At 37.1% G+C, this 57,671-nt stretch carries 48 protein-coding genes (1 of these 48 only partly in view); 10 read left to right on the forward strand and 38 right to left on the reverse strand.

The genetic code is table 11. From position 1 onward, the window contains the following. The first annotated feature begins 37 nt into the window (after positions 1–37). Positions 38–616, forward strand: coding sequence for an acyl carrier protein phosphodiesterase (locus tag AC00Y6_RS01010; RefSeq protein WP_474488755.1), 579 nt, complete (start codon positions 38–40; stop codon positions 614–616). Between the two features lie 48 nt (positions 617–664). Here AC00Y6_RS01010 and AC00Y6_RS01015 read toward each other — a convergent pair whose 3' ends face one another. The 3 genes from AC00Y6_RS01015 to AC00Y6_RS01025 all read right to left on the reverse strand — a co-directional run bounded on the left by AC00Y6_RS01015 (position 665) and on the right by AC00Y6_RS01025 (position 6,360). After that, complete coding sequence (locus AC00Y6_RS01015; protein ID WP_474488756.1) at positions 665–1,033, reverse strand: hypothetical protein; 369 nt, start codon at positions 1,031–1,033, stop codon at positions 665–667. Positions 1,034–1,098: 65 nt separating this feature from the next. Further along, entirely contained in the window at positions 1,099–1,569 is a 471-nt protein-coding gene (locus AC00Y6_RS01020; RefSeq protein WP_474488757.1) for an AsnC family transcriptional regulator, read from the reverse strand. Between the two features lie 129 nt (positions 1,570–1,698). Next, complete coding sequence (locus tag AC00Y6_RS01025) at positions 1,699–6,360, reverse strand: translocation/assembly module TamB domain-containing protein (protein WP_474488758.1); 4,662 nt, start codon at positions 6,358–6,360, stop codon at positions 1,699–1,701. A 5-nt stretch (positions 6,361–6,365) separates the two neighbouring features. Here AC00Y6_RS01025 and tsaD point away from each other — a divergent pair, with 5 nt between their 5' ends. The 4 genes from tsaD (at position 6,366) to AC00Y6_RS01045 (ending at position 9,745) form a co-directional block, all read left to right on the forward strand. Beyond that, a complete protein-coding gene (gene tsaD / locus AC00Y6_RS01030) occupies positions 6,366–7,382 on the forward strand; it encodes a tRNA (adenosine(37)-N6)-threonylcarbamoyltransferase complex transferase subunit TsaD (protein ID WP_474488759.1) in 1,017 nt (338 codons plus the stop codon). Positions 7,383–7,465: 83 nt separating this feature from the next. After that, a complete protein-coding gene (locus tag AC00Y6_RS01035; RefSeq protein WP_474488760.1) occupies positions 7,466–8,356 on the forward strand; it encodes a DUF808 family protein in 891 nt (296 codons plus the stop codon). Between the two features lie 66 nt (positions 8,357–8,422). Continuing rightward, positions 8,423–9,115 (forward strand): RsmE family RNA methyltransferase, encoded by a 693-nt coding sequence (locus AC00Y6_RS01040; protein WP_474488761.1) that lies wholly within the window; start codon positions 8,423–8,425, stop codon positions 9,113–9,115. A gap of 45 nt (positions 9,116–9,160) precedes the next feature. Then, positions 9,161–9,745 carry a DUF1572 family protein gene (locus AC00Y6_RS01045; protein WP_474488762.1) on the forward strand — a complete coding sequence of 195 codons (585 nt, stop codon included), beginning with the start codon at positions 9,161–9,163 and terminating at the stop codon, positions 9,743–9,745. A gap of 7 nt (positions 9,746–9,752) precedes the next feature. On the opposite strand, the gene AC00Y6_RS01050 is transcribed toward AC00Y6_RS01045, so the two are convergent. The 3 genes from AC00Y6_RS01050 to AC00Y6_RS01060 all read right to left on the reverse strand — a co-directional run bounded on the left by AC00Y6_RS01050 (position 9,753) and on the right by AC00Y6_RS01060 (position 14,366). Further along, entirely contained in the window at positions 9,753–10,409 is a 657-nt protein-coding gene (locus AC00Y6_RS01050) for a TrmH family RNA methyltransferase (RefSeq protein ID WP_474488763.1), read from the reverse strand. A 330-nt stretch (positions 10,410–10,739) separates the two neighbouring features. Continuing rightward, positions 10,740–12,524: a membrane protein insertase YidC gene (yidC, locus tag AC00Y6_RS01055; protein WP_474488764.1), complete on the reverse strand. Its 1,785-nt coding sequence runs from the start codon at positions 12,522–12,524 to the stop codon at positions 10,740–10,742. Between the two features lie 231 nt (positions 12,525–12,755). After that, positions 12,756–14,366 (reverse strand): CTP synthase, encoded by a 1,611-nt coding sequence (locus AC00Y6_RS01060; RefSeq protein WP_474488765.1) that lies wholly within the window; start codon positions 14,364–14,366, stop codon positions 12,756–12,758. Between the two features lie 160 nt (positions 14,367–14,526). Between AC00Y6_RS01060 and AC00Y6_RS01065 the strand changes: the two genes are divergently transcribed. Together AC00Y6_RS01065 and AC00Y6_RS01070 are read left to right on the forward strand one after the other, a co-directional pair. Next, positions 14,527–14,982 (forward strand): DUF1569 domain-containing protein, encoded by a 456-nt coding sequence (locus AC00Y6_RS01065; RefSeq protein ID WP_474488766.1) that lies wholly within the window; start codon positions 14,527–14,529, stop codon positions 14,980–14,982. A 34-nt stretch (positions 14,983–15,016) separates the two neighbouring features. Beyond that, positions 15,017–16,480, forward strand: coding sequence for a M28 family peptidase (locus AC00Y6_RS01070; RefSeq protein ID WP_474488767.1), 1,464 nt, complete (start codon positions 15,017–15,019; stop codon positions 16,478–16,480). Positions 16,481–16,542: 62 nt separating this feature from the next. Here the strand turns inward: AC00Y6_RS01070 and hemL are convergent, their stop codons facing one another. The 24 genes from hemL to AC00Y6_RS01190 all read right to left on the reverse strand — a co-directional run bounded on the left by hemL (position 16,543) and on the right by AC00Y6_RS01190 (position 43,100). Continuing rightward, positions 16,543–17,823 carry a glutamate-1-semialdehyde 2,1-aminomutase gene (gene hemL, locus AC00Y6_RS01075; protein ID WP_474488768.1) on the reverse strand — a complete coding sequence of 427 codons (1,281 nt, stop codon included), beginning with the start codon at positions 17,821–17,823 and terminating at the stop codon, positions 16,543–16,545. A gap of 57 nt (positions 17,824–17,880) precedes the next feature. Next, entirely contained in the window at positions 17,881–18,951 is a 1,071-nt protein-coding gene (locus AC00Y6_RS01080; RefSeq protein WP_474488769.1) for a glycoside hydrolase family 73 protein, read from the reverse strand. 194 nt (positions 18,952–19,145) lie between these two features. Further along, on the reverse strand, positions 19,146–20,072 hold the full coding sequence (locus AC00Y6_RS01085) for a 1-aminocyclopropane-1-carboxylate deaminase/D-cysteine desulfhydrase (RefSeq protein ID WP_474488770.1): 927 nt from the start codon (positions 20,070–20,072) through the stop codon (positions 19,146–19,148). Between the two features lie 102 nt (positions 20,073–20,174). Further along, positions 20,175–21,476 (reverse strand): 30S ribosomal protein S12 methylthiotransferase RimO, encoded by a 1,302-nt coding sequence (gene rimO, locus AC00Y6_RS01090; protein WP_474488771.1) that lies wholly within the window; start codon positions 21,474–21,476, stop codon positions 20,175–20,177. A 262-nt stretch (positions 21,477–21,738) separates the two neighbouring features. After that, entirely contained in the window at positions 21,739–23,130 is a 1,392-nt protein-coding gene (locus AC00Y6_RS01095; protein WP_474488772.1) for an exopolysaccharide biosynthesis polyprenyl glycosylphosphotransferase, read from the reverse strand. Between the two features lie 84 nt (positions 23,131–23,214). Then, the gene (rfbC, locus tag AC00Y6_RS01100) at positions 23,215–23,760 is read right to left on the reverse strand and encodes a dTDP-4-dehydrorhamnose 3,5-epimerase (RefSeq protein ID WP_474488773.1); all 546 of its coding nucleotides are present in this window, start codon (positions 23,758–23,760) and stop codon (positions 23,215–23,217) included. A gap of 8 nt (positions 23,761–23,768) precedes the next feature. After that, entirely contained in the window at positions 23,769–24,206 is a 438-nt protein-coding gene (locus AC00Y6_RS01105; RefSeq protein ID WP_474488774.1) for an adenylyltransferase/cytidyltransferase family protein, read from the reverse strand. Between the two features lie 49 nt (positions 24,207–24,255). Beyond that, positions 24,256–25,224 carry an NAD-dependent epimerase/dehydratase family protein gene (locus tag AC00Y6_RS01110; RefSeq protein ID WP_474488775.1) on the reverse strand — a complete coding sequence of 323 codons (969 nt, stop codon included), beginning with the start codon at positions 25,222–25,224 and terminating at the stop codon, positions 24,256–24,258. A gap of 2 nt (positions 25,225–25,226) precedes the next feature. Further along, positions 25,227–26,642, reverse strand: a complete 1,416-nt coding sequence (gene rfaE1, locus AC00Y6_RS01115) for a D-glycero-beta-D-manno-heptose-7-phosphate kinase (RefSeq protein ID WP_474488776.1) — start codon at positions 26,640–26,642, stop codon at positions 25,227–25,229. Then, positions 26,639–27,127 (reverse strand): D-glycero-alpha-D-manno-heptose-1,7-bisphosphate 7-phosphatase, encoded by a 489-nt coding sequence (locus AC00Y6_RS01120; protein ID WP_474488777.1) that lies wholly within the window; start codon positions 27,125–27,127, stop codon positions 26,639–26,641. The genes rfaE1 and AC00Y6_RS01120 overlap by 4 nt, the downstream gene beginning before the upstream one ends. A gap of 5 nt (positions 27,128–27,132) precedes the next feature. Then, on the reverse strand, positions 27,133–27,705 hold the full coding sequence (locus tag AC00Y6_RS01125) for a D-sedoheptulose 7-phosphate isomerase (protein WP_474488778.1): 573 nt from the start codon (positions 27,703–27,705) through the stop codon (positions 27,133–27,135). A 21-nt stretch (positions 27,706–27,726) separates the two neighbouring features. After that, positions 27,727–28,719: a WaaS/CpsH family glycosyltransferase gene (locus tag AC00Y6_RS01130; RefSeq protein WP_474488779.1), complete on the reverse strand. Its 993-nt coding sequence runs from the start codon at positions 28,717–28,719 to the stop codon at positions 27,727–27,729. Then, a complete protein-coding gene (locus AC00Y6_RS01135) occupies positions 28,719–29,852 on the reverse strand; it encodes an NAD-dependent epimerase/dehydratase family protein (protein ID WP_474488780.1) in 1,134 nt (377 codons plus the stop codon). Before AC00Y6_RS01135 ends, AC00Y6_RS01130 begins: the two co-directional genes overlap by 1 nt. 6 nt (positions 29,853–29,858) lie before the next feature. Beyond that, complete coding sequence (locus AC00Y6_RS01140; RefSeq protein WP_474488781.1) at positions 29,859–30,443, reverse strand: acyltransferase; 585 nt, start codon at positions 30,441–30,443, stop codon at positions 29,859–29,861. After that, the gene (locus AC00Y6_RS01145; protein ID WP_474488782.1) at positions 30,440–31,600 is read right to left on the reverse strand and encodes a glycosyltransferase family 9 protein; all 1,161 of its coding nucleotides are present in this window, start codon (positions 31,598–31,600) and stop codon (positions 30,440–30,442) included. Before AC00Y6_RS01145 ends, AC00Y6_RS01140 begins: the two co-directional genes overlap by 4 nt. Further along, positions 31,587–32,828, reverse strand: a complete 1,242-nt coding sequence (locus tag AC00Y6_RS01150; RefSeq protein ID WP_474488783.1) for a hypothetical protein — start codon at positions 32,826–32,828, stop codon at positions 31,587–31,589. The genes AC00Y6_RS01145 and AC00Y6_RS01150 overlap by 14 nt, the downstream gene beginning before the upstream one ends. 150 nt (positions 32,829–32,978) lie before the next feature. Beyond that, positions 32,979–33,872 carry a glycosyltransferase family 2 protein gene (locus AC00Y6_RS01155; RefSeq protein WP_474488784.1) on the reverse strand — a complete coding sequence of 298 codons (894 nt, stop codon included), beginning with the start codon at positions 33,870–33,872 and terminating at the stop codon, positions 32,979–32,981. A gap of 26 nt (positions 33,873–33,898) precedes the next feature. Continuing rightward, positions 33,899–34,510 (reverse strand): acyltransferase, encoded by a 612-nt coding sequence (locus AC00Y6_RS01160; RefSeq protein ID WP_474488785.1) that lies wholly within the window; start codon positions 34,508–34,510, stop codon positions 33,899–33,901. 43 nt (positions 34,511–34,553) lie between these two features. Next, on the reverse strand, positions 34,554–35,084 hold the full coding sequence (locus AC00Y6_RS01165) for a DapH/DapD/GlmU-related protein (RefSeq protein ID WP_476589232.1): 531 nt from the start codon (positions 35,082–35,084) through the stop codon (positions 34,554–34,556). A gap of 104 nt (positions 35,085–35,188) precedes the next feature. Next, entirely contained in the window at positions 35,189–36,670 is a 1,482-nt protein-coding gene (locus AC00Y6_RS01170) for an oligosaccharide flippase family protein (RefSeq protein WP_474488787.1), read from the reverse strand. 24 nt (positions 36,671–36,694) lie between these two features. Continuing rightward, the gene (locus AC00Y6_RS01175; RefSeq protein ID WP_474488788.1) at positions 36,695–39,055 is read right to left on the reverse strand and encodes a GumC family protein; all 2,361 of its coding nucleotides are present in this window, start codon (positions 39,053–39,055) and stop codon (positions 36,695–36,697) included. A 117-nt stretch (positions 39,056–39,172) separates the two neighbouring features. Continuing rightward, positions 39,173–39,976 (reverse strand): polysaccharide biosynthesis/export family protein, encoded by an 804-nt coding sequence (locus AC00Y6_RS01180; RefSeq protein ID WP_474488789.1) that lies wholly within the window; start codon positions 39,974–39,976, stop codon positions 39,173–39,175. 43 nt (positions 39,977–40,019) lie between these two features. Further along, positions 40,020–41,951, reverse strand: coding sequence for a polysaccharide biosynthesis protein (locus tag AC00Y6_RS01185; protein WP_474488790.1), 1,932 nt, complete (start codon positions 41,949–41,951; stop codon positions 40,020–40,022). 15 nt (positions 41,952–41,966) lie between these two features. Beyond that, a complete protein-coding gene (locus AC00Y6_RS01190; RefSeq protein WP_474488791.1) occupies positions 41,967–43,100 on the reverse strand; it encodes a DegT/DnrJ/EryC1/StrS family aminotransferase in 1,134 nt (377 codons plus the stop codon). Positions 43,101–43,506: 406 nt separating this feature from the next. Here AC00Y6_RS01190 and AC00Y6_RS01195 point away from each other — a divergent pair, with 406 nt between their 5' ends. After that, positions 43,507–45,297, forward strand: a complete 1,791-nt coding sequence (locus AC00Y6_RS01195) for a metallophosphoesterase (RefSeq protein WP_474488792.1) — start codon at positions 43,507–43,509, stop codon at positions 45,295–45,297. A gap of 6 nt (positions 45,298–45,303) precedes the next feature. On the opposite strand, the gene AC00Y6_RS01200 is transcribed toward AC00Y6_RS01195, so the two are convergent. Then, positions 45,304–46,365, reverse strand: a complete 1,062-nt coding sequence (locus AC00Y6_RS01200; protein ID WP_474488793.1) for a phosphatidylinositol-specific phospholipase C1-like protein — start codon at positions 46,363–46,365, stop codon at positions 45,304–45,306. A 325-nt stretch (positions 46,366–46,690) separates the two neighbouring features. Here AC00Y6_RS01200 and AC00Y6_RS01205 point away from each other — a divergent pair, with 325 nt between their 5' ends. Next, positions 46,691–49,735: a SusC/RagA family TonB-linked outer membrane protein gene (locus tag AC00Y6_RS01205; RefSeq protein WP_474488794.1), complete on the forward strand. Its 3,045-nt coding sequence runs from the start codon at positions 46,691–46,693 to the stop codon at positions 49,733–49,735. A gap of 9 nt (positions 49,736–49,744) precedes the next feature. Then, entirely contained in the window at positions 49,745–51,508 is a 1,764-nt protein-coding gene (locus AC00Y6_RS01210; RefSeq protein ID WP_474488795.1) for a RagB/SusD family nutrient uptake outer membrane protein, read from the forward strand. Positions 51,509–51,691: 183 nt separating this feature from the next. Here the strand turns inward: AC00Y6_RS01210 and AC00Y6_RS01215 are convergent, their stop codons facing one another. From AC00Y6_RS01215 to AC00Y6_RS01245, 7 genes are all read right to left on the reverse strand, one after another. Beyond that, on the reverse strand, positions 51,692–53,551 hold the full coding sequence (locus tag AC00Y6_RS01215; RefSeq protein ID WP_474488796.1) for a monovalent cation:proton antiporter-2 (CPA2) family protein: 1,860 nt from the start codon (positions 53,549–53,551) through the stop codon (positions 51,692–51,694). Further along, entirely contained in the window at positions 53,552–54,076 is a 525-nt protein-coding gene (locus tag AC00Y6_RS01220) for an NAD(P)H-dependent oxidoreductase (RefSeq protein ID WP_474488797.1), read from the reverse strand. It lies immediately after the preceding gene. 211 nt (positions 54,077–54,287) lie between these two features. Continuing rightward, a complete protein-coding gene (locus AC00Y6_RS01225; RefSeq protein WP_474488798.1) occupies positions 54,288–55,091 on the reverse strand; it encodes a TPM domain-containing protein in 804 nt (267 codons plus the stop codon). After that, positions 55,072–55,503, reverse strand: a complete 432-nt coding sequence (locus AC00Y6_RS01230; RefSeq protein WP_474488923.1) for a TPM domain-containing protein — start codon at positions 55,501–55,503, stop codon at positions 55,072–55,074. The genes AC00Y6_RS01225 and AC00Y6_RS01230 overlap by 20 nt, the downstream gene beginning before the upstream one ends. After that, positions 55,500–56,096 carry a LemA family protein gene (locus AC00Y6_RS01235; protein WP_474488799.1) on the reverse strand — a complete coding sequence of 199 codons (597 nt, stop codon included), beginning with the start codon at positions 56,094–56,096 and terminating at the stop codon, positions 55,500–55,502. Before AC00Y6_RS01235 ends, AC00Y6_RS01230 begins: the two co-directional genes overlap by 4 nt. 62 nt (positions 56,097–56,158) lie before the next feature. Further along, a complete protein-coding gene (gene mazG / locus AC00Y6_RS01240; protein ID WP_474488800.1) occupies positions 56,159–56,929 on the reverse strand; it encodes a nucleoside triphosphate pyrophosphohydrolase in 771 nt (256 codons plus the stop codon). A 167-nt stretch (positions 56,930–57,096) separates the two neighbouring features. After that, a protein-coding gene (locus AC00Y6_RS01245) for a protein-L-isoaspartate(D-aspartate) O-methyltransferase (RefSeq protein WP_474488801.1) crosses the window boundary here: on the reverse strand, positions 57,097–57,671 show its 3' portion. The gene runs 76 nt beyond the window's last position; only the last 575 of its 651 coding nucleotides appear in the window; the start codon falls outside the window, past its right edge; its stop codon occupies positions 57,097–57,099.

The following is a 57,671-nucleotide window of genomic DNA, read 5'->3' on the forward strand; positions in this document are numbered from 1 at the left end:
ATTAGCATTAAGCAAATTCACAAAACATCCTTTATAATTGAACTATCTCGCACATTCTGTTTTATCTTTCACCAACGGGCAACTTGTAGGCAACATGATTGCGGATTTTATTCGGAACAATGAGCGTGGCGACTTTCCTCAGGAAATCCAGGATGGCATCAAACTTCACCGCGCCATTGACACATTTACAGACAGCCATCCGGCTGTTTCCGAAGCCAAAAAAATATTCAGTCCTATGGTGAGATTGTATGCGGGTGCCTTTGTAGATGTGGCATTTGATTTTTATGTGGCTCACCTTTACACAAAGCAGGAACTTAAAAACCATTCCTTAAAAATCTACGAGACACTCTGGAATTACGAAAAATGGCTTCCAACCCATTACCGCCAAATGCTTGTGAAAATGCAAAAGGATGATTGGCTGACTAATTATAGACAGGATTGGGGTATCCAATTCAGCATGCAGAATGTTTTAAATAAGGCTAAATACCTAGAGAAAGACTTGCCGGTTTTTGATATTTTTCTCAAAAACAAACATAAGTTACAAGAACAATTTGATTCGTTTTTTCCCCACCTTGTAAACTATTGCGAGACTAATTTTAATTCTCCGACCTCATAAAGATTACTTTTAAACAAAGCCAAACAAAAGCTTTTGTTCTAAGATGGGTTACCGCATAATATTCCATCTTGGGATCACGGCAAAAAGCCCCAAGCCAATAAAAGCAAAAAGTGCCGTAATATCTGAATAAAGGTATGTACTTAAAAAATAATTGTGCAACGCAAAATGGATAAAAACAAATAGCGGGAAAAGGATTACACCTGCTTTTCTAAATAATATTAGTAAAATCCAGCTGACCAACACAAGCGCATCCACACCCAATGTATAATAGAAAAAATTTGACGGAATGGCTATATCTTTATGTTGCGAAAACTCGGCTAAATCTGTGTTAACACTCAATCCAAATATCAACAAAATTAATCCAAAAATCAAGTAATAATCTTTGTTATTTTTAAAACTTCTATCCACAGAATTCATTTTATAAAAATAAAAAAAAGAGCTTAATACTAAGCTCTTTTATATGAAAATTTTAAACAATCCAATTATATGCTAACAGCATTGATCAAACGGTTTTTATCACTGATATATTCTTCCATAGAAATCATACTTTCAGTCCTCATAACATCCTGTATATCATCTATTTGATAAATAATTCTTTTAGCATCCTCTGTATTCATAGCTCTCATCTTACAGAAGATATTGTATTTACCAGAAGTTACACTCGCTTCCACCACATTTGGGATCAAGGCCAGTTTCTTAAGAACTTCGTGAGTATGGTTTGATTTTGTAAGCAGAATACCGATAAACGCGGTGAAGTTGTAATCCAGCTTACCATAGTCGATATTAAGAGAAGATCCCAATATTATACCTGCATCCTCCATTTTCTTCACTCTTACGTGGATTGTCCCTGCAGAAACATCCATTTGCTTAGCAATTTCTGTAAAAGGCATTCTGGTATTTTCTACTAAGAAATCCAGAATTTTTTTGTCGATATCATCTAATTGATAGTTCATATTTAGGCTTTATTATTTATTTAATATATACTTATTTTTTTTGCAAATTTAAAAAAAATAACTTAAATAAAATAACTAATTAAAACATTAACATGTTTTAACAATATTGCCAATATCATATGATTATTATCATTTATTAGTTTCTTTTTTTAACGAATCTATTTTATTATCAGGAACGGCAACACTGTCAGATTTAGATTTATTCCTTTTTTTAAACAATCTTCTGAATGAATTAAAACTTCTGCTGTAAACAACGCCCACACCATAACTTTGATTGGCTCCGGCACCTGTGTAAGATCCTATACCAATATTGGATGGTTTTGAGTAAGCACGTAAAAGTCTGCTGCCATTATTGTTCCGGCTCCAGTCATACTCAATAATACCTTCTCCGGAGAGATAATTAGTATTGGTATTTTCGGTGCGGGAAATGGGAACCCCAAGGCCTGTTTTGATTTTAACCCTTGGCGACAATGCAAAACTGACGCTGGTGTTGGCTCTGTCCGACGTATTGGAGTTGGGATCACCACTGATATAATCCAAGTTTACCTGAAATGCGCTACTAATAGTATTCAGTACACTTCCCAGCTGCTTGAAGATCATATTATAACCTGTACTCTGCGCTGTTCTTGATAGATTAAAATCCAATCCACCGGAATTAACCACATTGAAGTTGTTTAGCACCAAAACAGATCCAAACTGAATAACGCGCTCATCTGGATTGTTCATTTTATCCGCCAGTGTTTCTCTAACTTGCGATGAAACATCCGGCGCTGAAACGCCAAATGCAATTTCGGGCTTAGTTAATGTCCCTGTGATTTTTGTCGTCAGCATCACATTAATAGGCTGCGTGAGGGACATCCCCAGATACTCACCGGCATTGGTAACAGTTCTTGTATAGTTGGCGGTGATATTAAGATCGGGCAACATGGGGCTACCCGTCCATTGTATGGTGCTGCCACGCGCAATCTGGAATGTTCTGTCCAAAATAGCCTTTGACACAAATGTCCCATTATCTACCATGTAACTACCATTCATGCTGATATTACCGCTTCGCTCCATACGGAATTTCATATGGTTAGCATCTCCTCTCACCGATATATTCCCCACTTCATCCCCCACCAAAACATTCACCAGAGAGCCTTTATCTATTGTAATATCAAAATCTATTAGCATATTGGCACCAGACCTTTTCTTTTTCTCCACAGAAACCACGCCTTCATCATCACGTTTTAAAAAACGCAGTATTTTAAACTCTTCCACATTAGCCGTAGAGGCGCTGTTAAAGGTGAAACTGCTGTTGTTTAGAACCTTAATCCCATCATTAGGAGTAGAGATTTCCAATCCCGAGACCGGTCCGCTGACATAGAGGTCACCCTGACCTGTGACGCGACCCCAGAAAAGGTCGTTATCATCCTGAGTGGAGTTAAGAACCAATAAATTATCTGCATGCATAATGAGGTTGACCGCCAACGAAGACAATGTCTCAAACTGTATGGAACCAGAAATATTACCTTTTGAATTCTCTCGGCCGTCTTTAATTCCGATGTTATTGAGTAACGCCAACCCTTTGGATAAATTAATGACCGTATCTTCAAAACTGTAATCTACGCCGGTAAATAGAAGTTTAAGCCCGAAACCTTTCATTGCAATATCACCGCTATAATCAATATCATTCAATGGGCCGGAAATCTTAAGATCACCTGTGGCTTTACCACGGAAATTACCAAATACCGTCTTGACAAACTGCTGCGCAAAAGCAATGTCAAATTCGTTCATTTTGGCATCAAGATTTAAAACCGGGGAGGATGGATTATTATCAATCGTCCCTTTTACATCCAGCGTATTTTGACCAAAGAGATCAGAAGAAAGGGCTTCTATATTAACATCGAATACATTAGGCTTCTCACTTTTTGTAATTTTGGTTTCGATATTCCCCATGGCTTTGCCATTCATCACAATATCGTTTACATCCAAATCTACTAGCGGCTCCAAGTTATTTCCCGACTTGCGAATCTGTATGCTACCATTAGCAATCCCCTTGATGCTCATCGCGTTTTCATCATCTTGATTACCCAAAGCCAACAGTTTGGCAATTTCGAGATTCTTGACCTCAGCATCGGCAAAAAAATCTTTTCCCGAGCGGAACTCAGCTTCCTTGATAAGCAGCTGGCTGTCATCGGAATAAATCCTGAGGTTTTCTATAATAAAATCCTTATTTTTCTTTCTGTAAGTAATAGAATGATTAAGCTCTGGGCTGGTATCGATACTCCAAGCAACATTATTAAATTTGACCGTTGTAGGTTCGAACCGGAAAACATAATCGCCTGATTTATTGGTCGTTTGATTAATATTTACCGCATAGTCCTTCATGTTCTTAGCCACCTCATCATCCGGTGTCCCCAGTTTAAAAACCGTTGATATATGCAAAATCTGCTCATTCTCATTGTATGCTGATAATTTGAGATCCTGCAATACATGTGTACCATATTGTGCCCTCTTGACTGTTGTTAAAAATTGCTGCGAACGGTCCGCCGTATTTACGCGCAGGCTAATGCTATCTACCATGGCACTATCTTTAACTTTCTCCAGATGAGGCTGATAAGTGGCATCTGTTTCCGCGAGAAACTTTTCGGCTTCGGTAAGTTCCTTTTTGCTGGTCAGTACATATTTGATGCGCGCCGCATCGGCATTCAATGTAAGGTCATTAGTAGCACCGGAATAGTTTCCCGATACTTTGGCACCATTCTCCAAATCCAGATCGGGAACAAAAAACGAAACCAAACCTTGTTTGACATCAAAATCAAAATCGAAGTTTTGGCCGTTATAAGTTTTCTTGGGTGGATTTCCCACCATGATTTTATTGATACTATTGGTCATCATTTTACCAATATCCTCCAAATTAAAACGCCCAGATACCTTACCTACAACGGCACCCGGCGCATCTACCGATACAACCCTGTTACCGTTATCAAAATAGGCCTTGATTTTGGAATCCGGGATTTGTAATTTTTGTGCAGGGGAATTGAGAACAAGATTCTTGATGCCTGCATCCAAATTAAGATCATTGAGGCTGGTCATGGCCAATTTACCACTTACAAATCCACTCACAGCATTTGTCTGTCCCGCAGAAATACCAAAATAATTGAGATTGAGATAGCTGATATTAGTTTCAAAATCGGCAAGCAATCTTTTGGTGCTGAAATCTACAAACCCCTTGAAACTTCCTTTAGCATTGACATCATTGGCATCAACAGTACCCGTAAATCGTTTTTTGTTCAGGATACCAGCAATCGAAACATTAGTAAGGCTTTTGCCCATTAGATCGATATGATTAACATCAGAAGTAGTTTTAACATACATCGTATTAACATCAAATCCTTCTCCCTGAACATTGAATTTCCCAGAAATCAATCCAACTTGTTTATTCTTGGTCAATGCCGTAACATTGAGATCTTTTACCTCAAAATATCCTCTGTACTTGGGGCGTTTTGTGCTGTAATCTACCAGGTTAAGATCCTTCATTTTGGCCTGGCCGATGCCGGTGATCAGGTTACCGGTCGCAAAAACCTGTTTGGGATTTACACGCACAGATCCATTATATTTGAGCCTGCCAAATTCATCTGCAAAATTTCCCATTTTGGAGGATATAAATTTGGGCAGCGAAGCCTTCAGACCTTTGTAGGTAAAATCTGCAGCCAGATTTTTGCTCTCAATAAAAAACTTCTTATCCAGCACGCTGGCAATAGTCATTTTCTTGGTATTGAGGTTGATTTCTTGAGACCGTACCAAAAAATTATCCAAGGTAAAATTATTGAGCGGTCCGGTCATTTGCCCAGAAATATTGATAGGCGTGTAATTATCCCAATCGGGCACAAAATAACTGACGTCATAACCGCTCACCTGGCTGCCAGGCACAATTTTCAGATCCCAGTTGACTTTGTTACCAAAATCCGCAAATTTTGTAACGGGATCCAAATTAAGTACAGCCTCACCCTGCAAAAGCGAATAATTGGTGTTAAATGTCAGATTACCGAATTTCAAATGCTTTTTCGTTAGTTCAAAATTGGTAGAAAACGTATCTACAATATGCTCTTTACCATAACGTTTGGTAATGAAATTAAAATTTCTGATGTCTGCAGAAACATTAGGCCCTTCTACTTTCAGCGATGTAACATTCAGGTTGACTTTTCTTGCATCCATCCATTGGCCTGCTTCACCGGGATGATTTTCGTTCACAATGCTGGCAATGCCATCCACAATATCAAGCTTCATCCCCATCTTAAAGGGTTTCTTCTTGGGATCACGCGGTTTGCCATCATCAAAATTATCCACATAACGGATAAAATTACTGATACTGTCGCCTTTATACGTAATTACCCGCACCACCGGATTAATAATTGTGGCCTGTTTAAACTTAATATCCCGTGTATTGAAGGCCAATGCAAACCAGTCCGAACCAACGCGGAGTTCTTTGGCTTTTACAAATTCGTAATTTTTATAATCCTTCAGTCTAAGCCCTTTGATGGTAACATCACCAAAAAAATTAACATCAATATCATCTATAGACATACCCATTTTGAGATCTTTGTTAAGAAAATCAATTGCCTGGCTGGCAATATAACGCTTGGTAACCGGTAGATTGATTGTAATCAAAACCAAAACAAGCAGCCCAACAATCCCAAAAAACAGATAACTCAAAAGCCTCAGGATAAGTGGACTTTTCTTCTTGACCATCGGCTGGCCAGTGGTTGATTCTTGGTTATTTGTACTTTTATTTTCTAACTTTGCCATCTATTATGAGCAGTTCAATTATTTTAGGTATAGAATCTTCTTGCGACGATACTTCCGCAGCCATCATACGGGACAACACGATCCTTTCTAACGTGGCTGCCACACAACAGATCCATAATGAATACGGTGGCGTTGTGCCGGAATTGGCCTCCAGAGCACATCAGCAAAACATTATTCCTGTTGTGGAAAAAGCATTCTCAAAGGCAAATATACAACAAAATGAGATTGGCGCCATTGGCTTTACACGAGGCCCGGGACTTTTGGGATCGCTCCTTGTAGGTACGTCTTTTGCCAAATCTATGGCCATGAGTTTGGATGTTCCGCTGATAGAAGTCAACCACCTACAGGCTCATATCTTGGCTCATTTTATTGAGGATGCCAACCCTACACCTCCCACATTTCCTTTTCTTTGTTTAACGGTTTCCGGAGGTCATACAATGATTGTTTTGGTGAAGGATTATTTTGATATGGAGATTATCGGGAAAACGATTGACGATGCTGCCGGCGAAGCATTTGACAAAATCGGAAAGATTTTTGACCTCGATTATCCTGCCGGACCAATTATTGACCGCTTGGCTAAAGAAGGCAACCCAGATGCGTTCAAATTCAGTAAACCTAGGATGGAAGCATATGATTATTCATTTAGTGGGATTAAAACTTCGGTCCTATATTTTATCCAAAAAGAAGTGAAAAAAAAACCGGATTTTATTCAAGAAAATCTTAAAGACCTGTGTGCATCGGTACAAAAATCAATCATAGAAATCCTGATGGACAAGTTGGAAAAAGCGGCAAAAGACTTAAACATTTCCGATGTGGCCATTGCCGGTGGCGTATCTGCCAACTCCGGTCTCAGAAAAGCGATGGAAAACAATCACAAAAAATTAGGCTGGAATATCTTCATCCCAAAATTTGAATACACCACAGATAATGCTGCCATGATTGCCATGGTAGCCAAACTGAAGTTTGAACGTGGTGAGTTTACCGACATCCGAACAACGGCAACGGCGAAGTATGATTTGTAGATATTAAGTTTGATATTTAATACAATTATAAGAGCCACGGAAATTCAGAAAACCTTATTTTTGTTCCTTAAAAATAAAAAGTTATGGCTTCGGGGTTCTTTGCAATCTTAGATGATATTGGTGCGCTGATGGACGATATTGCGGTCACAAGTAAAATCGCGACTAAAAAAACAGCAGGCATATTGGGTGATGATCTTGCCGTCAACGCAGAAAAAGCGACCGGATTTTTGTCTTCACGGGAAATCCCCGTTTTGTGGGCTATTACAAAAGGTTCTTTCATCAATAAACTAATCATTCTACCTATTATTTTCCTGCTCAATTTTTTCTTTCCCGCTGCCATCAAGGTTATTTTGGTAATTGGAGGTGTCTATCTGGCTTACGAGGGCGTAGAAAAAATTATAGAATACTTTTTTCACCGAAATAAGAAAGGTCAAGAAGTAGTGCAGGAAAGCGCTCTTCCCGATAACGACGAAAAGTCTGAAAAAGCAAAAATCAGTTCAGCCATCAAAACAGACTTTATCCTTTCCTTGGAAATTGTTATCATCGCCCTGGGTACCGTAATAGAAAACGAGCATCCGCTGATTGAGCAAATTATTGCTGTAAGTATTGTGGCATTTCTAGCAACTGTAGGTGTTTACGGCATTGTTGCACTGATTGTAAGGATGGACGATGCCGGTTTTTTCCTGATGAAAAAATCACGCAATAAAGGTTTTTTATCTGGCTTTGGTCAACTCTTGGTAAAAGCTTTACCTGTAGTGATCAAAATATTGGGCGTGGTGGGAACCATCGCTTTACTACTAGTCTCTGGCGGTATTTTTATACATAATATAGATTACATCCACCATATGATACCGGAGGCGATACCTTCCACCATTGCAGAATTTGGATTGGGTATTATTTTTGGCTTGGCAGCAGTTTTGGTGATGGCCATCGTAAAAAAAGTAGTAAACTTGGTTAAGCCGGTGAAAAAATAAATTCAATTCTAAAAAAATCCTTAAGCGTTCTTACCTTTGCGGAAGATCGGTTTTTATCTTTTAATTATGAAACTTTTCTTTGGACAGATTTTTCCTGAAATTATCATTGATACTGATGAGCAACAGCATATCACGAAAGTCCTTCGCATGCGTGAAGGCGAAGAAATATCCCTAACTGATGGCAAAGGAAATCTGGCGAAGGGAAACCTGATTTTTGAAGGAAAGAAAGTATCTTTAGAAGTCTTTGAAATTACTGAAAACAAACCTGATTTTTCACCTCAACTTCACATTGCCATTGCACCTACAAAAAACATAGATCGCATCGAGTTTTTTGTGGAGAAAGCTGTTGAAATGGGAATTGGCGTGATTACATTCATCCAAACAGACAACTCCGAGCGGAAAAATATTAATATTGATAAAATCAGGAAACAGGCCATCGGCGCATCCAAGCAAAGTCTGAGATTCCATTTTCCGGTAGTCAATGACCTTATTAAGTTTTCTGATTTTATACAAAATCTTGATGCGAAAAATACCTTTGTAGCACATTGCAACGAAAATCTGGAAAGAACGTCGCTTAATAACATTCAACATCATAAAAATTACACCTTCTTGGTTGGTCCCGAGGGTGACTTTTCTGATAAAGAAATCCACTTACTGGCAGAGAAAGGCATCAAAGCCGTTTCCCTTGGAAATCAACGTTTGAGAACTGAAACTGCTGGGATTTTCATAGCTGCTTGGAACTACGACAAAATGTTTTAACATCCAGAAATTATTTGATACATTTGATAGATAAATCTTCTTGAAATGAAAGACTTATTGATCAACCGATTTCTGTATTACAAAGAGTTAGGCGACAAATCATTTGCGCAGCTTACTGATGAACAGCTATTCTGGCAATACAATGAAGAAAGCAATTCTATTGCAATTATCGTAAAACACTTGGCTGGAAACATGCTTTCCCGCTGGACCAATTTCTTAACCGAAGATGGTGAAAAAGAATGGCGGAATAGAGATGTGGAATTTGTAAATACTTTCAAAACTAAATCTGAAGTTTTGGATTATTGGGAAAAAGGCTGGAATTGTCTTTTCACTGCTTTGGCCCAGATTACAGATGAAAATATCACTTCAACAATCTACATTAGAGGAGAAGCTCATACGATCTTTGATGCTGTTTTGCGTCAAATTTCCCACTATCCTTACCATATAGGACAAATTGTTTATATAGGAAAAATGATTAAAAATACAGATTGGAAAACGCTTTCCATTGCCCGGAATAAATCCGCAGATTTTAATCAGGAAATGCATTCTAAGTTTGAATCCAACCAAGAAAATGCGTCACCAGTTTGTTTTGCAAAGAGTAATGAAGTAAGGGACGATTATAAAAATTGAAATACATTTAATTTTCTCTCAGATACTTTTCCAAAATCTGATCTCCACTTGGGATCGAATTTTTTGCCCAGCGGATTTTCATTTGCAACAATTTTTCTTCTGATAATTTGTAATCTATATTAGATTTCAGAAGCTTTTGTTTCAGCTCATACATACAGATAGCAGCCGCTACAGAAACATTGAAGCTTTTTGTAAAACCATACATTGGGATAGCCAGCGTTTCATCGGCAAAATCCAGCAACTCATCCGTGGTTCCCTCCCACTCTGTCCCGAAAACCAAAGCCAATGGTTCTGTAATCACGTAATCAGGGAGCATTTTGGCGTTATTCTCTGCTGAAACGGCGACAATTTTATAACCTCTGTTTTTGATATTTTGCAGAGATTCTATATTCCTTGGCATCTTCTCTACCTCTACCCAAGTATCGGCACCTTTGGTAACTTTGAGATTGGGCTCAAAGAAATTTTCCTTTTCCATCGCTACCACTTTGTGAAACCCGCAAGCTTCTACCGAACGCACAATGGCCGCAGCATTGCGAAACTGGTAAATATCCTCCATCACCGGCAAAACAAAATCAGAACTCTCTTGTGAGTAATGTTCTATTTTGCGCAAGCGTTCTTCGGTTAAGAATTTCTGAAGGTATTCGTAAGTAGACTGTAAGTTCAAAGGGTTTTGATTTTTGAGATTGGCTGCAAATTTCGGGAATTTATTTGAAAATCTCCAAGGTTTAAAAATCTGTTAAAAATATGCAAACGCTTTACCAAAAGTTAATTGTAATGGAATAACTATCAACCATTTTAACCTACGTGGAAAGAGGCGCCAGCGCGTGAGGGCGAAGGGCTTTGTTGTAGCTCGTTTTGTTTTGGGCGGGTTGGGCGGTGGCAAAACAAAACAGCGACTGCCCGTAGACCGACCCATTTTCCTCTGGATTCAGCTTTAAGGAAAATGGGGCACGCCCAATAATAAAAAAAGCGGTAAAAAATTACCGCTCTATCTTTATTTCTTTTTTCTTGACTGTTCCTGCGCTCGCTGTTGCTCCTGCGCTTTCTCCATCATCTCCCGCATCCTTTTTTGGAAAGTTCCTTCCTTTTTAGGTTCTTTCTTTTTGTTGGCCTGAATCATGGCGTGGATCTTTTTCTCATCGAGGATAAAGTACTTGATGACCAAAATGATCACAATATTAATGGCATTGGAAACAAAATAATACCAAGACAGACCCGAAGCGGAACTGTTTAGGAAAAACAGGAATGTGATTGGGAAAATGTACATCAGCACCTTCATATTCGGCATTCCTTCCTGCTGTGGCTGCTGGATGTTGCCGGATGTCATAATGGTGTAAATCAAAATAACCACGGTACAAGCCAATGCAAAAACACTCAAGTGATTGCCCAACAATGGAATATTGGTACTCCAGTGAATGATGTCATCGTAAGCCGTTAAATCCGGGACAAACCAGAAACTCTTACCACGAAGATCCAACATATTTGGGAAGAAACGGAAGAGTGCATAGAAGAGCGGAATCTGCACAAGCGCCGGCAAACAACCGGCCATCTGGTTGACACCAGCCTTTCTGTAAACGGCCATTGTCTCCTGCTGCTTTTTCATTGGGTCCGCATCTTTGAATTTCGCATTTACCTCATCAATCTCAGGACGGATGACCTTCATCATGGCACTCAGCTTGTGCTGCTTGAACATCACCGGTGAAAGAATTAATTTGACAATAATCGTCATCAAAAAGATAACCCAACCGGCAGCAATACCCCAAGATGAAATCAAATTATACATCGGGATGAAAACATGGCGGTTCAGCGAGCCAATTACTGACCAGCCTAATGGCAGGATCTCATCAAAATTCTTATCATAAGATTTAAGAAGATCCAGATCCAATGGCATAAAATACCATGTGAAATCCTGATTAAGCTCGTTACCGGCCAATGCTACTTGCCCGTTGTAATTCATTTTTTTAAGATATTCACCTTCCGGGATAGCTTCCTGAAAACCTTTAGACTTGGTAAAACCATTTTTAGCTTCTATTACCGCAGCAAAAAACTGCTGTTTAACACCAATCCAGTTAAGCGTTTCATCGGGTTCGCTCATATCAGAGCGGGCATCGTAATCGTAATCCTTATAATTGTTGAAGGCATAAGCAAACTCGGTGTGGGTTTCTTCTTGAGATCGGCCTTTTTCTGCACCTCTCACATTATAATTCCATACAAAATTAGCTTTGCCATCATTAACAACCGTTGCCAGACCTTGTGTTTTTACCTGGAAATCCAACGTGTATTTTGGCTTCAAGGTGTAGATAAACTGGATAACCGCATTGCCTACTTTGGAACTCAATGTTACTGAATTACCAGCAACCTGAGGCGCAAAAACCAAATCTTTGGTATTGAAAATTTTACCTGATTTATCTTTGAACTCAAATCCATAATTGGTATTGTTGTTACTGAAAAGATAAAGCGGCTTACCACCAAATGCCTGAAACTTGTTAAGTTTAACAGAACTCAATTGTCCGCCAACGCTTGAAAATTCAAGGCTTAATTCGTTATTCTGAAGATTAACTTTTTGTACAGAATTGGGCGTTACTGTAGCGGTATTAAGATTGGCAGCTGCAGGTTTTGCGTGGGTTGTCTGCTCTGTTTTTTTGGCTTCGGTAGCCAGTTTTTCCTGCTCGGCTTTAGCATTTCGGTTTTGGAAATAAAACATAAAACCGATAAGAACAATAGACAAAAAAGCAAAACTAATCAGCTGGTTTTTATCTAATCCGTTATTCTGTTGCATAAATATTTAAGTTTGAATTTTGAGGTTTGAAGTTGACTGTTAGTATCAAATTTCAAACATCAAATTTTTATTTTGGTCTGCAAAAATAGGATTTATTTTTCAGACTTTGTTATTAAGACGCATGGCGTGGGGAAATACTTTTTTGCCTTACCACTTAAAATGAATGATGCAAAAAGTATAATGGAGAACCTGCCAACAGACTGTGCATTATACTTTCTACAACTTAGACATTTACTTATTATTGACCGCAGCGCTTACAAACGCTTTGAAAAGCGGATGCGGTGTGGCAACGGTACTCTTATATTCGGGGTGATATTGGACTCCAATATAGAAAGGGTGATCTTTCAGTTCAAGAGTTTCCACCAATCCTGTTTCAGGGTTAAAGCCTGTTGGCACCAATCCGTTTTCCTCGAATTCTTTCTTATAATCACTATTGAACTCGTATCTGTGGCGGTGACGCTCGGATATAGTTTTTGCGCCGTAGATTTCGGCTAGTTTAGAACCAGGTTTCAGTGTACATTTCCACGCGCCAAGACGCATGGTTCCACCTTTTTCTACCACATTCTTCTGCTCTTCCATTAGAGAAATCACAGGATCCGGCGTAGAAGTATCAAACTCTACACTATTGGCTTTTGTTAAGCCCAAAACATCGCGGGCAAACTCAATGGTCATGATCTGCATACCGAGACAAATGCCCAAAAGCGGGATTTTATTTTCTCTGGCATATTTCGCGGCCTGAATTTTACCTTCGATGCCTCGGTCTCCAAAACCCGGGGCAATAAGGATCCCATCTACATCTTTCAGTAATTTCTCAGTTCCTTTTTCTTCGATGTCACCGCTGTAAACCCAACGCAGCTTAACATCAGTTTCCTGATCGGCACCAGCATGGATAAAGGCTTCTGCAATCGATTTATAAGAATCCTGAAGCGAAACATATTTCCCAACCAACGCAATTTCTACGCTTTTCTTTGGGTTTTTATATTTTTTAAGGAAAGATTTCCAGTCCTTAAGATTAGAATCTTTCCCGATTGGCAAATTCAGTTCTTTGAGGACCACTTCGTCAAACTTCTGTCTTTGAAGGTCTAATGGCACTTCGTAGATCGTTGGCATATCGATACATTCGATCACGTTATCCAGACCTACGTTGCAAAACTGCGCTAGTTTTGATTTGAGTGCTTTGGGTATATGATGCTCGGTCCTGCAAACCAAAACATCTGCCTGAATCCCGCTTTCCATCAATTGGCGGACAGAATGCTGAGAAGGTTTAGTTTTGAGTTCTCCGCTTGATGATAAATAAGGTAACAATGTCAAATGAATAACCATAGAATTGTTTTTGCCCAGCTCCCATTGCAATTGGCGAACACTTTCTATGTAAGGAAGGGACTCGATATCGCCCACCGTTCCGCCAATTTCGGTAATGATAATATCATAATCTTTTTTGGACAGCATTTTGATGCGGCGTTTGATCTCATTGGTAATATGAGGAATCACTTGCACGGTTTTCCCAAGAAAATCACCTTTACGCTCCTTTTCTATGACCGTTTGGTAAATTTTTCCGGTGGTAACATTGTTGTTTTGTGAAGTTGGAGAATCCAAGAATCTCTCATAATGCCCAAGGTCCAGATCTGTTTCTGCGCCATCTTCGGTCACATAACATTCGCCGTGTTCGTAAGGGTTAAGCGTTCCGGGATCAATATTGATATAAGGGTCAAGTTTTTGGATGGTAACTTTGAAACCGCGCGATTTCAGAAGAAGTCCCAGAGAGGCAGAGACAATCCCTTTACCCAGTGAAGAAGTAACACCTCCTGTGACGAAGATGTATTTCGTTTCTTTTTTACTCATTAGATTAGGTTTGTGCAAAGTTAAAGTATCTGGGCTTAACCTGCAATTTTAGCTTAAATATTAAGCAAAATTTAAATTCAGTTATCCAAAAAAGTTCTAACTTCATGTTCGCTAAAACAGCGTCACACCATTATTATAATTAACTAATATTCAAATATTTATGAAAAATATATTTGATCATTCAGATACCATTTACTTTATCAAGAGAATCAACACCCTTACAGAAGACTCTTTCCCAAAATGGGGAACCATGTCCGTCGATAAGATGCTGGCTCACTGCAACGTGACCTACGAACTCATCTACGAACAGCACAAACATAAAAAACCAACTTTTATCAGCAAATGGCTGCTGAAACGTTTTGTAAAACCCAAGGTAACAAACGAAATCCCTTACCGTCAAAACCTACCCACATCTGCCATGTTTGTGATTACCAATGAAAAATTTTTTGATGAAGAAAGAAAACGCCTGATTGGCTTTATACAAAAAACACAGCAATTGGGCGAAGCTGCTTTTGACGGCAAAGAAAGCCATACCTTCGGAAAACTGTCGGCCAAAGAATGGAACAACATGATGGTGAAACACCTGGAGCATCACCTTAACCAGTTTGGGGTGTAATAAAAATCAAATATTAATACAACATTGTATACTTATGAAAAACAAACTATCCGCCTTACTCATTCTGCTTGGCCTTACAGCCGTTGCCCAAACCTATAAAAAGCCCTTGGTAACTGCCATTACAGAATCTGACCTCAAAAAAGATATGTACCAACTGGCCGCCGACAACTTTTGGGGCCGCGAAGCAGGAACACTCAATGAGCTGAAAGTATCTATGTGGTTGGCCAACAAAGCCAAAGAAGCAGGCATGCAACCTGCCGGTGATGATGGTACATTTTTTCAGTTTTTTGACATGTACAGGCATCAGGTTATCCCACAAAGTTCTGTAAGTATTGGGAACAAAAACCTGGCTTTGTGGAAAGATTACCTTGTGGCAGAGCCTGTCAATGCTAAGATTGATGCAGAGGTGATCTACGCCCGCGACCTACAGCCGGAACAGCTTCCTTCTATTCATATAAATGGGAAAGTTTTAGCTATCAATGCTTCAGATAAAAATATAGCAAAAGACATGACGCTGTTTGAAAGGCGATACCCAGGATTTATCAATAGAAAATATTACAAAGCCGCTAAGGATCTTGGTGCCAAAGCCATCATTTTTGTCACCGATGATATTGCTGAAAAAAGTTGGGAAGAAGTGCTGCCTCAGATGACCAGAGGTATTTATGGGATAGAAGGCACCCGCGATAAAGTACCTAATAATATCCCTGTTTTGTGGATCAAAAGAGAAAATAAAAATTGGCTGGACAACAATCCGAAAATTAACATCAACCTGATAACCGAAACATATAAATATCCATCCGTCAACATCATAGGAAAGATAGAGGGCACAGACCCGAAGCTAAAAAATGAATATGTACTCATTAGTGGTCATCAGGATCATGATGGGATTCGGCAGCCTGTAAAAAACGATACCATCTACAATGGTGCAGATGATAACGCCAGCACATGTGTTGCCATGTTGGCCATTGCAAGGGCTTACAAAAAACAACCGTCCAAACGCAGCATCCTCTTTGTTTTCCATGGTGCAGAAGAGCGGGGACTGTTGGGTTCCAAATGGCATGCAACACACCCCGAAGTTCCTAAAGAAAGCATTGTTGCAGTACTCAACGGTGACATGATTGGCAGAAATGACAACAACGAAGCTGCTTTACTAGGTCAGAATTCACCACACAAAAACTCCGATGACCTTGTAAAAATGGCGGAAGAAGCCAATAATGAAAGCACCAAGTTCACCTATCTTAAAGATTGGGATTCGCCAAACCATGCAGAATATTTCTATTTCCGAAGTGATCACCTGCCTTATGTTAAAGAAGGTATTCCGGCGGTATTCTTCACCAGTGTTTTACATTCTCAGTACCATACGCCACAAGATGAGAGCGAAAATATCAACTTTAAAAAACTCTATAAGATGACCGAATGGATCTACAGAACATCCTGGAAAGTCGCCAACGAAAAAGAAAGACCAACAGTATTAAAAGATTTTAAACTGGAACGGTAAATAAAAACAAACCCGCAATGACTAATCAATTTGCGGGTTTTTTATGGTTAAAACAATATCAGTTAATACTCAAATTTCCTGACAGCTTCCAGTGTTTTATCGATTTCCTGATCGCCAATGGCGGCAGAGATAAACCAGGTTTCATAACCGCTTGGTGGCAGATAGATCCCCTGATCCAGCAATTGGTGGAAAAAATTATTGAAAAGGCTGATGTTAGAATTTTTAACCTCGGTAAAATTGCTCACCGAAGTGACATTAAAAAACACAGACATCATACTACCCTTACGGTTGATCCTGTGTTGGATGCCTTTTTCGCTCAGTATTTTGCTCATTTCAAAATCCAGCGTCTCAGCTGCTTTATTGATTTTATTATAAAAATCAGGATCCTGCCTGATAAGTTGGAGTGTTTTAAGTCCTGCGCGCATCGCCAGTGGATTACCACTTAAGGTCCCGGCTTGGTAAACATCACCACGTGGTGAGAGGTAATTCATAATTTCATTGCGACCGGCAAAAGCACCTACCGGCAATCCACCACCAATTACTTTACCAAAAGTCACCAAATCGGCCTTGATGCCTAATGCTTCCTGAGCACCGCCAAATGCCAGCCGGAAACCAGTCATCACCTCGTCTAGAATCAGCAAGGCACCATGCTCATCACAGATTTTTCTTAAATTCTGAAGGAATTGGTTTTCTGGCAGGATGCATCCCATGTTGCCCGCGATAGGCTCTACAATAATGGCAGCGATCTGCTCTGGATTGGCTTTGAAAAGATCCTCTACTTGTTCAACATTATTGTACTCGGCCAGTAGAGTATCTTTGGCAGTCCCTTGGGTCACGCCCGGTGAATTAGGGTTTCCAAATGTGGCCGCCCCACTGCCTGCCTGAATCAGAAATGAATCAGAATGACCGTGATAACAACCTTCAAACTTGATAATCTTATCACGCCCTGTGTAGCCTCTCGCCAAACGGATGGCGCTCATACAGGCTTCGGTGCCGGAAGACACCATGCGGATCTGGTCGATATTCGGGACATTCTCTACAATCAGTTTGGCAATTTCGGTTTCCAATTCGGTTGGTGTACCGAAGGAAAATCCTTTTTCGGCCTGTAGTTTCAGGGCTTCCAAAACTTCAGGATGTGTATGCCCCAATATGGCAGGTCCCCATGAGTTGATATAATCGATATACGTTCTGTCATCTTCATCGGTAAGGTAAGCCCCTTTGGCCGATTTCATAAAAACAGGCACGCCACCGACAGATTTAAAAGCACGCACCGGGGAATTAACACCACCTGGGATATATTGATACGCTTCTTCAAAAAGCGCTGAACTTCTTTGATATAACATTGTTAATTGGTATTTCGTGTGTTTGGCATTCCTAAAAACCTAACACTATAAATTGCTTTAGCTTCTTGGTTTCCTACTTTGCAAGTAAATTAGCTGTCCTGCTTGTGGCTGGTCGTTATGATCCATATCCATACGGTTTTTGGAATACAGCTTTTTCAGTTTTATCCCAAATTTCTGAGCGATATCATGCATGGTGTCGCCAATTCCGGCCTTATAGGTCGGCGTATTGCCGGAGGAGTTTTTGCTCTCTAGAAACACAATATCGTTTTTATGTAACTGATCATTGGTCAGTTCATTATATTTGATGAGACGTTTCTCACTAATTCCAAACTTTTTAGAAATTTCACTCACCGAAGCATCAACCGGCATCACAAAGAATTTGAGCCCGTCATTAGGATGATTTTTGACCAAGATATTTCTTAACAATGCCGTTTTGGCTTTTGCATCGATAATCTCCTCTACCTTTTGTTGATTCTTGGCATAAGAACCCTGTGAGTAAGGTACACTAACCGTTGGTGGCAGCACTTTGTCATTTTGTTTCTCCTGTCCTAGTTTAGCCATGAAGACGGCATCTTTGTTAAGATCCGGGTACATTTTCAAAATGGCATAATAAACCTGTTCTGTATTGGTATTATCAAATTCATACAACCTGTACTTCTCAATCTTATCAATAAGAATATAAGCGTAGCGAGGATTTGTCGCGTAACCCGCTTTCTTCAAGCCATGAGCCCAGGCTCTGTAATCTTTTGGATCCAGTTTAAAAAGACCCGTGTAATATTTTCTAGTTGCCAAAAAGATCGAATGATCTTCGTAAGATTGGCGTGGATCTTCATAAACACGGAAGCATTCGTTAGGCGCATCATCAGTATGCTTCATGGTTTTCCCGGTCCATTCTTCCTTACATTTGATCCCGAAATGGTTTTTCCCTTCCAGTGCCAGACGGCTTTGCCCTCCTGCCGTTTCTAGTAAACCTTGTGCCAGCGTAATACTCGCCGGGATTTTATACTTTTCCATTTCCTCTACGGCATACGGTGCAAATTTTTGGATATACTGGTCTTCCGTCTTCCAGGTTTGCGCTTTTGCAAATCCCAGAATGCAGATAAAACCAATCCCCAACAGTTTCTTCATTCTTATATTTTAAAAATTGACTACTTTATTATACATTCTACTTAACAACAAGGACTTCAATCTTTGTTAAGCTGTTTTTTAGGAGCTGACTCCCGCTATCCACTCTATCTTTTTTGCCTCGATCGGCTCCGCCGCCTCGCCAAAAAAGGATGCCGTTACTATCGGGGCTAGGGCTTTGAGTTTTATATTCACTTTTAATCAAATATCAGGTTTTCAAAATCAATCCAATTCCTGTTTTTAGATTTTAAAAACTGATTAGCCCCTGCAATCCCCTGCAACCCTCCTGTATGGAAAACCAGCACCTTGGAGCCTTTTGCAAAAAAACCGTTTTCTGCCAGCTCAAAAACCTTCTGCATCATCTTGCCCGTATAGATGGGATCCAGCGGAATATGATAGTCCTTGTAAAACCTGTTGATAAAACGGATATTATCATCCGATATTTTACCATAGCGGCTTTCATGGGCATCCATCAGCTCAAAATTATCTTTGGCACCGTAACTCAATATAGAATTTGGCAAAGAATCATCCTTCACCAACCGGATTCCCAAGACCTTTTGCCCATCGCGGGCATATCTGGAAATTCCGGCAATGGTTCCACCAGTTCCAACAGCGGTGCAAAGATAGTCAAAATCTTCTGTTGAGTGCCCTGCCATATGTTGGATACCGTCTGCCGCTAAACTATTGCTTCCCCCTTCCGGGATGATGAGTGCGCCAGGATATTTTAAATACAATTCCTCCGTCAGCTGTTCTTTATCTGCATAGTTTTTTCGGGTAACGAAAAGAAATGACATCCCGTTCCTGTGGGCTTCGGCCAATGTTGGGTTTTGCGGCCAGCTATCAGATAATTCCTCACCGCGAATAACACCCATCGTAGGAATATCAAACTGTTTTCCAAAGGCCGCAACTGAGGCTATATGATTAGAAAACGCACCACCAAATGTTATAATTAAAGGATTCTTATAATTGGCAGCCAGGTAATGGTTGACATTGTAAAACAGCTTCCAAAACTTGTTTCCTGAAATCTTGGGATGAATCAAATCCTCCCTTTTGACAAAAATCCGGCAATCATAAGCCGTCTGGATTTCTGTAATAGGTACCTGAAATTTGGGAACTTGAAGCATCCTTCAAAAATAGAAAATAAGATGTGAGATTGTAGCGCAGACCCTGCTTTTTATAAAAACTTTAACGGATCATCCAGCTTACAATTTTCCATATTTACAAAATCAAACTAGCTCCCCTATGAGATCATAATCTTCGGCAGATGTAATCTTCACGTTGGCGAATTCGCCGATCGATAGGTAAACATTTTCTGCAGGCACGAGTACGGTATTATCCACATCTGGAGAATCATACTCCGTTCTGCCCACAAAATAATCACCTTCTTTCCTGTCAAAAATACAACGGAATATCTTACCAACTTTTTCCTGATTTTTCTCCCAAGATATCTGTTGTTGGATAGCCATAATTTCCTCAACACGCTGTTGTTTCACGTCATCAGGGATATTATCATCTAGCACAAAAGCAGTCGTGTTCTCCTCATGGGAATAAGTGAAGCAACCCAAGCGGTCAAAACGCTGATCCCTAACCCATTGTTTAAGTTCTTCAAACTTTTCTTCGGTCTCACCAGGAAATCCCACAATCAATGTTGTACGGATAGCCATATCTGGCACTTTTTCACGGAATTTATCCAGCAAGGCATTGGTTTTTTCAAAGGTTGTCCCGCGCTTCATCGCCTTCAAAAGCTCTGTATTGATATGCTGAAGCGGAATATCTATATAATTACAAATTTTAGGTTCCGATTTTACAATATCCAACACATCTTCCGGGAAGCCCGTTGGAAAAGCATAATGTAACCTGATCCACTCAATCCCTTCTACTTTAATCAGTTCTTTCAGTAGGTCGCCAAGTGCTCTTTTTTTATAAATATCAAGACCATAAAAGGTGAGATCCTGCGCAATCAATATGAGTTCTTTCACGCCTTTTTTAGCGAGCTTTTGCGTTTCTATAATCAGTTTTTCAATGGGCGTAGAGATGTGGTTGCCTCGCATCAGCGGGATGGCACAGAACGAGCAAGGCCTGTCGCAACCTTCCGAGATCTTCAGATAGGCATAATGCTTGGGCGTGGTAGTTAGGCGCTCGCCAACCAGCTCATGTTTGTAATCGGCTCCCAAATGCTTGAGCAAAATAGGAAGATCCCGAGTCCCAAAATACTGGTCTACATCAGGGATTTCTCTAATCAAATCTGGCTTGTAACGCTCCGAAAGACATCCCGTAACGAAGACTTTTTCCACTTTACCCTGATTTTTGAGATCAACATATTCCAAGATCGTATTGATGCTTTCTTCTTTGGCATTATCGATAAATCCGCAGGTGTTAATCACCACCACATCACCTTTCTCCTCGTGTACCACTTGTTTTCCATTAGCTTCCAGTTGTCCCATGAGAACTTCGGAATCATAGACATTTTTGGAGCACCCCAGCGTGACGATATTAATTTTCTTTTGACCTACAGATTTAGTACGCATCTTATTATAATTGCTAAACGATGATTAACGATGGATTAATGAACATCAATATAAATATTCATTTTTAAGACTGCAAATTTAGGAATAAAAAAAAGAACCGTATTGGTTCTTTGAAATGTATGTCAAATTCAGTTACTAAAATTAAATATCACAGATAAGAAAAATAAAGAAGTAGGATTAGATTAAAAAATGTACACTAATAACTTAACCGTCCTCAATCTACCATCTCTTAGTCTATTATCTATACGCCTCCCTTCTTCCACTAATAGGCTTGCTCATCACCTTTTACGATGTTGTAAAATGTGAGGAAAATAATCTTGAGATCCAGAAAAAATGACCAGTTTTGAATATACCAAATATCCTTTTCTACCCTTAGTTCCATATCCCGATTGGTAAATATTTCGCCTCGTGAACCCATAACCTGCGCCCAGCCTGTAATACCGGGTTTTATCATGTGACGAAGCATATATTTTTTGGTAATTTTAGAATACAATCTTGTTTGAGAGAGCATGTGTGGTCTTGGCCCAACAACTGACATATTACCAATAAACACATTGATAAACTGCGGCAGCTCATCTATGCTGGTCTTTCGCATAAACTCTCCAAATTCGGTAATTCTGCGGTCACCCTTCTCTGCTATTTTAACATCGGCAACTGCATTAACTGTCATACTCCTGAACTTGATACAGTTAAATGCTTTGTTCTTGAGTCCGGATCTTTTCTGAAGAAAAAATACAGGGCCTCTACTTTCCAGCTTGATAATCAATGCCACAATAGGAATTAACCACGATAGCAAAAATATAATCACAAATAACGAAAATAGAATATCAAAACTTCTTTTAAGTATTTGTTTTTTGCGCTCCGAAAGCGGCTCCTTCATTAATACTAAAAAAGGAATATTGGCCAAAATCTCATAACTTATCAAGCCTGGATTATTGTGCTTAAAATCCGGAACCATATAAACACGAACCATTTTATGTTCTGCTAGGTCTATAATTTTTTTATAATCCTTAAGGTTAATTCTGTCATCACAGAAAATAAGTTTATTAATTGTGAGATGATCAAATTCTCTAAATAGATCATCTATATTACCCAGATATTTAGACCCTGGAGCTTCGTGATCAAAGGCATAAACTCCCTGTATACCAATGGATCTTCTGATTTCGCTGTTAGAAAGTAAGGTTTGCGCAAAAGTATTTTCGCCAATTAGAATGGTGTCAAACTGGTAAAGCGCCCTGCCAATCTTAACACGATGTTTTTTACGATAAAGAAAGAGAATAAGTCTTGCTAATGACGTAAAAACACCTATCAGGATAAAATAAAAACAACAATTGGTGTAATTAATATTCCTAGGAAAAATCAGGCTTAGATAAATAAAACTGAAAATCACAAAAAGCAACAGTGACTTGGTAAGTGCATTAAATTGTATAGAAGATTCTTTGAAAGTTGAGCTGCTGTACAATTTTGTGAGATTGGCAATGATAAGCCAAGAGAAGTTAAGGATAATAAATTGGGCCCGGTAATCTAACACAAAATTATCATCATCACTAAAATTGAAAAAATACAACTTCCCTGAAAAGAAAAGAAGATTAATAATCAAATAATCAATGAAAATAAAAATCTTGGGAAAATATCTAAAAAAATACCCTGGCATAAGTCGGTAAAAATTCTATTCTGCGCGGTTTGAATCAAAAATCAAACCGCGCAGTTGGTTATTAGTTTTTATGCGCCGAAATTACTAAAAATTCTTTAAAGAAAATGCAGGTGCAATTTTATCTTTATCAGAGAGGATGATATCTTCTAAAGGAAGCTTCCAGTCAATATTTAAGTCTTTGTCATCCCATAGGACACTGCCTTCTGAAGCCTTATTATAAAAATTATCACATTTATAAGAAAAAACGGCAGTCTCACTCAATACAGAAAAACCATGTCCAAAGCCTCTTGGCACATACAATTGCAATTTATTCTCCGGTGTTAATTCTACACCAAACCATTGTCCAAAAGTGGGTGAATCTGCTCTAAGATCAACAGCCACATCAAAGACCTTACCCTCCAGACAGGAAACAAGTTTAGCCTGAGCGTGTTCTCCCTTTTGCAAATGTAAACCTCTTAAGACGCCATAGGATGATTTTGAAATATTGTCCTGTACAAAGTGTCCGTTAAGACCTGTTAATTCTTCAAATTGCTGCTCATTGAATTTTTCATAAAAATAGCCGCGATCATCTTCAAAGACATTAGCCTCTATAATATAACAGTCTTTAAGTGGTGTTTCTTTAACTTTCATCAGTCCTTTTATTTTTTTATTTTATTGAGTTCTTGTTCAAAAACGGCCTTTTTTAAGGCAGAGCTGGAAAAACGATGATCTCTTTTGTTATAATATATTTCAATTCCTTTTTCTTCGCAATATTTTTTACCTGTAAAGTTTTTATCCCGATAATCATCTCCAATGATTCTAACATCTACTACGAACGACTGCAGAATATCCATCAGGTCTTCTTCGGTATTGTAGGGAATAATCTCATCCACATCTTTGCAGGCTTTGAGCTGAATGTAACGTTCTACAATAGTCTGTGTTGGACGATTTTTAGTAGGGCGGTCGAATGTTGGGTCTAGTTGCAAACCAACAATTAAATAATCACAAATAGACTTAGCTTCTTCGAGCATTTTGATGTGGCCTGCATGAAGTAAATCAAAGGATGAAAATGTGATGCCTATTTTTTGGGTTTTCATAACTTAATAGTTTATATTTTTTACAAAACTAAAAAAAAATAAAGAGCTATTATCTCAAATACTCTGAGTTATTATCCTTGTACCAATCTTCTAATGCTTCTTGAAAGCTGTATTGAAAAGTGTATCCACTGTTCTTCATTTTTTTCCCACTAATGTTGGTAGAAATCATAAGCTTTTTCACCCTGTCGGGATGTATACCAAATGATTTGCCTCCCATTACACCAATAATTGCGGCTGCTGATTTTAACAATCCTGCTGGTATTACAAAAATATGACGTTTCATGTTTGTTGCCTCCATCATTGTATTGGAAATTGCTTCTATTGTAAAAGCAGGTTCGTAGGCACAATTGTAAATCTCAACATTATTATTAGTCCTTGCCATACTAAAAAGCATAAAATTGACAAGTTCTTTTACGTATATACAAGCTTTGATTGTATCCTTTCTACCAGGATAGAAAAACCTATGTTTACTTATTCCCCAGTACAATCTGGTAAAATTTCCATTTTCCCCTTTTCCGAATACAACACCCGGTCTTACTATAGTTAGTTGCCTCTCATTATTTTGCTTAGACTGCCAAATCATATGAATCTTTTCTGCAACAAACTTCGATATGCCGTAAGGTGTATTTGGAGTAGGCAAAGTTTCTTCAGTCTTCATTTCTTCTGAGGCACCATAAGGAGCTATTGAGGATGTAAAAAGCATCTTTTTTATCCCAAATTTTTCAGCAAATGAGGTTACATTTTCAGCCCCTTTTATATTGGTTTCAAAATACTCATGATCAGGATGCCCTGGAGTGGTATGAACTGCTGCAAAATTAAAGATTATATCATTTTGATCTACCGCAATATTTAAGTTGATAGGTTGCCTCACATCACAATTGATATACTTTGACTTACCATTATGGTTATTTTCTCTGATATCTAAATTATAAATATTACTGTCTGGATACTTTTCTTCTAAAAGATTTACTAGATGAGTGCCTATAAAACCTGACCCTCCAAATATAAAGTAGTTCATTATTAAATCTTTTTTATTTTTTCTATTGTAGAACTTGTGGAATAACCATTCACAAATGGTAAAACTACTGTTTCCACAGCAAATTCTCTACCCACAATATTTTCCGGTAGATAGTCCCCACCTTTAACAAGGATATCCGGGCATACTTCTTTAATTAATAAATATGGGGTATCTTCTTCAAATAAAATTACATAATCAACCATTTCAAGTGCGCTCATGATCAGAGCACGCTCATCCTGTCCTTTGATAGGTCTTTCTTCACCCTTCAACCTTTTAATAGATGCATCACTGTTAAGTCCTAATATTAATACATCTCCCAGTTTTTTGGCTTCTTGCAGATAACGGATATGCCCCTGATGGATAATGTCAAAACAACCATTAGTAAAAACAATTTTTTTGTTATGATCTTTAAGATTACTTGTCAGGTTGGAAATATCCTTATTTGCGATAATCTTCCTTTCTTCCCTGTATGGATATATTGATTCTTCAAGTTCGTTATAAAAAACCGGCTCTGTACCTATTTTGCTAACTACAACTCCGGCAGCTTTGTTGGCAAGCTTTACACTTTCAATCCATGTATAGCCTGCAGATATAGCCTGAGCCAATGTTGCAACAACAGTATCTCCTGCTCCCGAAACATCAAAGACTTCTGTGGCTTCCGTCCGAATATGTTCCACTTTATTTTCGCTAAAAAAACTCATCCCTTTCTCAGATCTTGTTAGCAATAGATATTTCAGATCATATTTTTTTCTTATTTTTTCGCCCTCAATTTCGATAATATGGTCTTCGTTATCTATTCTAAAACCTGCAACGTCACTTAATTCTTTAACATTGGGTGTTACAATGGTTGCTGCACGGTATTTTTCCCAGTCCTTTCCCTTAGGATCAATAATTATTGGTAAACCTGCTTTGTTTACCAATTTAATTGCACTTTTACAAAAGTTATCTGTAACGAAACCCTTACCATAATCCGAAAGCACAACAACTTTGTATGAAGAAAGATAACTCTCCAGATCGTTGATTTTAGATTGCTCCAGAGAAACCTCTTCATTGATAACCTCTTCAAAATCAATCCGCACAATCTGTTGGACACCGGATACTACTCTAATTTTTGTTATAGTGGGAGAATTGGTTTTAATGAGTGATGACTCGATACCGTTTTCTTTTAGGAGATTATTCAAAATATCACAGTTAAGATCTCTGCCACAATAGCTTATAAGAAATGGCTCTCCATTTAGCTTACTAATATTGTTGGCTACATTGGCAGCGCCACCGAGTTTTTTTATATCATTTTGCACCTGGACTACCGGCACGGGAGCTTCTGGGGACACCCTATCTACTCTTCCGGAGTAATAAACATCTAGAATTGCATCACCCAATACAAGAATTTTATTTTGATTCGGAAACAGTTTACTCATTTATTTGTGTTTAATATTTTATCCGTTACGGATTCAAAATTATTATTATCATTTATAAGAAATGATGCCAGTCCGCTCGCTTCCCCAGCTTCAACATCTGAAGATTTATCACCTATCATATATGATTTAGAAGGATCTATATTATATTTCTTAAGAGCTTCTAAAATCATATTCGGTGCTGGTTTTCGGCAAGAACAGTGATCTTGAGGAGCATGAAAACATGTATAAACATCTTTGATTTCGATGCCAAAATTACTGAGATGATTAATAAGTTTGTTATTAAAGTTATGAACAGCTTCTTCTGTAAAATAGCCTCTGCCCACACCAGACTGATTGGTTATAATAATCAACATAAATCCTGATTGCTGTAATTTCATAAGCCCCTCTACTACACCCGGAAGCAGTTTGAGATCCTCCTCACGATAAACGTAACCATAATCAACGTTTATAGTTCCATCTCTGTCCAGAAAAATAGCTTTAGTCATTATATTTAAAAATGTTCGTCAACAATCTCACAAATAAGGTGTCCTATAAGAATATGCATTTCCTGAATTCTGGCTGTAACTTCTGAAGGTACAACTAGGTTATAGTTACAAAGACTATTCATTTTACCACCATCTCTGCCACTTAATCCTATAAGTCCACAACCTATAGATTGACCTTTTAATAATGCTTTGATAACATTTTCACTACTACCACTGGTTGATATACCTAGTAAAACATCACCGGGATTTGCCAAAGCTTCTACCTGTCTTTCGAAAACACTTTCATAACCATAGTCATTACCAATTGCCGTCAAGGCAGACGTATCAGTTGTAAGTGCAATAGCAGGTAACCCTCTACGTTCTTTTACAAAACGGCCGGTAAACTCTGCTGCAATATGCTGTGCGTCAGCAGCACTCCCACCATTGCCAAAGAGAATCAATTTTTTACCTGTTAGGATACAATCCGATACCATCTCTGCAGACAATGCAATAGAGTCTTGTAAATTGTTAAGTGTCTGATCGAGAACATTTTTATGTTCTTCAAATCTGTTAGCTATTAGTTTTGTTTTTTCTAACATATATTTATTATATCATTTGGTTTATTCAAAAAATTCTCTCACCCAATTATTTACAAAATATTTATCAAAATTCTTTAATTGATGATTTTTAGAATTTAGTTTTGATTTAATTTCATTGACCTTAGTATCGGAAATCGTCCCATCTTCATCTATACAAACAATCCAACTCTCATCATAAAAATCTGTTTCTTTTATAAATGGATTGGTTGTAATTAAGATTGCGCCAGATGCCAAAACCTCGAAGGTACGCATAGTAAGACCTGCCTGCCCATAGCGCTGCACGTCTAATACGCTGTGCGATTGATGAAAAATTTTTGCTACTTCTTTTAAAGAAATTTTTTCAAAACTCACCAAAGAATTTTTTATTTCCTTGTATTCTTTATTAAATAATTTATTATAAAAAAACCACCATTTTGCCGGTGAATATAAAAACAAATAATACTTATTAAATTGATCAAAAGCATTCTTCATCACCGTGTACCTATTAGAATGCAGTGTTCCTACAAAAGAAATCTCATAAGGTCTCACATCTCCTGAAGATCCATATACAAACTCATTCCCATAGAATAAATGCTTTAATTTTATTTTTGGATTTTGTCTTACGTCTCTAAAATCTATACTGTAAGAATCGTCAAAATGCTCCTGTATTTCCAGAGCATTCTTTGTATTATTATTGAAAGAGTCGTAAGTATAATAGATCAGCTTTGCGTCCGGATTATTTTTTTTGAATTCTATAATAAAGCGTTCAGGAATAACCTCTCCTTTAATGAGCAAAAAGAAGTCATATTTTTTACCTTTAATTTTTTGAGAAATCAATTCGTAATGCTTGTTTATAAAAACCTGCAGAAGACTTTTTTTGGTTCTGGCAATGGCTTTCATCATCGCATTATTTGATGGCCTTTCATCAAAATAATCTACATCATAACCATTTTCTTCAATAGCATTTGTGATGCTTATCTCATATCCAAAAAATACCGGACAGATAAAAAGCACAGATTTCTTTCTAAAACTCATTATTTAAACAAACCTTTATTTTTCATTTCTGTAATTGATTTTTGGTATTGATCATCAAAAACCTCCTGTTGGTCTACCCATTTTGTAAACTGACGTATCCCCTCCTGAAACATTATAGTAGGAACGAAGCCCAAGAGTTTTTGTATCTTGGTCAAATCTGCAAAATTATGTCTAATATCTCCCAGTCTATAATTTCCGGAAATCCTTACAGGTACTTCCGCATCATAAGCTGCTAATAATTCCTTAACTACAGTCAGCACATCTGTAGCAACTCCTGTTCCAACGTTAAATACATTGCCGCTAGCCTCTTCTTTTTCAATCCCTAAAATGGTGGCATTAACAACATCATCTATAAATACAAAATCTCGGGTTTCTTTTCCGTCTTCAAAGATATTGATTTCTTTTCCATTCTTTATCAAAGTAGAAAAAATAGACAAAATACCTGTATAAGGATTGGTAAGAGACTGTCCCGGTCCATAAACATTCTGATACCTGAATGCTACAGGTGCTACGCCTATGGTTGGGCATACCGTCATCACCATTTGCTCCTGATTATACTTGGTTATACCATAAACAGATGATGGCTGAATCTTGGTTTCCTCGTCTGTAGGCAATACTTTCAGCGGCTTAGTTATGCCAGGATATTTAACTTCAAAGTCACCGCTCTGCATATCTTCATCCTGCCTATATCCCGGATAAACTACCCCAAAATCTTCGCTCAAATATTTCCCTTCTCCATAGATAGCTCTGGAAGAGGCTACAACCATTTTTTTGACCTTGTGTGGGTTATTTGCCAATATATCAAGAAGCAACGCTGTCCCTCCTACATTAATATTAGTATAATGCTCTATCTCGTACATAGATTGCCCCGTTCCTGTTTCTGCTGCCAAATGTACGATGGCATCCTGCCCATCAATCGCATTGAGAAGATCTGTCTTGGAGGCAACAGTACCAATAATAAACTTCACTTTATCTTTGATAGATCGATAAAGAGGTGAAGTCTCACTTGGGTTTTCCCCGTGTATCTGTTTCGAAAGATTGTCTAAGACTGTGATCTGATGTCCTTTGTCTATCAAAGCTAAAGAGAGATTGGAGCCAATAAACCCGGCGCCTCCGGTAATGAGAATGTTCATTTATGTTTAATTTAAAAAATTACCTAATTTATCAGTTTTTTCCCAAAGCTCAGTTTGTGGATTATATCTTTTTAAAATCTTGGCAGGTACACCCGCTAAAACGCAATAATCGGGAAAAGTGCCTCTCACTACAGAATTGGCCCCCACAATACATTGCCTGCCAAGAATGGTACCAGCCTGTATGGCAGCACCATATCCCAAGAAACAATTGTCTCCTATCTTGGTTGGTTTTATGATATAATCCTGATCCAGGATATGTTTGCCTATATCCTGATAATGATGATCAATATTGGTGATAAATACTGCACCGGACAATGTTGTATTTGAACCTATTTCTAATATTGTGTCTGAACTAATAATATGACAATTTTGTCCCATTGATATATTATCATTAATAATAATTTGCCCACCATTATGGGTCTCAATCCTTAATCCCGGGAATATCCTTATGCGTTTTCCCAGAACAATTTTTTTTGCTCCCAAGATAAAGAGCGTTGGCCCTATATAACTTGGGAAGCCAATCCTCTTAAACCTTAGCTTAAGAAAAATGGCATTTATAATCCAAAAGAATTTGTGCAGTTTTTCTATCATTTTATTGTTTTTAACACTTCTGAGACTGTTGCAAAAACTTCATCTGTTGTAATGCTCCGGATGCATTCATTAGTACCTAATGGGCAAATGTGCTGATTGCAAGGTTTACAATCCAGATCATGAGAAATGATTGACACGTTTTTACCCATGGGTTTTACCGCTGCCGGATCTGCTTTCCCAAAAATAACAACCGAAGGTATATCATAAGCTGATGCCAAATGGCCGGCGCCACTATCATTACAGATCAGTAAATCACATACATTAAGTAATGCCATATACCGCGGCAAACTTTCTTTAATTACCTGTAAGTTAATACTTTTATCAAGTTCATCATTGATATTCTCAATGGTTTGGGCCTCATTTGGCCCCTGAAAAAAAATGAAAACTACAGAAGGATCTAGAGCATTGAGCCTATTGACAAGTTCTGCAAACTTGGAGTCTTCCCACTTTCTGGCATGCGGGCTTGCGCTTACACCAGGGTGTAGACCTATAATCCTTTTACCATCTAACCCGTGGGACAATTGAAATGACTTAATGAAAGCATCTTGAGAATTGCTAATGGTCAGCTTTGGAAACTCTCGCCCCTCAGAAATAACCAAACCTAATTGTTTTAACAAATAGAGCCCTTCATACGTATAATGAACAATATCATCGTTTGGTTGTATAGGATCTGTTAACATATATTCGCCACCGGAAAAAGCATAGCTTGCTTTTCTCCTGGAGTGTATAAAATTCATATAAAAAATATTTCTCCAATCTCCCCTAAAATCAATACAAAGATCATATTTTTTCTTATTAACAACTTTTAATGAATAGAAGAATTTAACAATATTTTTAGGTGATTTGTTAAAAGGAGCAATCCAAGGGCAATCTACAATTATAAAATCATCTGCGATCCCCTGATCTGCCAAAACTGTTTGTACAACTTTGGTACAGATAAGCGTAATATTAGAATTTGGGTAGTTATCTCTTATGGTACGTAAGGACGGTAGGTACATGATTGTATCGCCTATCAGTAAAAAGCAGATAACCAAAATATTTCTGTCATTAACATCTTTTACATATCTACTTGTCATTATCCTGTTATCAACAAGAATAGACAAGTATTTATTAATCTTTTTGAGCTTATCTAATTTATTTTGGTTAAACTGTGGCATGGTGCTTCTTTTGAGAATTAAGATATTTATGTTTTATTATAACTGCAACAAAAATCCACATCCACATGATTCCCAAATTCAACTCTGATATACCTGCAATCTGCCCACAAAACAGCACAAGGCTAAAAACCAATATAAACAATGCTACTGGATTATCAATCAACTTGAAAAGAGGCTTTAATACTTTAAAAATAAATACTATCCAAACTATAATTCCTATAAGCCCGACATTGCTAATTATATTGAATAAAAAACTAGAAGTTCTATGGCTACCTAAGCCGACACCCAGCCCATAAGTATTGAGAAATAAATTCCAGGAGAAGATGTCAGCACTGGTTCTATTAATACCTGAACCAGTTTTCAATTTTTCAAACAGAATTCCATTGAGGATGAAATTCAGACTAGGTACCTTTATAATCACATAATAAGCAATCGAGATTACTAATATGACCCATACCAACATCTTGCGTCTGAATAAAAAAGTATATATCAAGGCACCCGCTAAAAATGTTACCAGTCCTGTGCTTGACATATTAAAAAGAAGGCATAAAAAAATCAGAGTAGTGATAAACCTGAACTTAATCCCATTCTGAGGAAGAATTGCCCAGAATGAAGCGCCGAGAAACGCTCCAGCAAAAGATGGCTCGGTAAATGTCGCCGAAATTCTATTTAATTTCAGGTCTATTATTCTTGAAGATCCGCTTGCAGCTTCAGAACTATCACTATTGTATAAAAAAGAAGATGGATAAGGCATAAAAGAATATTTTAAATGCAGATACTGTAGTATACCGATGAATAAAAAAACACAAATGGTAATGATAATAGTTTTCCAAATAACCTCCAAATCAATAATATCTGATCTAAGGTAGATAATATAAAATGTTATCACATTCACCCCTATAAAGACACTCTGAACCAAATTACTATTACTGTAAGACAATCTGGTACCTCCAAACATAACATTATCATCGATACCAAGATTGCCTGGATATACTTCAAATCCTTGAAAAATTTCCGGATAAAAAGTTGATGATATCAAACAAATGAACAAAAAGAGAAACAACATTCGACATGTTACGTCTATACGAAGATGTTTAAAATTCTCTCTAGAAGATAGGAATTTAAGTATAACAAAGAGCTCTGTGATAAAAAAAGGTTGAACACCTCTACCATCAAGATTAAAAACAGAGGTTGCCTGAAAAATAGAAGAAAATATAAGTGCAGACACGAGATATTGTGTTGGTTTGAACAACAAGAAAATCATTATAAAAATCCATATAATACCAAACAATGTCATAAATCCTAATATTTTTTATCCTTGTTAGGGATCTACTATTTTTTTAATAGTTTTGTTTATAAATTATTTCTTAAATTGATTTTAGTTTACACTAGCTTTTACTTTAATACCGTCTTTCAGCCCATCCAGCAATTTTTTTCGCTTATCCTTATTGTAACGTAACAGTTTTACAAACGAAGAGAAAAATATGAGAAGTAGAGCAGAAGCTTTATTTTTTCTATCAAGATTTTTAAGAATAAAATACATTCTATTTCTGTTACAGTAGTATATACTAAATAATGACTCGGAACCGCCTGTGCTATAAGACACTCTATGCTGAATGATAAATTCCGGCAAATAGAGAATCCTAAATCCCTTTTTCAACGCTCTGTACACAAAATCAGTATCATCATAATAAACAAAATATTTTTCGTCCATTAATCCTGTTTCTTCAAAAACATTTTTATGGATCAGCATAAAACAGGTTGGCGCATAAGTAAAATAAGCTTGCTTATTATATTGCTCGCCATCCTCTTCGCCATCACCAATATGGGTTCCATATCCTCGACTTTCAAACATTGTACCTCCTGCCATCCATATCTTATTCGTTCCACTATAAAATATTTTGGGAATAATAATTTTTTCTTCATTCTGGTTGGCATAGTCGTACAACCCGCCAAGAAGATTTTTTTGATCAAACTCAATATCATTATTAAGTAACAGAATATATTCAGAACCGTCTTCTAAAGCTTTTTCAACACCTTGATTATTACCTTTTGCTACACCTGCATTATTCTCATTTTTTATATGATCATAATTTTTTATCGAATATTTGTTAATCAGTTTCTGCACTAATTGTGTGGAAGATTCAGAAACGGAATTATCTACCATATAAAGATGATAATCTGTAAAGGATTGCTCACTCAAGCTCTTAAAAAAAGCATCCAAAACATCATCACTATTATATAGTACAGTAACCAAACCTATCGAAGCCATATTATTTTTTTTTCGTTTCTCAATAATTATTGTATAAATGTGCCTGAGCTATCCGTTTTCAACCACTTTTGTTCTTCAAAGCAATAACGCTTGATAATTTTTGCCGGTGCACCAACAGCAACGCAATAATCCGGTATATCTTTTGTAACCACAGAATTAGAACCAATAATACTGTTTTTTCCTACATTTGCACCTAAAATACATACGTTTTCGCCAATCCAAGCACCTTCTTTTATAAGGACATCTGAAAGTTGAAGTATTGGCTGATTAATTATTGGAATATCAATATTAGTATGTGCGTGCTGGTTGTCCGAAATATATACTTTATCAGCTATAAGTACAGAGTTTTCTATTGTAATACTTCTAGTGCAATAAATATGGACAAAATTACCTATATACGTATTATCTAAAATCTTAAGAGTACACTTTTGTGCACCAGTAAGCGGATTGGCAGCAAACCAGCCTATTCTTCCTATTGAAACATTTCCTCCAATATATATATTTTGTGGACATTCAATTTTTGTAGAGTAACTTATTGTAGTCTTCTTTCCAAGATAAGACAACCTACTCCTAAAATAAAAAGTAACTATTACCTTATCAAATAATTTTCCTAGTATCTGGACGAATTTATAAATCATTTATAAAGTGGATTTTTTTACTAGATTTAATTAATAATTTTCATTAATCAATAAACATACCCGAACAATTTGTTTTCAACCATGCCTTCTTCTCAAAACAATAACGTTTGACAATTTTAGCTGGAGCACCGACTATAACAGAATAATCTTCATACTCTCCAAAAACTACACTATTTGCTCCAATCGTGCAATTGTTTCCAATTTTTGTACCTTGCATTATAACTGTATTATTACCAATATTGCAATGAGCCCCAATAAAAACAGGTTTGGTACTTATATTTTGTTGTATAATAGGTATTAATATATCATCATAAGAATGGTGTATATCTGTAATAGTAACATTTGCTGCAATTGCAGTACTTCTTCCAATTTCAATATATTCTGCACACGTTAAGTGAATATTTTGCTGAATAATAACACCGTCGTTTATAATGATTTGTGGACTAAAGTTTTCTGACTGATATCTTTTGACTCCTTCTATTCTTGCATTCTTCCAAATAACAACTCGATTGCCCAAAACAATTGATTCTGGCGTTATATGTAAAGGTTTCATTATGATACAAGATTTTCCCATTTTTTTAAAAAAAAGTTTATACCAAAAAAAAGTTTTGATTCTGTAAAACTTTGTATCTACAAACCTTATTAAATTATATAATGATAACATAGAACAAATTATTTCTATTTTTTTAATTCGGATAACTTAGCTATGAAATTATTTTTCTTCATATACCATCCATTTACTATAAAAAAAGCTAAAACTATAATTAAGGTCATTAGATATATACTTATAAAATTAGAATTAAATAATAAAACACCTCCTAAAAGAAAAATAGAAGAAATAACCGTTGTCCAAAATTCAAATGATGTGAAAATATCCCTAAATTTCAACTGCTTTTTTTTCTGATAGAGAAAAAATGTAATTAGTGATCCTATTATGATTGATCCCCCCCAGGCGGTTACAATCCCTATTCCACCAAATGCAACTCCCAGAATAAATCCTAGTATTATATTGATAATTGCCATACCTAGATGGGACAAAATCAAAATATTAAGATTTCCTTCTCCCAAACAGCTGAAATATGAAGGCCCACTCATTATATTGATAATATAACTGATAGCAAGTATATAGACAGACCAAACAAATTCTGGTTCATAGTAACCTATCCATGTAGTAGAAATGAGTGGTGTAACTAAAACTAATAATGTTGACAGGGGGAAAGTAAAGAGGTGCATGACCCTATTCATCTTTACATAGAAAAGACTTAATTTTTCTTGTCCCTCTTCCATGGCTTTTTCTGCAACTACAGGAATAACTACCTGATTTGCATTGACTAATAATGCACGGAGCTGGCCAACTACTCTGGTCGCCATTTCATAATGTCCTAAAAAGGATAACCCCCCATACTTGCTTAATAGAAATTTTGTCGTTGGCTCATATAATAATTGACATATGGAGACGATCTGAAATTTGTAGCCATAACTGAATAACTCTTTGAATGATTTCAAATTCCATTTCCAATATCGTATTCTGTTATTGTAATCAATTTTTATAATAAAGCAAAATGCCAATAACAATACTGAAATAGCCTGAGCTAGCTGCGCTACCGCCACTCCTATGAGACCGTATATAGGTGTCAATAATACTGTCATTCCAAACATAATAATACCCGAACCTATATATATGAAATTTCTAATATAATTCTTCTGATAACCTTCCAAAACAGATGTAAATACTCCTCCTACAGCATTGATACTTAGAGAAGCCAGAGAATAAGGAAGAATCTGCAATGCAACGCCTAAAAATTTTTCGTCTATTAAAAACCTTAAAAAAAACTGCGCTCCAAAAAAAATAATAATACTGATAGTACCAAATAAAATACTCATGGAAATAACAGAGGTGAAAATAAGTTTTCCCAGCTTACTCTTATCTTCATCCAAAATATACTCTGCAACAAACTTAACCAAACCGGATGTTAATCCCATATTGGCAAGATTGGCAATGGAGGAAAATGATAATATAAGGGACCAAACACCCAATTGTTCAATCCCAACAGTATTAAGTAAATATTTATACAAGAAAAAAAACAATAACGCCGTGAATAAGACTTGCAAAACAGACGACAAAGCATTAATTGTTAATTTTTTAGAAGAATACTTCATTAGAAAATACTATCAAATAAGATTTTAATTCCCGAAAAATTGCCACCATTTCTTCTCATCAGCCTGATAACCATAACCGTACTTATTACCATATCCAAAATTGGTTTTATGAACATCATTAAGAACAAATCCTACATTTTTGATTTTGTTGCTTTCAATATTGTTGTTAGCAAATTCAATATATGCTTTTTCAGTAACCTCGGATCTTGTTACATAAACCGTAGCATCTGCCACATCAGCTATCAGCAATGAGTCAGTAACTAACATGAGTGGTGCTGTGTCAAGAATGATGTATTGGTAATCATTTTTCAAAGCATCAATCAATTTCTCATAACGTCCGTTCTGCAATAGATCAGCAGGGTTTGGTGGGATACTTCCCGAATATATAAAATCACAATACGGATTAAAGCCACTTGGATGAATTATACTTTGAATATTATCTGCATCGCCGTGAAGATATTCAGCAAGACCTTTAGATCCTTTCATAGACGGATTATATCTCTGAAGTTGAGGATTTCGTATATCGGAACCAATCACTAAAACTTTGCTCTGCCCTGTAGCTAATGCTAAGGAGAGGTTAACAGACACAAATGTTTTACCTTCACCTTTAACACTGGAGGTAACAAAAATAACTTTAGCACCTTCTTTTTTAGGTAACATAAACCTGATATTGGTAACAAGAATCCGGAAAGACTCAGCCAAAGGGCTAACATCATTGTGCTGGATCAATTCATTCTCACGCACAGAAACTCTTGGAATCTCAGCCAATACAGAACTACTTGACAGTTTTTCAAGGTCATGTTTATCAACAAGTTTTGTATTGAGGAGTTCTTTGAGGTAAATCAGGCCAAAAGGGAATATCAGACCAAGCAGTGCAGCTCCTAACAAAATAATCATCTTTTTTGGAGCTACAGGTTTTTTATCTACAAACGCATAATCAACCACGCGCGCCTTATCCGATGTAATAGCCAAAGTGATAGCGGCCTCTTCTCTTTTCTGCAAAAGAAGTAGGAATAGATTTTCTTTAATTTGCTGCTGACGTTCTATACTCCTAAAAAGCTTTTCTTGACGTGGAAACTGACTAATTTTATTGTCTGCCCTGTTCTCAAAACCGGCAATCTTCTGCCTGTTAATCTTGAGTGTATTCAAAGTCTTATAAAGACTTTCTTTAAGGGCAGTTTTAAGGGAGTTAATTTCTCTGGTAATCTCAATAATGATAGGGTTTTCAGGTGTGGCATTCTCCAACATCCTACTACGGTCAAGCACCAGTTTATTATAGGCAGAAATATTAGATGTAGCCGCAGAATTATCTATACCAATATTGGTTGGAATTACCTGATACTGATTGTTTGGCGAATTGATATAATTAATCAAAATATTGGTCAACTCAATCTGCGTATCATTTTCCACCTGATTACGATTAGCTTCTGTAGAAATCTGCAAATTCATTTTAGCCTCAGTAGGTATATCAACAACATCATTAGATACCTTAAATTGTTCCTTTTGATTTTCAACATCCCCCAATTCCTTAGATATTAATGCAATTCGGTCATCAATAAAATCTTTTGTTTTTTTAGATTCCGTATTTTTATCGGTGGTCGCATATAAATTATACTTATTAACCAAATCATTCATAAAATCTTTGGCCTTGTTTTTATTAGAATAATCCATCGACAAGCTAATTACTGTGGCATCTTTATCAGCTAAGCCAACAGCTAAGTTCTGCTTATATTGATCAATAGTACCATCCATGTCAGAATAATTAATGAAAAGGTCATCTAATTTCATCTTCTTAACCTTGTGTCGGTTAAAATTTGCGTTTTTAGTCACAATCAAGTTTACATAAGGTAGACTGATCACCTTATTAAATTGACCTATAATATCCTTCTTAAGTTCCTTTGAAGACAAAATAATTTGACCACCATTTATTTTAATATCAATTGGTTTTTTGGGGAGATCCTCATCTGGTTTTTCGTTAACAACAAAAATATTGATGGGAGCTGTATCTTTGTATAATTCCACATTATAATATTTTTCACGCGAGAAAAGAGAAACCTGGGTTTTCAAATCCTTAACAACATCCTCGATAATTTTACGTGACTTGAAAATTTCCAATTCATTTTCTATACTACTTGTGCCCATTCCACCAAGGCTACTAAGACTTGATAACATTCCAATTTCAGGATTAGCGCTACTTGATTTTTTGGCATCTTTAATCAAGACAGTAGATTGAATATTATAAACAGGAACTGTAATTTTTATATAGATAATTCCTAGTATAACAAAGAGAATAAAACCAAATAAAAACCAATACCACCTTTTAAGATAGGGCTTAATCAATTCTCTTAGATCTATCGCTTCCTCGTAATTGTTAACGTTATTCATTATTCGATTTTTAAAAAAGGTAAATAAAAATGATGCTAAAAATCACAACTAACGACTAGACAAACATTAAATCACGCCATTAGATTGATTTGAGCACAACACTATGTGTGTAAAAAATTATCTGAAAATCAAGGCTAAAAGACCAACTACCACAGAGGCAATTGAAATAAATAAACCCACCTGCGGTCCGTAAGAGGCTTGACTCTTTCTATTATTGTTGGGCGTTACATAAATCACATCATTTTGCTTCACATAATAATAAGGCGAATTGAAAAAAGATGCATCGGTCAAATCAATATATTGTTTAGAAGTAACGCCATCTACATTTCTGACTATCAAAACGTTTGTGCGTTGACCATAAATTGTCAAATCTCCCGCTAGTCCCAAGGCTCCTAAAACACTCATAGATTGACCATCCGGAATAACGTACGCACCTGGTTTATTGACTTCTCCAAGAACGGTGATTTTAAAATTAGTGGTTCTAATATTGATACCTGGATTTTTAATATACTTCGTTAACCGTTCTTTTACATCATCCCGAAATTGCTCAATGGTTTTGCCATTAGTACTCAACTCGCCTAAAATCGGAAACTGGATATCCCCCTTTGAATCAACAATATAGGTAGGACCAGAAATTGAGGATTGTGCCTGCATGGGCAAATTGTTACTTCCAAGAGAAAACTGGGAAACATCGCTGGACGAATAGTTCTGGTTAAAAGGCTTAGCCACCTCATTATCTTTTGCTGTAACAGAAATCATCAACATGTCGCCCGGTTGTATGGTAAAACTGGAAGCTTTTATAGAGGTATCAATAGCGGTCTGTTCTATATTCCGCATATAATCCATGTCTGTCCTTGTTTTACACGAAAAAATAACGAAAAGAACAGCTGCCATAAGAATGACGGATAAGATTTTTCTCATATAGGATTTATAAAATTCTTTAAGTTTGCAAATATAATGATTCTTATTGATCTAAAGATTCATAGATAGAATTATTGCTTTTAAATTCCTTAACAATACATTTGAGGACTTTTACAATTTCCTGCTTTTCTTCTCTTCTGGAATAAGAAATGACCAATTCTGTAAGTTCATCTATTTCCTCAAAATGCATGGATGGATCCTTTGAAATCATAATCTTCTCATGGGATGTAGGAAGTGTTTTGGTATTGTCACTCAATAATTCCTCATACAATTTTTCACCTGGTCTTAAACCGGTATAGATAATTTTGATATCATCATTAGGCTCCAACCCAGACAATTTGATCATTCGTTTGGCGAGTTCCAGAATTTTTACTGGATCTCCCATATCAAACACATAGATCTCCCCACCATTACCCATTGTCCCAGCATGCAGCACCAGCTCACAGGCTTCGGCGATGGTCATGAAATAACGGACAATATCGGGATGTGTTATGGTGACAGGTCCACCTCTCTCAATTTGTTTCCTGAAATGAGGTATTACAGAACCATTAGACCCAAGTACATTACCAAACCTTGTGGTGATAAATTTGGTTGTATTATTGTTATAATCTTGTAAAGACTGAACAAACAATTCGGCCACCCTTTTTGAAGCTCCCATTACGTTAGTAGGATTCACGGCTTTATCTGTAGAAACCATCACAAATCGGTTCACCTGATATTTGCTAGATAACAATGCCAGATTCTTAGTACCCAATACATTAACAAGAACAGCCTCATGAGGATTTTCCTCAACTAGTGGAACATGTTTGTAGGCTGCAGCGTGGTATACCATAGAGAATTGGTATTTTTTAAAAATAGGCTCCAGCCTTTCGTAATTGGAAATATCGGCGAGTATGAATTTAAAATTGATATGTGGATAAAGCTCTTTCATCTCAAGCTCTGTATCATATAAAGGCGTTTCGGACTGATCTAGAATAATGATTTGTAAAGGCTCCAAAATTGCAACTTGCCTAACAATTTCTCGACCAATTGAACCAGCTCCGCCAGTAACTAAAACCGTTTTCTGGAAATGTCGTCTTCTAACCTCCATATTATCAAGTTTGATAGGCTTACGGTTAAGCAGATCTTCAATTTGTATGGTTTTTAGATTATTTATGATCTCTTTACTTCGCAGCTTCTGCATGTTGGGCGACTTATAAATCTTAAGATTATATTCAAGAAAAAGATTCACCCAAAAATCAAGTTCTTCTTTTTGCAAAGCTTCCTTAATAACCAAAACCCCACTCACATCCTCCATCCCATTATTTAGATCTGATATAAATTCAGCCTTGGTAAGTATTTTTCTTCCAAGAAGTTTAATATTAACTTTTTTATCATGATAGGATATAAATCCTCTGATATCAAAAGGTAAATTAGGATTTGAAAGAATGACCTGAGCAATAGCCACAGAAGTATCATCATCTCCTAATACATAGATTTTCTTTTGGCTGGCGCTACGCTTATTTTCCTTGATCACATTAAAAACACCTTTCACAAACAACCTGAAAACAAATAAAAACAGACAAGAAATCGCAAAATAAAGACCAAGAAAAGGGATTAACACAAGCTTTTCCCCAGTGACTATAAAGTAGATGTAATTAACAAGAACAACAGTGAGAATACTAAAAAAATTAGCTGTAAAAATTTTAAAAAGATCAACGAATGTGGAATGGCGTATAACTCCTAGATAGGTTTTGAATACGTACATAAACAAAACATTAATACCAATTACAAAACTAAAAATGTAAGTTAATGGAAATACTTTGTAGTGGCTAACACGTAAACTGATGATTAACAAATGCGAAATCATAAGAGCCATGATGATGATAAATATATCAATGACCAAAATCATCCACCTTGGCAAAAACTTAAAATCTGCAAGGTATAATACATTATCATTCAGTGAAAACCGTTTACGATTTCTAGCCTTCTCCATTCTTTGGTTAGCGATTTAAAATTGATAGTTCGTTATAACATCTTTAATTCTTTTTTGATCATCATTCGTTAGATTGGAACCAGAAGGCAAGCAAAGCCCTCTGTTAAATAAATCTTCAGCAACGGTTTCTCCGTAATACGGACAATCCTTAAAAACCGGCTGAAGGTGCATCGGCTTCCATAGTGGCCGTGTTTCTATATTTTTTGCCGTAAAGGCACTCATCAAATCATAATTATTCCTGGTAGTAAAACTTCCGTCAATGGTAATACTGCTTAACCAGTGGTTAGAATAATAATCGTCATTCGCCTCCGTAAAAACAGTTACTGCATCAATATCTTTAAAAAGATCCAAATACATGTTATGGTTAGCTCTTCTTTTTAGAATGCGATCCCCCAACACTTGCATTTGTCCACGGCCTATGCCAGCGCAGATATTACTCAGTCTGTAATTATACCCAATCTCAGAATGCTGATAATAAGGTGCTGGATCCCTGGCCTGGGTAGATAAGAATATTGTTTTTAATTTGACTTCTGGCGATTGACTTACCAAAGCCCCACCACCCGATGTCGTAATAATCTTATTCCCATTAAACGAAAGGATTGCAAAATCCCCAAAAGTTCCACACATTTTTCCTCTGTAGCTAGACCCCAATGCTTCTGCGCTGTCTTCAACTAAGGGAACATTATATTTTCTGCAAACCGCCAAAATTTCATCCATTTTGGCAGGCATCCCATAGAGATGTACTACGATAGCCGCTTTTGGTTTTTTCCCTTGACTGATACGTGTTACAATAGCTTCTTCCAAATAATCGGGGGACATATTCCAGTTAACAGGATCTGAATCTACAAAAACAGGTGAAGCGCCAAGGTATTTAATAGGATTAGCTGATGCAGAAAAGGTAAAAGACTGACAAATAACTTCATCGCCATAACCAACATCCAATTGCACTAAAGCCAAATGTAATGCAGCTGTCCCCGAACTTAATACCGCAACCTTACGATTATCCCCCAAAAAGTCTTCTATGGCCAATTCAAATTCATCCACATTTTTTCCTAACGGAGCCACCCAGTTATGGGCAAAAGCATCCTGTATATACCCCATTTCCTGACCTCCCATGTGTGGTGAAGACAGCCAAATTTTAGAATCCATCAGTAGCTATAATTTCATTTTTATTGTCTTCCAAAGTTATGATTTTTTTAACACTTTTTGGAAACTTTGTTTGACGGTTGCAAAATGTTATTAAGAATAAGTCCATATAAAACGTGAAGCATCCATTATTCAAGTAGAGAAAAATACTTATATTTCACAAGCAAAATTTATAAGTTTGCCATATAACTTTAAGCTTTTTATAAATTTCGAATGCCAAATTTAATCACTTAAGATATAATGCCTTTACGGTTAACCGTAAAATGGAGAAAATTATTGTATTTGTGGGTTAAAGATTATGATAAAGGTTATCATAATATTTATTACCTCATTTGATTCAGAGGCTTGATTCATCATTAATTAATATTAAGTTAAATATCTTTTGTTTGTGGACTTATATATTTGAAAAATGCAAAAGTTTATATTTTTTTTAATCATTACCATAGGAGCTTTCTCGCAAGCTCAACAAAAGCCATTAAAGGTGGCATTTTTGTCCGACATTCATTTTCAGGATTTGTATGGTAACTTTTCAGACAACGATTTTAAGGGTGCAATCAATCCTAAAACGGGAAAACCCACCATTTTAAGATCTATGGATTCGCAACTTCATTCTACACGTATTTTTAATGAAAACTATTTTGCATTTCTGCAGGCGTTGGAAGATATTGCAAACAAAAATATAAAGATAGTTGCCCTACCAGGCGATTTTTCTGACGATGGCCAAGCATATAATGTCAGAGGACTCAAAAAAATACTGGAGCAGTACAAAAAAAAATATGGACTTGATTTTTATATTACAACTGGCAATCATGATCCTGTGGGTCCTTGGCGACGTGAGGCTGGTAAAAATGATTTTCTAAACGACGACGGCGGAGAAATAGGCATTTATAGCAAGTCAACACTTAAAAAAAATAACAATGATATTATTACCAATGATATTGCAGAGTTAGGTTACACTGAAATATTAGACCAGCTAAAAGATTTCGGCCTTTTTCCTAAGAAAGAAAATATCTTTTGGAACACACCCTTTGATTCCTTAAACTATCAAAATTATAGCTATAAAGAAGCTTTACAGCATGCTAATATAAAAAACAGGATGTTTGAAATTGCTAAAGGATTTATGATACCCGACCTCAGTTACATAGTAGAACCAATACAAGGACTATGGCTACTGGCTATTGATGGTAATACATACATCCCAAAAAACATGAACTCTAGTGCATTGGATCCTGATAATTATAACGGAGCATCTATTGGATACAATAATGTGTTGGTTTACAAAAAGCATCTTATAAAATGGGTGGCAAATCTAAGTAAAGAGGCAAAATCCCGAGGCAAAACTCTGGTAGCCTTTACCCACTACCCAATGATCGATTATAATGATGGTGCATCTCCTGCTATTGCCAATCTCCTTGGGAAAAAAAAATGGCAGTTGGATAGAGTACCATCAGAGGATGTTGCAAAAACTTTTTCTGAGGCAGGACTGCAAATTCATTTTGCTGGTCATATGCACATTAATGATACCGGGATTAGGCAATTTGGTGACAAAATCCTGGTTAATTTACAGGTTCCTTCTCTCGCCGCTTATATCCCTGCTTATAAAATTTTGACAATTTATTCTTCAGATAAGATGGATGTCAAAACTGTGATATTGCATAAAGTGCAAGGTTTTAAAGAGGTGTTCCCGCTGTACAAAAAAGAATATGAAGCCATGAAGAGCGCAGGAGACAAGCAATTGTGGGATAAAAGAATACTCAAATCTAGATCTTATGGTAATTATATGACCTTTCACCTCAAAGAATTGGTACGCCTTAGAATGATCCCATCGGACTGGCCACCGGAATTTTACAAAAAGGCAAAGAATTTAACAGGTGAAAAGTTACTATTATTGGTAAAAACTAGAGCAGAATTAAGACAGATGAATGTAATTCTTAAAGATTACAACAAATGGAATTTTGATGATGCTATACTCGATCTGTATAAATATCAGGCAGCAGACGAACTTGCCAAATATGATATTCCAAAAAAAAGGCTTTTGCAATACACAATTTTGGAAAAGATATATAAAGAATATCATCCAAGGGATGAATTTATGACACAGCTTCAATCTTTTTTCAAAATACTGTCTCTATTATCAAACAGTGATCCGGCAGACCATTTTGAAATTGATCTGCCAAACCGAAAGCTCAAAAGACTATAAATTTCTTTATGGTCCAGTTATAGGATTTTTTCTCTCAAAACCTTGATTATCAAAATTAACCTTATATTTGGATTTGAACAATTTGCTAGGCAAATAGTAATCAGTCGTAATAATCTGCGCGCCACTGGATTTTGCACTGTCAAACCTTGAAAAATTTTCTGCTCTCGCCTCCTTAGTATCTGCGTCTGCTCTGGTTCTAATAATATAGCCCTTCTTGACAAGTTTAGTAATATTTTCATCAGGATTATTCATAATTAATATAGCAGCTTCCTCCGTACCAGGAGATGAATTGGTAAACATCATTCTACCTTTAAGTGATGGATGATTTTTGATGTATTGATCCCGGTTTGCTCCATTATTATCTATTACAAATATAAATTTGCCTTTAGCTGAATTGATTTTCGGCCAGTTTTCATGCAGCACAGCATCGTTAAGTGTTTGATAATCACCCCGCACATCGTCTGGTGTAAGAATTTTGTTTCTGCCTAAATATTTTAGTAGTTCGCTATCCAAATCATCAAAGAGTTTTGTAGTAAAATGCTCTGGCTCTGTACCAAATTTATTGACTGTACCATCTTTTGGTTCAAGCGTTATAAAAACTGGATGGTGGTTTGGATGCTTGTCTGACCACTTTTTTAGATCACGCAAACAGTCTTCCAAAGTGTAGTACCAGGTTTGATAATCAATATCAAGGATATGAATCATCTTAAAACCAGGTTTAGTCATTTTATTTTCGGGATCAAATGTTGGATTTGCTTTCACATAATCCATAATTTTTGGATGTTTATATTTTCCGCCATTACTGTCGGCATAGACATCAATTTCAAGATTGCGGAGCCCCATGTCCAACTGATCTAATATTGAAATATGCTCATATTCAATATTAGGCAGGTATTCCGCGGCTTCACTTTGTTCTAAGAATGCTAAAACTTCGGGGGCGATCGCTTTTTTATATGAGTTATGAGATCCTATGACTTGAATCTGATTCAATTTTAGAGAATCAAGGTTTTGGGACAACAGCAAATTACCAAATAGTATGGTCGCAATAGCAGTGGTAAATCTCTTCATTTATAAAATTTTTCAAACCTCCAAAATATACAACTATCACCACTTATCCCTTTAAGAAAAAGTTAAGAATGTATTAAAATTAAAAAAAATAAAAAAATAATTATCAAATTAAATTATTGAAAATCAATAATTTAAATCTGACTATATAAGTGTGTTTTAACATTTATTGATTTTATGATAATGCTATGTTAAAGTAAATTTTGATGAATAACTTATTTCTTTGTGCAAATAATAAACATAAAAAAACAAGCAAGAACCGCTGTTGCGGGAACAACAGCGGTGATTAATTAAGCATGCAAAAATTATAATTACTTTACTTAATAATATGTATCACAAAATTAATTTTTTAAAATTTAAAAAGCTAATACCTATAGCACTTATATTCCTTGTCTCTGGACAGGCAAATGCAATAGTTATGACAGCCAATGACCATCTATTTGTACACATGGTAAATCCTGTGACAGGAATTGTAAAAGATCAGGAAGGTATGGCCATTGAGGGAGCCAGAATTACTGTTTTGGAAACAGGCATTAGTGTGCTTACAGACAGTAATGGCCAGTTCAGTATAAGTGCTGACCAAGGACAAACATTATCAATAATCTACGAAGGTTATGAGTTTCAAAAAATAAGTGTTTCCAACACGCCAATTGAGATTAAACTGAAAGCTAAAAAAAAATCTACATCCATAGAAGAAGTAGCGCTTGTAGGTTATGGTTCTCAGAGAAAGACAGATCTTACTGGTTCTGTTGCCCAACTGAAAGCGGACCATTTTAAAGAAGGGATGAATATTTCTGTAGACAATCTTATGCAAGGGAAAATTGCTGGTGTAAGAATTACACCCTCTAGCGGTGAACCAGGTGCCAGCATCAATGTTTCCATCCGAGGTATTGGATCTGTAAGAAGTGGTAATACGCCTTTATTTGTAGTAGACGGCGTTCCTTTAAGTAATGATGCAGTGAGCGCACAAGGGCCTAACATAGGTTTAGGAAACGCACAAGCCAAAAACCCTCTTAATTTCTTAAATACAAGTGATATAGAATCCATAACAGTACTTAAAGATGCATCAGCCGCAGCCATTTATGGTGCCAGAGGATCAAATGGAGTTGTTTTGGTAACAACCAAAAGAGGAAAAAAAGGGGAACCACTTTTTACCTATGATACCTACTTGGGATTTTCTAATGTCATCAAGAAACTAGATCTTTTGTCAGCAGATGATTACAGAAAAACCGGCATAGATAAATCTTATGATTATGGCGGAAATACAGATTGGCAGGATCAAATCTATAGAACTGCAGCATCTCAAAACCATGCGGTATCTTTTTCTAAGGCTACAGAAACAGGAAACTACTTTGCATCGCTTTCCCACATGGATCAGGATGGTATTGTTCTTAACAGCAGCTTCAAGAGAACAACTGCCAGGTTAAATGCTGAAGAATCATTCCTGGATAATAAAAGATTAAAAATTAAATTAAATCTTACCGCAAGTGACATTAGAGAAACCGGAATACCCAATGGTGCGAATGCAGGCTCTGACGGACAAGTCATCATCCATGCATTAATGGCAAACCCTACGCGGTCTGTCTATGATGACCAGGGCAATTATACCAATTTTAACATGAATGCCCATTATAACCCACTGTATTTGCTAAGTGTTTATAACGATAAAACCAACACATTCAGAATATTGGGAAATACTGAAGCAACGTTACGTATTCTACCTGGCTTGAATTATAAATTCAATCTCGGGGTGGACAAATCTATGTCTGAAAGAAATACGACAATGTATCCCAACTTAACAGATAGAACACCTAAAGGAACTTATGTGCAGGCCAATCTTGATTCTTATAACGTATTATTGGAACATTATCTGACATACGATCTCAACCTTAACCGCCATAACCTGAGTTTCCTAGGTGGATTTTCTTATCAAAAATTCAAAGTTTCAGGAACCTATTTCGGGGTTAAGGATATTGCCGATAAAGGAACTGGCATTGCTCCAGAAATTAATCCCGGCTATTCTGGAACGCCATATATCCCGGGAGCTGGCTATGCCCAAGAAAACGAACTACAATCTTATTTTGGAAGAATTAACTATAATTTTGATAAAAAATATTTGTTAACAGCTTCAATCAGGACAGATGGCTCTACACGTTTTGGAGCAAACAACAAATATGGCTATTTCCCCTCAGTCGCTTTGGGGTGGACCATCTCAAACGAAAACTTCTTACAGAATTCCAGGCTTATTAATGACTTGAAACTAAGGGCAAGTTGGGGCCAAACTGGGAATCAGGAAGTACCCAACAAGTTGACACAGGCCAGCTACTCCCTTTCACAGGCTTCTGGATACTACTTATATGATAACCTTAATCTTATAAATGGTGTTTTGGTGAACAGGACAGCTAATCCCAACCTGAAATGGGAAACCGTGGAGCAGTCTAACTTGGGATTAGATTTTAGCCTTTTAAAAAATAAATTCTACGGATCTATAGAATATTACAATAAAGCTACTAAAAATGCAATACTTTATATTCCAACACCTGCACTCAGCCCAACTTCTATGATGTATAAAAACTCTGATGGAAAAATCATTAATAAAGGTATTGAGTTTTCTTTCGGCTCGGAAATAATTAAAAATGACAATTTCACTTGGAATTTTGATCTTAATGGAGCAACGGTCAACAATAAAATTAAAGACCTTAGTGTTTCAGAAATTTACTCAGGAGAAGTTTCAGGCCCCGGCCTTTCCGGCGTAACGGCTAATATTTACAAAAATGGATATCAGGCAGGATCATTCTACATGTACCACTATCTAGGCACAGATTCTAATGGCAAATATATCTACGAGGATGTGGATGGGGATGGAAAAATAAATCAAAGTGATAAAAAAATCTTTCAGGGTCCTATTCCTACTTTCACTTTTGGGATCAATTCATACATGCAATACAAAAAATTAGACTTTTCATTTTCATTTATTGGACAAACAGGTGGTTATCTAGTCAACAATACGGCACTAGATCTTAACATCAACAATTTGGCATCGGATCGTAATACCCTCAAAAACTTCTACGACTCTGGCGCAAGCTTTTCCAATCAACCGCAGCTTTCATCGCTTTATCTTGAAAAATCCGATTTTATAAGGCTTAACAATGTTCGTCTTGGTTACACCTTTGACCTCGGTCAACTTAAGTGGATGAAAAGTCTCAGCCTTTACCTAAGCGCACAAAACCTTTTAACAATAACCAACTATTCTGGCTATGACCCTTTGGTAGATACCAACAAGCAGGTAGGTGGAAACCAGTCTTTGGGAATAGATTATACCACATATCCATCAGCAAAAACCTTTCTTTTTGGAGCAACTGTTAAATTTTAATCAAACATCATGAAATCTAAATATTTAAATATTACTAAAATTATATTAACCTGCAGTGCAATTGCTTTAACCGCATGTACCAATCTGGATGAAAAAGTTATAGATGAAGTACTGGGCTCCGAAAATGCAGATCCCGAAGCGGCTCTAGCCGCAGCCTACAGCCAGTTGGGAGAAGGAACATTTGTAGACCATGGGAGTGTATTTGCATTACAGGAATATTCTACAGATGAAGCTCTTTTACCGACAAGAGGAAGTGATTGGGGCGACGGTGGAAAGTGGAGAGCAATGCATGAGTTTACTTGGGATTCTAATAATGATGTGGTAAAAACCACTTGGAATCAACTTAGCCTTGGGATTACCAAATCTCTTACTGCCATAGCTAGCATCGAAAAAAGTACCGGAAAGAACAAAAACCTTTTCTTGGCAGAAGCTAAAGCTCTATTAGATTACTACACCTATACAACCTTAGACCTTTATGGGCAGGCTCCGTACAGAGATCCTTCAAACCTTAATGCTCCTGTACAGGTCAGAAAAGATGCCACAAGTATAGATAATCTTATTTTGGATATGGAAGCACTTATACCAAATCTGGCAGATATCAAAACTCAAAATACCCATGCAGGAAGATTTACAAAGCAGGCCGCTTATGCTTTTCTGGCCGACATGTATCTCAACAGAGCCGTTCTTAAAAACAAAACAGGGAACAATTTTGACTTTAAAGAACAAGCTATAAACGGGGGTGGAAATGATATGGATAAAGTAATTGCATATTGTAATTTACTAATTAATAATTCCAATTTTAGTCTAGAATCCAATTACTTTCACAATTTTGATATTGATAATGACAATAGCAAAGAAATGATTTTCTCGGTCGTACAAAAAAAATTAGCCAACTCTACCAAGAGTTCTGATAACGATTTGGCTTACATGTCTATGGAAAGGATCCAAAAACCGTCTCCTGATAACAGAGGTACAAATGCTTCTTGTATTACTCCAGAGTTTTATTATTCATGGCAGGGTAATTTTACAGACCCGCGATTCCACAGGACTTATCAATATTCGGATGGCACATGGTTTAGAAATGACGGAACAGATGTCAGTGTACCATCTAGCAGCAAGGTTGAGGGGACTGGTAAGCCGTGGTTTCATTTCAACAGAGGATTACAGGCAGGACAGCAATATGGACCCAAAATTGTCAATGGCAATTTTGAACTGACTCCAGATGGACGAATCAAAGTTTTTAAATTATATACCGAGAAAAACACAACGTTACCCGCCGACTTCACACCCGAATTAAACTTTGACAATCCAAATGAAGCTGTGTTCACCCAAGCGCAGATTAACAGAGGCGTTAGAAATTTCAAATTTGAGTTTGATCCCGGATATGGAAACAATGGTACAAGTGGAATGGATGTTCCATTGTATAGGCTTGGAACTATTTACATGATGAGAGCAGAAGCCTACTTTAGAAATGGCAACACAGCTGCCGCCCTTGCGGATATAAATAAATTGAGAACGAGCAGGACTCGGGAAGCTTTATATAACAATACGCCGGGCCAGTCCATCAGTAATCTAAATGCGGATATACTTTTCAAGGAAACAGGTTATGAACTTTACTGGGAAATGTATAGAAGAAAAGCAATGATAAGATTCGGGAAATTTGACCTACCAGGGACTGCCAAACCGGCTTCCCAACCTTACAGAAGGATTTTCCCAATACCACAGGCAACTATCGATGCATCTAAAGAATTTTCTCAAAATGCAGGATATTAAACGCCACAATTTTTCCAAACAAGCTGTTCCAAAAGAGCAGCTTTGTTTTTTCTAATTAGTACCATTAAACCTTCTTTTTAATGTCTTAGCTAAATAATATTAAAGCTATTATGAGGCACAAAACATCTGATAGATTCAAAAGATTAAAATGTAATTTCATTGCTATTTACAAAAAACTTTCAATCATTGATTTTCATCAATTTCATCTTCCTCTGTTGTCCAGTGGTTTTCTTCAAAGGATTGGCTGTCCAAAGCTAATAGTTCTGCCTCGCGTTCGAGAGATTTTCGGAGTGTAAAAGTAATCTGATCTTTATCCCTCTCCTTTGCGAGTTTTTTAGTCATCGCTTTGTCAATCAGCATAAAACGCTTACCCATTCTGCGCGCCGTATAGCGCCGCATGCCATTTTCTTCAAGAATATCTACAGCCATATCTACAGCGGTTCCCAAGGTTTCCCTATAAATGTGTTCAACATTTTTATTCAGAAAGTCGTAGGCATCCAATCTGTTTTTGGCTCTAACGAAAATCTTAAGTTCAGGATAATTTTCTTTGGCATAATCTACCAAAAGCTTATTCTTTTCGGCATCATCCAGACAAAGCACCAAAAGCTCGGCCTCTTCTATGCCTGCAGCCCGCAACAGCGAAGGTTTGGTTGCATCACCATAATAGACATTAAAACCATTAGAACGTAGTAGTGCAACACGGTCTGGATCATTATCCAAAACGGTTGAGCGTATACCATTAGCTTTTAAAAGGCGCCCAACGGTACTGCCAAAAAAACCAAAACCTACTATAATGACCTTTCGTTGTTTAATAATACCCAATTCTTCATTTTCTTCAGATTTTTGATGGATAAAATGTTTATCTAGTAACCGTTCTTTCAAAATTAATAGTAATGGAGAAATACACATTGTAATGGCAACAATTGCCATCAATTCACCGTTGGCCTGATAATCAATCAAATAAAGACTAGCGGCAAAATTAACAAGTACAAACGCAAATTCACCAACTTGGGATAGTGCAACAGCCAAGAAAAAACTTTGCTCATTGGTCATCTTGTAGTATTTAGCGATCCCAAATAATACAAGACCTTTCACCAAAAGGACAATAATGGCAGCAGAAAAAATAAAAACAGGTTTTGAAGCAATAATGTTAAAATTGATGGTGGCTCCTACACTTACAAAGAACACCGCCAATAAAAGCCCTTTAAAAGGATCAATATCACTTTCTAATTCATGCCGAAACTCACTGTTTGCCAGCATTACACCTGCGATAAATGCTCCTAATGCTGGGCTGAGATCTACAGAAATCATCAGTTCTGAAACACCAATCACCAAGAAAAGCGAAGCAGCTGTTAAAAGCTCATTCAAACCAGATTTTGAAACAAACCTTAAAAATGGCGTGAAAATATAGCGACCCAACAGTATTAATGCCAAGACAGCAAAAATAATGGTAAACGGTTGAAGCCAGTCTGGGAGGTACTGTAGCAAAATCTTATCATGGATATCCTGAGTTGAAGACTTTTGCGATGTGGAAAGAAAAGGTAGTAGTGCTAATATAGGTATCACCGCAATATCCTGAAACAACAGTATAGAAAATGATGCCTCGCCACTCACAGTCCGGAAAAGGTTTTTCTCCTTGAGTGTTTGTAATACAATAGCCGTTGATGACATCGCAAAACAAAGTGCTATGATGACTGATTTTTTTATGCCAAATCCAGCAACATAAAAAACCAATAAAATCCCAACAATACTCAACAACATTTGACTAAGCCCAAGGCCTAAAATTCTCTTTCTAATTTGCCAAAGCTTCTCGGGTTCCAGCTCTAAGCCAACCAAAAAAAGAAGCATAATGACACCCAGTTCAGATGCATGCATTATATCCGCCGCATCACGCCCTGTTAACTGCAGACAAAAGGGGCCGATCACAATTCCCCCAAGAATATAACCAATCACCGAACTTAGACCCAGTTTTTTCCCCAGTGGAACCATAATAATGGCCGCACCCAAAAAAATAAGAATCGTCATTGCAATAGAATTCTCCATCTAATCTGTTCTAAGTATTTGTGATAAATCTTTGCAAAAACCATCCAGTTGTACATTGCTGAGATCATCCGCATTGTAAATCACATCAAGCTTTTTTAGTTCAATCTGGTTTACGGCAAGAGACACCCTGAGACCAGACAACAAATCATCTACGCTAACCCCATATTTTCCCGAGACCGAATAACTGCTTTTACGACCACCGACGGTTGTCACAATAATTGCTTCTTTTCCGGAAAGGATATTAAGGCCACTCTCGGTAATCCATCGCATATCAAAAACTTCGTCAATCCAAAGTTTCAACAATGGTGGGAGGCCAAACCAGATCAAAGGGAAGTGAAAAATAATTCTTTCGTAGTCTACAATTCTTTTGCGCTCTTTAAAAGGTTCTATATGGAAATCGGGATAGTCCTCGTATAAATCCCTGAAAGCAACAGCATCCATACCACCATAACATTCTATAAGTCTGATGTTTGTAGTGGAATGTTCAAAATAAGGATGCGCAAATAATACGAGGGTCTTTTTCAAAAGAAAGGTGATTTCTGTAAAAATAACGATTTTTAAGAAAAAAAACCAAACACGACTGACTAAAATAACTACAAAATCAGTAATGATGCAAGCGTTTTGTAGTCTGTTAATTATTGATGTAAGCTAAATGGACATAAGCTTGTTTTCCAAAAAATAACCAATCACAGTATAAGAAATTTAAAACCGAAACATCGCTAAAAATGCCTTGGATTTACCAGCCACCAGACGCACCACCGCCTCCGAAACTTCCGCCGCCACCAAAGCCACCAAATCCACCGCCGCCACTACTGCCACCTCCGAAGCTACCACCTCCAAAACTTCCAGGGAATGGGAAAAACCCTCCGCTGTAACGCCTTCTCCCTCGTCTGGACAAAGTAACATCGTCGTCATCATCATAATTACCACCACCTCTGTTATTGCTATTGAAAATACTAATGAGGATTACAATGATAACAACCATCACTATTAGCGAACCGGCACTCATGCCGTTATCTTTTTGTTGTTTCTTAACAATTGGTTTGAATTTGCCTTTCACGGCATCCATGATTGCAGATGTGCCATGATCTATGCCGCTGTACCACTCTCCTTTTTTAAAGTAAGGTGTTACCAAATAATCCATTATTTGTCCCGCAACAGAAGCGGTTAAATATTGCTCAACTGCCCGGCCCTGCTGGATGGACATCGTATGATCCTCTGTAGCGATAAGAAAAACCACACCATTATCCACGCCTTTTTGGCCAATACCCCATTTCTCACCATACATCGTTGCGAGATAATTGACATCTTCTCCGCCAGTTGTGGGAATGATGATGACCTCAATCTCGGTAGATGTAGAGTCTGAGAACTTGATTAGCTTTTGATTTAAAGCGTCTTTTTCTGATTCCGACAACAATCCTGCTTTATCATAGACAGGATAAAGAACTGTAGGTTTTTCCGGGACACTCTGAGCTTTGGATAACAATCCAAAAATCATAAGGATTACGAAAATAGATCGTCTAAGAAAAGCTGATATCATTGGATAATTCATTGACATTTTCCCCATTGACAGGGAAATATTTTTTCAATTCCAGTCCGGTTTTCAGAATGGCATCTTTAATCGCCGGGAAGTATTTCTCTTTGGCAAACTGGGCAGTAATCTCATCGTGAAGCGAATCCCAAAAGTGTTGCTTCACTTTTTTATGAATCCCCTTATCTCCAATAATGGTAAGATAATGCTGCTCAAAGTTAATGTAGAATAGCACACCATTTCGCTCCTTTGTATTTTGCATCCCAAGAGAATGAAAAATATCTAATGCCTTCTTGGCAAAATGATCTTCTGCCGTGGAATCTATATGCACGCGGATCTCACCCGAAGAGTGGTCTTCGGCAATTTTGATGGCCTCCACAAGGGAAGCCATCTCTGTATCTGTGAGAAACTGATTCATTATTCTGAGAATACAGAAGGTGCTTTTTCAGCTCCGGCTTCTGCTTTGAAATATGGTTTTTCTTTGAAATTGGTGAAGTTAGCAATCACATTATTGGGGAAAGTCTTGATATTGGTGTTATAATCCTTTGCCGCATCGTTATAATAAACGGTTTCTGTACGGATGCTGTTTTCTATCGCCGTATATTCTCTCTGGAAGTTGATGTACTGCTGATCTGCTTTTAGATTTGGATAGCTTTCCACAACAGCCATCAAACGGCTAAGCGCGCCACTCAACTCGCCTTGTGCTGCCTGGAATTTTGCCATATCAGCCTCGGTCATATTAGTAGGATCTATATTAATAGAGGTGGCTTTTGACCTGGCTTCTACCACTTGGGTCAATGTTTCTTTTTCAAATTTGGCGTAGGACTTCACAGTTCTTTCCAAGTTGGGGATCAGGTTGGCTCTTTTCTGATAAACCGTCTCCACATTGGACCATTTGGACTCTACATTCTGTTGTTTGGTAACAAATCCGTTTCTGACGCCAATGCCCCAAAAACCTATTATCGCGATGATTGCTACAATCACAATAGCAACGATACAACCTTTACCTTTCATAGTTTTGTGTATTTTAAAGTTTAATTAAATCAAATATAATAAATTAAATAGTTCGTCCAGTTTTATTTTTCAAAAAGCTTGGCTTCTTCCCAAAGTTCGTCCATTTTTTGGAGGTTCAGCTCAGCCAAATTCAATTTTTTGGACTTAGCCAGGTCTTCCATTTTCTGAAAACGGGTAATAAATTTGGCATTGGTTTTCTCCAAAGCGGTATCTGCATTCAGCCCAGAAATCCTAGCATAATTAATCAAAGAAAAAAACACATCACCCAATTCTTCTTCTTTTTTATGTTTATCGGTTTCCTGATGAAACTCCTGCAATTCTTCCCTTACTTTTTCCCAGGCATCATCAGCAGAATCAAATTCGAAGCCAATCCCTTTGACTTTATCCTGAATACGGTAAGCTTTTATTATCGGCGGCAATCCTTTTGGAACGCCCGACAAAATAGACTTGTTGCCTACTTTCAGCTTCAGCTTTTCCCAGTTCTGTTTTACGGCTTCCTCATCTTCAGCAACAGTGTCGCCATAGATATGCGGATGGCGAAAGATCAGTTTATCATTAAGTGAATTAATAACATCAGCCATATCAAAACTCCCTTTTTCCGAACCGATTTTAGCATAAAAAACCAAATGCAGAAGAACATCGCCCAACTCTTTTTTGATTTCTGTCAAATCCTCTTTCAGAAGTGCATCAGACAATTCGTAAGTTTCCTCCAAAGTCAGGTGGCGCAGCGTTTCCAAAGTCTGTTTTTTGTCCCACGGGCATTTTTCCCGCAGATCATCCATAATATCAAGAAGCCTTCCAAAAGCCTCCAATTTCTCCTCTCTTGTATTCATAAATGATGAATATTTCTTATTTTAAACACTATGGCACAATGACTATTCTAATCTAAAAAAAACTATTTTAAGGCACAAAGCTTTATAACCAATATTTACTTTGTGCCTTATAGCATTATAAATTAAATAAAATTTTGTGCCTTTGTGTTTTATCTATTTTTATAATATTAATTTGATTTATTCTGCAACATTGGCACAAATTTGTAAACCCCAAATTCCTCCTTTTCAAACTGCGTTTCCGATAACTTGGTAAACCGATAGAGGATCTGTTCATCGGCTTTACCGAGAGGAATTACCATTTTCCCACCAACCTTCAGTTGTTTTAAAAGTTCGGTTGGGAGCACTTCTGCACCGCAAGTCACAATGATTTTATCAAAAGGGGCAAATGTAGGCAAGCCGGCAAAACCGTCACCAAAACTCTGGAACTTAGGCCTCAAATCTAATTCCCGGAAAATCTTTTGAGAAAAATCGAACAAGTCTTTTTGACGCTCAATCGTGTAAACCAAAGCTTTCATCTTGATAAGAACCGCCGTCTGATAACCACAACCTGTGCCAATTTCCAGAACTTTTTCACCTTCATTCACTTCCAATAATTCGGTTTGCTCGGCAACAGTGGACGGGTGGGAAATGGTTTGTTTTGCCGCAATAGGAAAGGCACGATCTTCATAAGCATAATCTTCGAAAACACTTTCTATAAAAAGATGCCTTGGCACTTCGTTCATCGCAGATAAAACAAAACTGT

It is taken from the genome of Epilithonimonas sp. (assembly GCF_056329745.1).

What these genes read in the sequence shown, in the direction of transcription:
- AC00Y6_RS01175 (WP_474488788.1), bottom strand. Translation starts at nt 39,055, where the DNA reads ATGAATAACGTTAACAATTACGAGGAAGCGATAGATCTAAGAGAATTG.
- AC00Y6_RS01205 (WP_474488794.1), top strand. Translation starts at nt 46,691, where the DNA reads ATGTATCACAAAATTAATTTTTTAAAATTTAAAAAGCTAATACCTATA.
- AC00Y6_RS01140 (WP_474488781.1), bottom strand. Translation starts at nt 30,443, where the DNA reads ATGATAGAAAAACTGCACAAATTCTTTTGGATTATAAATGCCATTTTT.
- AC00Y6_RS01155 (WP_474488784.1), bottom strand. Translation starts at nt 33,872, where the DNA reads ATGGCTTCGATAGGTTTGGTTACTGTACTATATAATAGTGATGATGTT.
- AC00Y6_RS01165 (WP_476589232.1), bottom strand. Translation starts at nt 35,084, where the DNA reads ATGGGAAAATCTTGTATCATAATGAAACCTTTACATATAACGCCAGAA.
- AC00Y6_RS01105 (WP_474488774.1), bottom strand. Translation starts at nt 24,206, where the DNA reads ATGAAAACCCAAAAAATAGGCATCACATTTTCATCCTTTGATTTACTT.
- AC00Y6_RS01215 (WP_474488796.1), bottom strand. Translation starts at nt 53,551, where the DNA reads ATGGAGAATTCTATTGCAATGACGATTCTTATTTTTTTGGGTGCGGCC.
- AC00Y6_RS01035 (WP_474488760.1), top strand. Translation starts at nt 7,466, where the DNA reads ATGGCTTCGGGGTTCTTTGCAATCTTAGATGATATTGGTGCGCTGATG.
- AC00Y6_RS01125 (WP_474488778.1), bottom strand. Translation starts at nt 27,705, where the DNA reads ATGTTAGAAAAAACAAAACTAATAGCTAACAGATTTGAAGAACATAAA.
- AC00Y6_RS01060 (WP_474488765.1), bottom strand. Translation starts at nt 14,366, where the DNA reads ATGAGTAAAAAAGAAACGAAATACATCTTCGTCACAGGAGGTGTTACT.
- AC00Y6_RS01045 (WP_474488762.1), top strand. Translation starts at nt 9,161, where the DNA reads ATGAAAGACTTATTGATCAACCGATTTCTGTATTACAAAGAGTTAGGC.
- AC00Y6_RS01170 (WP_474488787.1), bottom strand. Translation starts at nt 36,670, where the DNA reads ATGAAGTATTCTTCTAAAAAATTAACAATTAATGCTTTGTCGTCTGTT.
- AC00Y6_RS01185 (WP_474488790.1), bottom strand. Translation starts at nt 41,951, where the DNA reads ATGGAGAAGGCTAGAAATCGTAAACGGTTTTCACTGAATGATAATGTA.
- AC00Y6_RS01020 (WP_474488757.1), bottom strand. Translation starts at nt 1,569, where the DNA reads ATGAACTATCAATTAGATGATATCGACAAAAAAATTCTGGATTTCTTA.
- AC00Y6_RS01235 (WP_474488799.1), bottom strand. Translation starts at nt 56,096, where the DNA reads ATGAAAGGTAAAGGTTGTATCGTTGCTATTGTGATTGTAGCAATCATC.
- AC00Y6_RS01145 (WP_474488782.1), bottom strand. Translation starts at nt 31,600, where the DNA reads ATGCCACAGTTTAACCAAAATAAATTAGATAAGCTCAAAAAGATTAAT.
- AC00Y6_RS01080 (WP_474488769.1), bottom strand. Translation starts at nt 18,951, where the DNA reads ATGAAGAAACTGTTGGGGATTGGTTTTATCTGCATTCTGGGATTTGCA.
- AC00Y6_RS01025 (WP_474488758.1), bottom strand. Translation starts at nt 6,360, where the DNA reads ATGGCAAAGTTAGAAAATAAAAGTACAAATAACCAAGAATCAACCACT.
- AC00Y6_RS01195 (WP_474488792.1), top strand. Translation starts at nt 43,507, where the DNA reads ATGCAAAAGTTTATATTTTTTTTAATCATTACCATAGGAGCTTTCTCG.
- AC00Y6_RS01180 (WP_474488789.1), bottom strand. Translation starts at nt 39,976, where the DNA reads ATGAGAAAAATCTTATCCGTCATTCTTATGGCAGCTGTTCTTTTCGTT.
- AC00Y6_RS01210 (WP_474488795.1), top strand. Translation starts at nt 49,745, where the DNA reads ATGAAATCTAAATATTTAAATATTACTAAAATTATATTAACCTGCAGT.
- rfaE1 (WP_474488776.1), bottom strand. Translation starts at nt 26,642, where the DNA reads ATGAGTAAACTGTTTCCGAATCAAAATAAAATTCTTGTATTGGGTGAT.
- AC00Y6_RS01120 (WP_474488777.1), bottom strand. Translation starts at nt 27,127, where the DNA reads ATGACTAAAGCTATTTTTCTGGACAGAGATGGAACTATAAACGTTGAT.
- AC00Y6_RS01095 (WP_474488772.1), bottom strand. Translation starts at nt 23,130, where the DNA reads ATGCCAGGGTATTTTTTTAGATATTTTCCCAAGATTTTTATTTTCATT.
- AC00Y6_RS01070 (WP_474488767.1), top strand. Translation starts at nt 15,017, where the DNA reads ATGAAAAACAAACTATCCGCCTTACTCATTCTGCTTGGCCTTACAGCC.
- AC00Y6_RS01110 (WP_474488775.1), bottom strand. Translation starts at nt 25,224, where the DNA reads ATGAACTACTTTATATTTGGAGGGTCAGGTTTTATAGGCACTCATCTA.
- hemL (WP_474488768.1), bottom strand. Translation starts at nt 17,823, where the DNA reads ATGTTATATCAAAGAAGTTCAGCGCTTTTTGAAGAAGCGTATCAATAT.
- AC00Y6_RS01040 (WP_474488761.1), top strand. Translation starts at nt 8,423, where the DNA reads ATGAAACTTTTCTTTGGACAGATTTTTCCTGAAATTATCATTGATACT.
- AC00Y6_RS01190 (WP_474488791.1), bottom strand. Translation starts at nt 43,100, where the DNA reads ATGGATTCTAAAATTTGGCTGTCTTCACCACACATGGGAGGTCAGGAA.
- AC00Y6_RS01130 (WP_474488779.1), bottom strand. Translation starts at nt 28,719, where the DNA reads ATGAGTTTTAGAAAGAAATCTGTGCTTTTTATCTGTCCGGTATTTTTT.
- AC00Y6_RS01200 (WP_474488793.1), bottom strand. Translation starts at nt 46,365, where the DNA reads ATGAAGAGATTTACCACTGCTATTGCGACCATACTATTTGGTAATTTG.
- rimO (WP_474488771.1), bottom strand. Translation starts at nt 21,476, where the DNA reads ATGCGTACTAAATCTGTAGGTCAAAAGAAAATTAATATCGTCACGCTG.
- AC00Y6_RS01085 (WP_474488770.1), bottom strand. Translation starts at nt 20,072, where the DNA reads ATGCTTCAAGTTCCCAAATTTCAGGTACCTATTACAGAAATCCAGACG.
- AC00Y6_RS01015 (WP_474488756.1), bottom strand. Translation starts at nt 1,033, where the DNA reads ATGAATTCTGTGGATAGAAGTTTTAAAAATAACAAAGATTATTACTTG.
- tsaD (WP_474488759.1), top strand. Translation starts at nt 6,366, where the DNA reads ATGAGCAGTTCAATTATTTTAGGTATAGAATCTTCTTGCGACGATACT.
- mazG (WP_474488800.1), bottom strand. Translation starts at nt 56,929, where the DNA reads ATGAATACAAGAGAGGAGAAATTGGAGGCTTTTGGAAGGCTTCTTGAT.
- rfbC (WP_474488773.1), bottom strand. Translation starts at nt 23,760, where the DNA reads ATGAAAGTTAAAGAAACACCACTTAAAGACTGTTATATTATAGAGGCT.
- AC00Y6_RS01065 (WP_474488766.1), top strand. Translation starts at nt 14,527, where the DNA reads ATGAAAAATATATTTGATCATTCAGATACCATTTACTTTATCAAGAGA.
- yidC (WP_474488764.1), bottom strand. Translation starts at nt 12,524, where the DNA reads ATGCAACAGAATAACGGATTAGATAAAAACCAGCTGATTAGTTTTGCT.
- AC00Y6_RS01135 (WP_474488780.1), bottom strand. Translation starts at nt 29,852, where the DNA reads ATGAACATTCTCATTACCGGAGGCGCCGGGTTTATTGGCTCCAATCTC.
- AC00Y6_RS01225 (WP_474488798.1), bottom strand. Translation starts at nt 55,091, where the DNA reads ATGATATCAGCTTTTCTTAGACGATCTATTTTCGTAATCCTTATGATT.
- AC00Y6_RS01160 (WP_474488785.1), bottom strand. Translation starts at nt 34,510, where the DNA reads ATGATTTATAAATTCGTCCAGATACTAGGAAAATTATTTGATAAGGTA.